Annotated in this window: 51 protein-coding genes, 1 tRNA gene and 1 pseudogene (2 of these 53 only partly in view); 28 read left to right on the forward strand and 25 right to left on the reverse strand. The window is 53.5% G+C overall.

The features are described from left to right. From FND52_RS11395 to FND52_RS11420, 7 genes and pseudogenes are all read left to right on the forward strand, one after another. Positions 1–86, forward strand: partial view of an STY4528 family pathogenicity island replication protein gene (locus FND52_RS11395; RefSeq protein WP_144130888.1) — the final stretch only. It extends 787 nt beyond the left edge of the window; only the last 86 of its 873 coding nucleotides appear in the window; the start codon falls outside the window, past its left edge; its stop codon occupies positions 84–86. 159 nt (positions 87–245) lie between these two features. Then, on the forward strand, positions 246–857 hold the full coding sequence (locus FND52_RS11400; protein WP_144130890.1) for a PFL_4669 family integrating conjugative element protein: 612 nt from the start codon (positions 246–248) through the stop codon (positions 855–857). Next, positions 847–1,272 (forward strand): DUF3158 family protein, encoded by a 426-nt coding sequence (locus FND52_RS11405; RefSeq protein ID WP_144131010.1) that lies wholly within the window; start codon positions 847–849, stop codon positions 1,270–1,272. The genes FND52_RS11400 and FND52_RS11405 overlap by 11 nt, the downstream gene beginning before the upstream one ends. A 191-nt stretch (positions 1,273–1,463) precedes the next feature. Then, positions 1,464–1,805 (forward strand): annotated as a pseudogene (locus tag FND52_RS22030) (toprim domain-containing protein); the annotation flags it as partial. A 111-nt stretch (positions 1,806–1,916) separates the two neighbouring features. Next, the gene (locus tag FND52_RS22035) at positions 1,917–3,035 is read left to right on the forward strand and encodes a TIGR03756 family integrating conjugative element protein (RefSeq protein WP_280114070.1); all 1,119 of its coding nucleotides are present in this window, start codon (positions 1,917–1,919) and stop codon (positions 3,033–3,035) included. Between the two features lie 11 nt (positions 3,036–3,046). Next, positions 3,047–4,408: an integrating conjugative element protein gene (locus FND52_RS11415; protein WP_144130894.1), complete on the forward strand. Its 1,362-nt coding sequence runs from the start codon at positions 3,047–3,049 to the stop codon at positions 4,406–4,408. Beyond that, positions 4,405–5,907 carry a conjugal transfer protein TraG N-terminal domain-containing protein gene (locus FND52_RS11420; protein ID WP_144130897.1) on the forward strand — a complete coding sequence of 501 codons (1,503 nt, stop codon included), beginning with the start codon at positions 4,405–4,407 and terminating at the stop codon, positions 5,905–5,907. The genes FND52_RS11415 and FND52_RS11420 overlap by 4 nt, the downstream gene beginning before the upstream one ends. A gap of 397 nt (positions 5,908–6,304) precedes the next feature. Here FND52_RS11420 and FND52_RS11425 read toward each other — a convergent pair whose 3' ends face one another. Genes FND52_RS11425 through FND52_RS11435 form a run of 3 tightly spaced genes read right to left on the reverse strand, consistent with a single transcriptional unit; the run spans position 6,305 to position 10,106 of the window. After that, positions 6,305–8,269, reverse strand: coding sequence for a patatin-like phospholipase family protein (locus FND52_RS11425; RefSeq protein ID WP_144130899.1), 1,965 nt, complete (start codon positions 8,267–8,269; stop codon positions 6,305–6,307). A 14-nt stretch (positions 8,270–8,283) separates the two neighbouring features. Next, positions 8,284–9,078, reverse strand: a complete 795-nt coding sequence (locus FND52_RS11430; RefSeq protein ID WP_144130901.1) for a nucleotidyltransferase family protein — start codon at positions 9,076–9,078, stop codon at positions 8,284–8,286. A gap of 38 nt (positions 9,079–9,116) precedes the next feature. After that, positions 9,117–10,106, reverse strand: coding sequence for a restriction endonuclease (locus FND52_RS11435; protein ID WP_144131012.1), 990 nt, complete (start codon positions 10,104–10,106; stop codon positions 9,117–9,119). A gap of 172 nt (positions 10,107–10,278) precedes the next feature. On the opposite strand from FND52_RS11435, the gene FND52_RS11440 reads away from it, so the two are divergent. Beyond that, positions 10,279–11,151 carry a phosphorothioated DNA-binding restriction endonuclease gene (locus tag FND52_RS11440; protein ID WP_144130903.1) on the forward strand — a complete coding sequence of 291 codons (873 nt, stop codon included), beginning with the start codon at positions 10,279–10,281 and terminating at the stop codon, positions 11,149–11,151. Positions 11,152–11,189: 38 nt separating this feature from the next. On the opposite strand, the gene glgS is transcribed toward FND52_RS11440, so the two are convergent. After that, a complete protein-coding gene (gene glgS / locus FND52_RS11445; protein WP_001561269.1) occupies positions 11,190–11,390 on the reverse strand; it encodes a cell surface composition regulator GlgS in 201 nt (66 codons plus the stop codon). A gap of 333 nt (positions 11,391–11,723) precedes the next feature. Between glgS and FND52_RS11450 the strand changes: the two genes are divergently transcribed. The 4 genes from FND52_RS11450 (at position 11,724) to mobH (ending at position 15,179) form a co-directional block, all read left to right on the forward strand. Beyond that, entirely contained in the window at positions 11,724–12,014 is a 291-nt protein-coding gene (locus tag FND52_RS11450; RefSeq protein ID WP_144130905.1) for a hypothetical protein, read from the forward strand. A 64-nt stretch (positions 12,015–12,078) separates the two neighbouring features. Next, on the forward strand, positions 12,079–12,984 hold the full coding sequence (locus tag FND52_RS11455; protein ID WP_144130907.1) for an ArdC family protein: 906 nt from the start codon (positions 12,079–12,081) through the stop codon (positions 12,982–12,984). Positions 12,985–13,047: 63 nt separating this feature from the next. Continuing rightward, positions 13,048–13,419, forward strand: a complete 372-nt coding sequence (locus FND52_RS11460; protein ID WP_144130909.1) for a hypothetical protein — start codon at positions 13,048–13,050, stop codon at positions 13,417–13,419. A 173-nt stretch (positions 13,420–13,592) separates the two neighbouring features. Then, positions 13,593–15,179 carry a MobH family relaxase gene (gene mobH / locus FND52_RS11465; RefSeq protein WP_144130911.1) on the forward strand — a complete coding sequence of 529 codons (1,587 nt, stop codon included), beginning with the start codon at positions 13,593–13,595 and terminating at the stop codon, positions 15,177–15,179. A 55-nt stretch (positions 15,180–15,234) separates the two neighbouring features. Here mobH and FND52_RS11470 read toward each other — a convergent pair whose 3' ends face one another. Both FND52_RS11470 and FND52_RS11475 read right to left on the reverse strand, forming a co-directional pair. Next, complete coding sequence (locus tag FND52_RS11470; RefSeq protein ID WP_144130913.1) at positions 15,235–15,888, reverse strand: HNH endonuclease; 654 nt, start codon at positions 15,886–15,888, stop codon at positions 15,235–15,237. 111 nt (positions 15,889–15,999) lie between these two features. Then, entirely contained in the window at positions 16,000–16,266 is a 267-nt protein-coding gene (locus tag FND52_RS11475) for a hypothetical protein (RefSeq protein ID WP_144130915.1), read from the reverse strand. A gap of 390 nt (positions 16,267–16,656) precedes the next feature. On the opposite strand from FND52_RS11475, the gene FND52_RS11480 reads away from it, so the two are divergent. Beyond that, positions 16,657–17,286: a hypothetical protein gene (locus FND52_RS11480; RefSeq protein ID WP_208737505.1), complete on the forward strand. Its 630-nt coding sequence runs from the start codon at positions 16,657–16,659 to the stop codon at positions 17,284–17,286. 305 nt (positions 17,287–17,591) lie between these two features. Here the strand turns inward: FND52_RS11480 and FND52_RS11485 are convergent, their stop codons facing one another. The 6 genes from FND52_RS11485 to FND52_RS11510 form a co-directional block, all read right to left on the reverse strand. Beyond that, complete coding sequence (locus FND52_RS11485) at positions 17,592–18,113, reverse strand: hypothetical protein (protein ID WP_144130917.1); 522 nt, start codon at positions 18,111–18,113, stop codon at positions 17,592–17,594. A gap of 794 nt (positions 18,114–18,907) precedes the next feature. Then, positions 18,908–20,176: a type II toxin-antitoxin system HipA family toxin gene (locus FND52_RS11490; protein WP_144130919.1), complete on the reverse strand. Its 1,269-nt coding sequence runs from the start codon at positions 20,174–20,176 to the stop codon at positions 18,908–18,910. Positions 20,177–20,182: 6 nt separating this feature from the next. Beyond that, positions 20,183–20,665, reverse strand: a complete 483-nt coding sequence (locus tag FND52_RS11495) for a helix-turn-helix domain-containing protein (RefSeq protein WP_144130921.1) — start codon at positions 20,663–20,665, stop codon at positions 20,183–20,185. A gap of 277 nt (positions 20,666–20,942) precedes the next feature. Continuing rightward, positions 20,943–22,619: a tyrosine-type recombinase/integrase gene (locus tag FND52_RS11500; protein WP_144130924.1), complete on the reverse strand. Its 1,677-nt coding sequence runs from the start codon at positions 22,617–22,619 to the stop codon at positions 20,943–20,945. Positions 22,620–22,841: 222 nt separating this feature from the next. Beyond that, positions 22,842–22,926: transfer RNA gene (locus FND52_RS11505), tRNA-Leu, on the reverse strand. Between the two features lie 115 nt (positions 22,927–23,041). Beyond that, complete coding sequence (locus tag FND52_RS11510) at positions 23,042–24,682, reverse strand: dihydroxyacetone kinase subunit DhaK (protein ID WP_144130926.1); 1,641 nt, start codon at positions 24,680–24,682, stop codon at positions 23,042–23,044. A gap of 137 nt (positions 24,683–24,819) precedes the next feature. Here FND52_RS11510 and FND52_RS11515 point away from each other — a divergent pair, with 137 nt between their 5' ends. Continuing rightward, positions 24,820–26,322 carry a helicase HerA-like C-terminal domain-containing protein gene (locus FND52_RS11515; protein ID WP_144130928.1) on the forward strand — a complete coding sequence of 501 codons (1,503 nt, stop codon included), beginning with the start codon at positions 24,820–24,822 and terminating at the stop codon, positions 26,320–26,322. A gap of 53 nt (positions 26,323–26,375) precedes the next feature. Here the strand turns inward: FND52_RS11515 and lptG are convergent, their stop codons facing one another. Continuing rightward, positions 26,376–27,458, reverse strand: coding sequence for an LPS export ABC transporter permease LptG (gene lptG, locus FND52_RS11520; protein WP_125293046.1), 1,083 nt, complete (start codon positions 27,456–27,458; stop codon positions 26,376–26,378). Next, positions 27,445–28,557 (reverse strand): LPS export ABC transporter permease LptF, encoded by a 1,113-nt coding sequence (gene lptF / locus FND52_RS11525; protein WP_125293045.1) that lies wholly within the window; start codon positions 28,555–28,557, stop codon positions 27,445–27,447. Before lptF ends, lptG begins: the two co-directional genes overlap by 14 nt. Before the next feature lie 268 nt (positions 28,558–28,825). On the opposite strand from lptF, the gene pepA reads away from it, so the two are divergent. From pepA to FND52_RS11540, 3 genes are all read left to right on the forward strand, one after another. Then, complete coding sequence (pepA, locus tag FND52_RS11530; protein WP_125293044.1) at positions 28,826–30,337, forward strand: leucyl aminopeptidase; 1,512 nt, start codon at positions 28,826–28,828, stop codon at positions 30,335–30,337. A 79-nt stretch (positions 30,338–30,416) separates the two neighbouring features. Next, on the forward strand, positions 30,417–30,872 hold the full coding sequence (holC, locus tag FND52_RS11535; RefSeq protein WP_125293043.1) for a DNA polymerase III subunit chi: 456 nt from the start codon (positions 30,417–30,419) through the stop codon (positions 30,870–30,872). A 5-nt stretch (positions 30,873–30,877) separates the two neighbouring features. Continuing rightward, positions 30,878–33,733 carry a valine--tRNA ligase gene (locus FND52_RS11540; protein WP_144130930.1) on the forward strand — a complete coding sequence of 952 codons (2,856 nt, stop codon included), beginning with the start codon at positions 30,878–30,880 and terminating at the stop codon, positions 33,731–33,733. Between the two features lie 80 nt (positions 33,734–33,813). Here FND52_RS11540 and FND52_RS11545 read toward each other — a convergent pair whose 3' ends face one another. Continuing rightward, positions 33,814–35,001 carry a YjgN family protein gene (locus FND52_RS11545; protein WP_144130932.1) on the reverse strand — a complete coding sequence of 396 codons (1,188 nt, stop codon included), beginning with the start codon at positions 34,999–35,001 and terminating at the stop codon, positions 33,814–33,816. Between the two features lie 180 nt (positions 35,002–35,181). On the opposite strand from FND52_RS11545, the gene FND52_RS11550 reads away from it, so the two are divergent. Beyond that, entirely contained in the window at positions 35,182–35,685 is a 504-nt protein-coding gene (locus FND52_RS11550) for a GNAT family N-acetyltransferase (RefSeq protein WP_125293040.1), read from the forward strand. A 96-nt stretch (positions 35,686–35,781) separates the two neighbouring features. Here the strand turns inward: FND52_RS11550 and FND52_RS11555 are convergent, their stop codons facing one another. From FND52_RS11555 to rraB, 3 genes are all read right to left on the reverse strand, one after another. After that, on the reverse strand, positions 35,782–36,606 hold the full coding sequence (locus tag FND52_RS11555; RefSeq protein WP_144130934.1) for a topoisomerase II: 825 nt from the start codon (positions 36,604–36,606) through the stop codon (positions 35,782–35,784). 90 nt (positions 36,607–36,696) lie between these two features. Further along, positions 36,697–37,455 (reverse strand): tRNA isopentenyl-2-thiomethyl-A-37 hydroxylase MiaE, encoded by a 759-nt coding sequence (miaE, locus tag FND52_RS11560; RefSeq protein WP_125293038.1) that lies wholly within the window; start codon positions 37,453–37,455, stop codon positions 36,697–36,699. Between the two features lie 45 nt (positions 37,456–37,500). Continuing rightward, entirely contained in the window at positions 37,501–37,926 is a 426-nt protein-coding gene (gene rraB, locus FND52_RS11565; RefSeq protein ID WP_125293037.1) for a ribonuclease E inhibitor RraB, read from the reverse strand. A 99-nt stretch (positions 37,927–38,025) separates the two neighbouring features. Between rraB and argL the strand changes: the two genes are divergently transcribed. Both argL and argF read left to right on the forward strand, forming a co-directional pair. Further along, on the forward strand, positions 38,026–38,121 hold the full coding sequence (gene argL / locus FND52_RS22110; protein ID WP_244290567.1) for a putative translational regulatory protein ArgL: 96 nt from the start codon (positions 38,026–38,028) through the stop codon (positions 38,119–38,121). Beyond that, a complete protein-coding gene (argF, locus tag FND52_RS11570; RefSeq protein WP_144130936.1) occupies positions 38,091–39,095 on the forward strand; it encodes an ornithine carbamoyltransferase in 1,005 nt (334 codons plus the stop codon). The genes argL and argF overlap by 31 nt, the downstream gene beginning before the upstream one ends. Positions 39,096–39,137: 42 nt before the next feature. Here the strand turns inward: argF and FND52_RS11575 are convergent, their stop codons facing one another. Further along, a complete protein-coding gene (locus tag FND52_RS11575; RefSeq protein WP_144130938.1) occupies positions 39,138–39,590 on the reverse strand; it encodes a NanQ anomerase/TabA/YiaL family protein in 453 nt (150 codons plus the stop codon). 579 nt (positions 39,591–40,169) lie between these two features. On the opposite strand from FND52_RS11575, the gene pyrB reads away from it, so the two are divergent. From pyrB to ridA, 3 genes are all read left to right on the forward strand, one after another. After that, positions 40,170–41,105: an aspartate carbamoyltransferase gene (gene pyrB, locus FND52_RS11585; protein WP_125293034.1), complete on the forward strand. Its 936-nt coding sequence runs from the start codon at positions 40,170–40,172 to the stop codon at positions 41,103–41,105. Positions 41,106–41,118: 13 nt separating this feature from the next. Further along, positions 41,119–41,583 (forward strand): aspartate carbamoyltransferase regulatory subunit, encoded by a 465-nt coding sequence (gene pyrI, locus FND52_RS11590; protein WP_125293033.1) that lies wholly within the window; start codon positions 41,119–41,121, stop codon positions 41,581–41,583. Between the two features lie 87 nt (positions 41,584–41,670). After that, positions 41,671–42,057, forward strand: coding sequence for a 2-iminobutanoate/2-iminopropanoate deaminase (ridA, locus tag FND52_RS11595; RefSeq protein ID WP_144130940.1), 387 nt, complete (start codon positions 41,671–41,673; stop codon positions 42,055–42,057). Positions 42,058–42,152: 95 nt separating this feature from the next. Here ridA and FND52_RS11600 read toward each other — a convergent pair whose 3' ends face one another. Genes FND52_RS11600 through FND52_RS11620 form a run of 5 tightly spaced genes read right to left on the reverse strand, consistent with a single transcriptional unit; the run spans position 42,153 to position 47,238 of the window. Then, positions 42,153–43,277, reverse strand: coding sequence for an anaerobic sulfatase maturase (locus tag FND52_RS11600; protein WP_167509350.1), 1,125 nt, complete (start codon positions 43,275–43,277; stop codon positions 42,153–42,155). Next, entirely contained in the window at positions 43,274–43,636 is a 363-nt protein-coding gene (locus tag FND52_RS11605) for a DUF202 domain-containing protein (protein ID WP_144130944.1), read from the reverse strand. The genes FND52_RS11600 and FND52_RS11605 overlap by 4 nt, the downstream gene beginning before the upstream one ends. After that, a complete protein-coding gene (locus FND52_RS11610; RefSeq protein WP_144130946.1) occupies positions 43,626–43,973 on the reverse strand; it encodes a YidH family protein in 348 nt (115 codons plus the stop codon). Before FND52_RS11610 ends, FND52_RS11605 begins: the two co-directional genes overlap by 11 nt. Before the next feature lie 59 nt (positions 43,974–44,032). After that, complete coding sequence (locus FND52_RS11615; RefSeq protein ID WP_144130948.1) at positions 44,033–45,526, reverse strand: sulfatase-like hydrolase/transferase; 1,494 nt, start codon at positions 45,524–45,526, stop codon at positions 44,033–44,035. Beyond that, positions 45,523–47,238 carry a solute:sodium symporter family transporter gene (locus FND52_RS11620; protein WP_144130950.1) on the reverse strand — a complete coding sequence of 572 codons (1,716 nt, stop codon included), beginning with the start codon at positions 47,236–47,238 and terminating at the stop codon, positions 45,523–45,525. The genes FND52_RS11615 and FND52_RS11620 overlap by 4 nt, the downstream gene beginning before the upstream one ends. Positions 47,239–47,321: 83 nt before the next feature. Here FND52_RS11620 and FND52_RS11625 point away from each other — a divergent pair, with 83 nt between their 5' ends. Beyond that, on the forward strand, positions 47,322–48,176 hold the full coding sequence (locus FND52_RS11625) for a helix-turn-helix transcriptional regulator (RefSeq protein WP_125293026.1): 855 nt from the start codon (positions 47,322–47,324) through the stop codon (positions 48,174–48,176). A 19-nt stretch (positions 48,177–48,195) separates the two neighbouring features. Here FND52_RS11625 and mgtA read toward each other — a convergent pair whose 3' ends face one another. After that, complete coding sequence (mgtA, locus tag FND52_RS11630; RefSeq protein WP_425277906.1) at positions 48,196–50,907, reverse strand: magnesium-translocating P-type ATPase; 2,712 nt, start codon at positions 50,905–50,907, stop codon at positions 48,196–48,198. A 376-nt stretch (positions 50,908–51,283) separates the two neighbouring features. Here mgtA and treR point away from each other — a divergent pair, with 376 nt between their 5' ends. The 4 genes from treR to nrdD all read left to right on the forward strand — a co-directional run. After that, positions 51,284–52,231, forward strand: coding sequence for a trehalose operon repressor TreR (gene treR, locus FND52_RS11635; protein ID WP_125293024.1), 948 nt, complete (start codon positions 51,284–51,286; stop codon positions 52,229–52,231). Positions 52,232–52,363: 132 nt separating this feature from the next. After that, the gene (treB, locus tag FND52_RS11640; protein ID WP_167509352.1) at positions 52,364–53,782 is read left to right on the forward strand and encodes a PTS trehalose transporter subunit IIBC; all 1,419 of its coding nucleotides are present in this window, start codon (positions 52,364–52,366) and stop codon (positions 53,780–53,782) included. Positions 53,783–53,821: 39 nt separating this feature from the next. Further along, positions 53,822–55,480, forward strand: coding sequence for an alpha,alpha-phosphotrehalase (gene treC, locus FND52_RS11645; RefSeq protein WP_144130956.1), 1,659 nt, complete (start codon positions 53,822–53,824; stop codon positions 55,478–55,480). Between the two features lie 378 nt (positions 55,481–55,858). After that, positions 55,859–57,671, forward strand: the 5' portion of a protein-coding gene (nrdD, locus tag FND52_RS11650) for an anaerobic ribonucleoside-triphosphate reductase (RefSeq protein ID WP_125293022.1). 326 nt of this gene lie beyond the right edge of the window; only the first 1,813 of its 2,139 coding nucleotides appear in the window; the start codon lies at positions 55,859–55,861; its stop codon lies beyond the right edge, outside the window.

Genomic DNA, 57,671 nt, shown 5'->3' on the forward strand with positions numbered 1-57,671 from the left:
TCCACCGCCCCCTCGCCTATCTGCTGGCAACGCTGGAGAAAGCCAGACGGGGCGAGTTCAATCAGCTTCGGCGCAGGCGCAGATAGCCCCGATTTTATGCGCACCGCATAAAGCCGGTATACCAGCTATCAATCAAACCTCATTCATCGGCGAAATTAACTTTTTGCGGACCAGATGGGTTTCCCGTCGCCTGACTCATTGCGCGGACCGACACTGCGGGCATCTGAATCCATGGAGAATTTCCTATGCCTGGCACAACCCTGTTCAGCGATATCCGCATCACCCTGCACACCCGCGTCGCCGCCCGGCTTTGGCAGGCGCATCCCACCGGCATGCTGCTCTGTCTGGCGTTACTCAGGCGTCTGCTGCGCGCCGAAGAGGCCGACGATCCGTGGGCCGCCCACTGGCTGAAGCAACTGCGCATCCGCCTGAACCTGATCGCGCACCTGCTGAAGCAAAAAAACCGTCGGCTGGACCAAGCCTTCGCCAGCCTGCCAGGCGCTATCCACACAACACAAGTCAGTAACCCGTCCCCGACCGAATTCACCCTGCCGCTGGCGCTGTTCTCACCGCCCGGTTCGCGCCTGCTGCAACAGTTGATTGATTACGATCTGCTGGTCCGCCGCACCCTGCTTGCCTGGCATCTCGGCCTTATCACCCAGGCGGAGAAACGCGATTTCATTGCCACCATCCCACGGCTGATGCTCCAGGTGTTCAGCTTCGTGAACCGCTTTCGCACCACCGGTGTGACCCGCGCCGACGTGCGGGCGAACAGTCCGCTGGCGCAGACGATGGCGCATAAGCTCGGGAATTTGCCCAAAAAGATGCTTGCGGAGATCCTGCGTGATGATCGGTGAAGACGACAATGAAAGCGCCGCCCGCAAAAGCTCGCTAAAGGGCCTTTTAAAGGCCTTTAAGGGTAAGGGAGAGCTGCGAGCGCTGGTGCTGGAATTACAGGCGCTGCGTGTGCAACTGCAACAACATCAGTCAATGCTGAAACAGGCGGTGTATGAACTGCCGGGGCGTAACGTACCGCTGATCTTGTGCAGCAACCCGGCGCGCTCCGGCGTCAGCTATCTGCGCTGGCGTAATCTGGACAACAACCGTTCGGGAGGCGTGGCGTTGCAGGAAGCCATTCAACAGCCTGACGTAAGCGATGAACTGCGCGACGCGCTGATGGCGCTCGAATGGCACCGGCAGGTGCTGAATACGCAGCTTTCAGTGGTGATGTTTATGCTGCGGCGGATACAGCCGTTAACCACGCTGGTTTAAAATTTTGCGCGAAGTTAAACCCTGAGTGTCACTTTAGCGAAAATTTTAAACTCACCTTATGCACCTTAAAACAGGCACTATCCGCTTAAGGCACGTTTTAAGGTGCAATTTTTACCTTCACCCTCCAGTTTCCCCTGTCGTCTTATCCCTCCGGCACACCATGCTGAACTCCCTTTCACCGGAGACAGCCCATGCAACTTTACCTGTGTGAAAAACCCTCTCAGGCGCGCGATATCGCCCGCGTGCTTGACGCCCGTAACCGCAGCGACGGCTACCTGCATAACGCCACCGTGACTATCACCTGGTGCTTCGGCCATCTGCTGAGCATGGCCGCGCCGGAGGATTACGATCCGGCGCTGAAACACTGGCGGGCAGAGCATCTGCCGTTTATTCCCCCGGCATGGCGGCTGGTGATCCGCCCGGAGGTACGCAAGCAGTTTCGCATCATCGAGAAGCTGCTGAAACAGGCAGATGCAGTGGTGATTGCCACCGACGCCGATCGCGAAGGCGAAACCATTGCCCGCGAAATTCTGGAACAATGCCGCTGGCGCGGTCCGGTCCAGCGGCTATGGCTGTCGGCACTGGATGAGGCCAGTATCCACAAGGCGCTCGCTGCGCTGCGACCCGGCGACAGCACGTTTCCGCTGTACCAGGCCGGACTGGCGCGCGCCCGCGCCGACTGGCTGGTCGGCATCAACATGACCCGCGCCTGCACGCTAATGAACCGGCGTCACAAAGGCGTGCTCTCCGTGGGCCGGGTGCAGACGCCGACCCTGCGTCTGGTGGTGGAACGTGACCGGGAGATCGCCCGCTTCACGCCCCGCCCCTGGTGGCGGGTAGATGCCCGATTGCATACAGGCGACAATTCCTTTCTGGCGCAGTGGCAACCGGATAGTGCGTACTGTGACGACGAAGGCCGCTGTATCCGAGAATCCGCCGCCCGCGAGGCCACTGCGCGCCTGCAACAGGCCGGAACCGCGCTGGTACTGGATGTGACCACCCGGCGGGAGAAAACGCCGCCACCGCAAGCCTTCACCCTCAGCGCCCTGCAGCAGACTTGCTCAAAACAGTGGGGCATGGGCGCGCAGGAGGTACTGGATATCGCCCAGCGCCTGTATGAAACCCATAAAGCCACCACCTATCCCCGCACCGCAAACCAGCACAGCAAGATCCGCTTCAAGAATGCCGATGCCATCGGCTTCCCGGCAGGGGATGAACTGGCGAAGTTTTTCACCCGGTTTGGCTATATCTGCTCGCCTTCATCGCAGCCTTTTGAGCCTTACTTCCTGAGCCAAATGGATACACTGGCCTGGCGCAGTGGCGTACCGGAAATGACATACCCGCAAGCGCTGACGCCGGGCCTGCGAGAAGTGGGCAAGAGCGGTGATATGTGGGGCAATATCTACCCACGCGCCGGTGCCATCAGCCAGACGCACGACTATAAAGCCGCCGCCGTTATCGCCCAGCGCGTGGCCGATCTGGTGACCCGTACCGGGCAACCGCATATCTACACGCCGCTGACCGCCTCATCGCGCGCCGGGTACTGGCCGCCCTCCCCGGTTATCGAAGGTGACAGCGTTAACCATCGCTGGCAGATGCTCACGCCGAAAAAAACCGCCTCCTGTTCGGTGTTCCCGGATGGCAGCGCCACCGACACCTACGCCGACAAGCTGGCGGAGGATGGCGCGTACGCCTGGACGCTGTGGCGGCCTTACAAATGCTGTCCGCGCCGGGGGCAGACCTTCCTCGGCAGTACGGGTTAACGGAGGCGGTGATGAGAGTCCTTTGCCTGACCTTACTGTTTTTCGCCTGGGTTTGCGTGGCGGCAGACGACTACAGCTTCCGCACGCGAGGCGCGGTTGACGACCTGCTTTACTACCAGATTGGCGGCGGTGAGGCTGTCATGCCGCCTCCCGTACGCCGCAGCCCCTCGCCGCTTAGCGTAGGCATTGGCTGGAACGCCGATATGATGTGCGGCAATTTCGATATCGACACCACGGTACGGAACCAGCTAAACGGCATCACCGATGGCTTCCAGCAACTGATGGGCAACGTTATCCAGAGCGCTACCGGGGCGGTCGCCAGCCTGCCCGCGATGGTTATCCAGCGCGCCAATCCACAGCTTTATGATCTGCTGACCAACGGCGTGCTGCAGGGACGGCTGGATTTTGATAAATCGCTGCTGAATTGCCAGAAAATGGCGGAGAAGATGACCGATTTAGCGACCGATTCCGCCTGGTTTTCAGGAGCCAAAGCAGAGAATTACCAGTCCCTCGCCGCCAGCGACAGCGATGCCATCCGCACCGACCAGAAAGCGGCAAAAGAGGCCGCCGAAAAGGGTAAACGCTGGGTCGGCGGCGAAAAGCGCGGCGGCAAAGGCCAGCCGCCGATTAAGGTAGTCCATGACGCCACCGCCGCAGGCTGGAATATCCTCAACCAGCAGCCTGCCACCAGCACCACGTCTCTTACCTCCTCCGAATGCGACGGGGAACTTTGTAGCACCTGGACATCCCCTGAAGAGGCCGCCGGATGGATGACCCGCGTGGTCGGCGAGCAGACCATCAGCGTGGCGCAGGCCACCGACGATCCGGATGCTCGCTCCGGCGCACAGGCGGGGATCGGCCTGCATCCGCTGATCGACGAAGAAAAGGCGAAGATCCTGCCCCTCCTGACAGATCTGGTTAACGGCAGCCAGAAACCTGGCTTCGACAATCTGGCGAAAGCCTCCGGCGGATCCATGCAACTGACCCGAGGAGTGGTCGAGGCGTTGCGCGACGATCCGGATGTTGCCGTCCTCACCGAACGGCTGGCGGGAGAACTGGCGCTGGCCCGCGTCACTGAGCAGGCGCTGCTGGCCCGGCGCACGCTGCTCGCGGGTATGCGCGAGCCGAATATCGCCAACGTCAAAGAAGCGCAGGAAAGCCTGGGCAAAACCACCGCCCAACTGGATGAAGAACTCAACCAGCTTAAGCTGGAACTCGATTTCCGCCAGGCACTAACGCGCAATACCGCCAGCCAGATCCTGCAACGCAAACAGCAGCGCGACCAGCTTCAGGGACAGGCGGTGGAAGTACCGGACGACAGCGATCGCCGCCTGCATCAGTTGAATAACCCGCAGCCGGACAGCCCGCGATGACCGCCAACAGCTATTTCGAGTACGTGCTCACCCTGCTCGGCTGGCTGGTGAACAACGGCGTGTGGCAGACGCTGACCGCCACCGGGCTGTTCGCCCTGCCCCTGCTGGCGAAGCTGGTTGCCCTGTGGCTGAAGGCACGCAGCCAGGGAGCGGATGAAGGCAACGTCGCCCGCTTGCTGGTCGTCTGGGTGGAGCACTCGCTCTACAGCGCCCTGCTGGTAATCCTCTTTGCGGGCATGCCGTTCCTCAATGTCGATATCAATACCCTCACCTACGATAGCCAGCGCACAAAGCAGTGCGGCTGGTCGGTGGTGCAGCCCGGTGATTCCGGCTATGCGCCATTGATTAACGAACTTAGCGGCCAGAGCGCCTCGGTGCCAGTGTGGTGGTACTTCACCCATGCGCTGGGCAAAGGCATCACCAGCGCCGCCGTCGCCGTATTGCCCTGTAAGCCAGACCTGCGCCAGCTGCGCTTTGAGGTGCAGCACACCCGGATCGCTGATCCAGCGCTGGCACAGGAATTACAGGATTTCGTTAACGACTGCTATGGGCCATCGCGTACGCGCCTGAAACGGCTGGGTAGCGATATCAGTGAGGAGCAAAGCCGGGAAGTGGACTGGGTGGGATCGTCTTTTTACCTCTCCACGCCGGGCTATTACGACCATGATCATTCCCGCTCACCCCGTGCCGCTTGGCCTTATGACGCCAGCCGCGATGATGGCCTGAGCGATACGGGTGGCGGAGGCTATCCAGCGTGTAAGGAGTGGTGGTCCGATGGCGATGCGGGGTTGAAAAATCGGCTGCTGAAACAGGTGGATGCCACACTCTGGCAGCAACTGCAGAGGCTGGGACAGTCGAAAGACGAGTATGAAGAGGCGGTGCTGCGCTCGTTGGTGAGCCCGCGCAATATGCAGGTATCGCAGGGCGGGCTGGTGTACAACGGGTTTGGCGGGAGTGCGGGGGATAATCTCAGCCAGACGCAGTTGCTCAGCCGCGTCGGCGGGATCATCGGCGCGGGGCTTTCGAGCTACGCTCTTTTTCCTGCATTTGATAACGTCCGTCAGGCGCTGCCGATGGTACAGGCCTTCCTCGAAATGGCGCTGGTAATTTGCATCCCGGTGATCCTGCTGTTCTCGGCATGGGATCTCAAGACCGTAATCACGCTGAGTTTTGTGCAGTTCGCCCTGTTTTTTCTCACCTTCTGGTGGGAACTGGCCCGCTGGCTGGATAACTGGCTGATGCAGATGATGTACGACAGCGACACTCACTCGTACTTCAACCTCTGGGGCCTGCAAAACACCTCCGACGATCTGATTGTGAATATCATTATGGGCGTGATGTTCCTGGTGTTACCCGCATTCTGGCTGGCGGCGCTGACTTGGGCGGGCGTCAGGATCGGCGCGGCCATCGCTGGGGTGATGGGCAGCGCGGTCGGCGATATCCGCAGCGCTGGCGAACAGGTCGGGAAGATGATCGTCAGTAAAACACGCATTCCCTGAGTCTCATTATAGTATTGTAGACATATAAAAAAGCCCCCTACGCTATGTAATAATTAATATATCACTCTGAACTAATCCAATTTTTATTAGCGGCCGTACTTTTCCTCAAACACCTCACTTCCTTTTACAAGTAATTTATTTAAAAACTATGAAGAATACTCAAACGTCTTGGTGAAATAAATCACACCTGTATAAGTTGTCACACCGTAATAAACAATGAATATGATAATAAAAATCAGCATAACACTAATGGTATATATAAATAAGAAAATTCAATTCATTGCAATAATTAATTCATAGAAATTAGCATGTGAATAAAAAAATCAACACACAATAAAAAAACAATGTATTACTACAACCACATGCTAGTAATACATTATTGCAGTGTATAATCTCACTAGTATTTAAAATCACTATGTGGATGCATATTTTTCTCAATTAACCTAAAGTTAGACTTATCAAAATCACCATAGTTTTGCTTAAATGTCTTAGTTAACAAGGTCAATCTAAGAGTACTCAAAGGCTTAGGATCTAGATATGGGAGAGGATCTAAAACATTATCAACCACAATTGATTTTATCTGAGAAATTCCCTTTGTCATGCAATAAAAAAATCGTGCGCTTCCATCTATTATAATATACTTGTCATTTATTTTCTCTAACACAGGTGGAGTTACAATAGATTTAACATTATCTTTCAACTCGACCTCTAATAGATCCATCACACTCTTTCCAGCACATTTTAAATCGTCAAAAAAATAACGTAACTGGAGAACCTTATACTCTTTGACAGAACTTGAAAGAACTAAAACATTGTCATCAACATTCACATCGATGACAGAAAAACTTGCATTTTTATATTGCCTAACATTCCTAAGCCTATCAATTATTTTTTCTTCCGCACAATTTTGATAAGAAAAAACAAAATCATCATGTTCTTTAGAAATCATACAATTATCAATTTTATCGATTAATAATTGGATGATTGGAGCGTCTGCATAGCTATTATATAATTTTACTTTTTCTTCTACATATTGTGCATCACTATATATCTGTCCTTGTGACGTTGTGAGCACTGCTGAGCAATATTCGCTTTTAGGCGAGAACAAAAAACCTTGAAATGGAATTTTTTCTACGAATAAGATATTTATACCTAATCGCCTTAAAATATCTCGTCTTCTGATTTCATCTATATCATTAGTTTCATTCTGAGAAAAGAAGCAAGTTATAATTACATTTCGTTTTTTCAATGAATAAACGGAAGGAAAAAGAAAATCCAACCAATAGCTGGAGTCACCTGAAATATAAAACTCATCATGACAATTCCTCATTTCTTGAACTAATAATAAAAATTTTTCATCAATCCCATTTGAAACAATATTAACCATTCCTTTTTTTATTACAGCCCTTTCATTTTTTATAAAATCCGCAACAGCCCTCACACCTGAGTCGAACAAATAATTTTTATCTTCTATCTTAACGCCTTTGAAATCAGTAGAACTAATGGAACCTGTATTTATACTGATATTATAAACTGAGTTTTGTAATATTTTTTGTATTTCAGTTGCACCGGAAACCACAGCATTTGACAACTGTCCCATATAATCAAGTATATTTTCCGGTCTCTTTTTTTCAGAAGCATCTTGCACTAAAGTGAATGAGATTATATTAGGTTTTTTTGTATACAGTCCATATTCATTAGCCAACTTCGAAAAAACAAAAGATGGTAAATTGCTAACAACACCACCATCAACCAAGATAGAATTGTTATTTGAAATAGCTTGAAAAAATATAGGAATCGTGCATGAGCAACGGACTGCAAATGAGACACTTTCATCTGGCGTGTCTTCACAAGACCATATTTTAGGGATCCCAGTTGATATATCAGTAGCAACAATATGTAGCGGAATTTTAAGTTCTCGAAATGTTACAGGTCTTGTATTCTTTTCCTTTTGACCAGTTCTCAGTAAACTGACAATTTTCTTCTCCATCCATTCTTCAATCATTGAAGATGAATGAACACCAGAATTAAAAATGACACTACTGAGCATTTTTATTTTTTTATGTGGTATAATCTTTAATAGATTAGACCAATTATTCTTCTTAGTGAAAATACTATCAAAGTTATTTGCCGGAGCGAGAAAACTCTCGAAGTCAGTTTCAATTAATAGATTTTTTATAAAATCTGGACTTCCACCAGCCGCGATTAAAGCTGCAACAATAGACCCAGCAGAAGTTCCTGCCACTCTTTCGAAACTTATACCTGCATTTCTTGCAGCGTAGTATGCGCCGGCATGAGCAGCCCCCCGAACTCCGCCACCATCAAAAACGCCCCAGCAATAAGAAAAGTAGATTGTTTCCATTTTAAGTCGCGTCCTCACCAGCCCACTTGAACATTATTAATCACATTTAACAAAATATTTATTGCTTTTTTTTCATACTTTTTAGGGCAATATTCAATAATTCCTTTCCTAACTAATTTATATCTATTTTCATTGGAGCAAACCTCTCTAATAAATAGCCTTACCGTTTCTGATAATTTAAAATCCATTTTAGCACTAAATATTACTGCTCTTGCTGCTTGTATGTTAGGGAATGCCACTTCATTTGCCAGAAATTCGATTTCTTTATTCAAAACTGAAGAGATACAACCATAGTCATAAAGAATAGATTTACTATTAATAGTTCCAGGCTGAAAGGCTATTGCGTTCATTGTATAATCAGTAGTCTTCAATAATGAAATATAATCCCTATCGAGATTATATTTTTGTATTAAATATGTTTTCTCCAGTTCCCATATATCCACATGTTGTGAATCTAATTCTAACCCAAATCCCCCAAAAGAATTTTCAGTAAATTTGAAGTTTTTCTTATGGAAAAAATCAATTAACATAGGTGTTCCATGACATACTAAATCGACATCCTTCGATTTTATTCTCTTTTTGCTGAAATATTCTAATATTCGATCTCGAACCCATCCACCAAACAGTACAAACTCAAATTCATACAAATTCAGCTCATACATTAAAAGATCTAAAGAACTATTTTTAAATAACATAGCATTGAAACTTTCATTCACATATTCCGTAATTTCATGCATAGTTTGTGGTTCAATAGATGAACTTTCAATATTCATTCGGTCCCTAGAAAGAATAACACTTTCAACAACCATTATTTTACTCTCCATTATTAAAAAGTAATTATTTTTTTCTAGGCAGGTAAATAGGTTCTTTTTAGGGGTACCAGTAATTTCGTTTTAATATCAACCTGCTCGTAGTTTTCAACCAACGCACGCACCAGATCGTCGAGTGTCCACAACGTCAGCGGGATCGTTGAACGATCGGCTTCATAGCGAGCCTCCTTGCTGAATCCTCCGGTGCTGACGTACAACCCGCGATCGTCTTTATGGCGGCCACCGATAAAGCTGCGGATCTGCTGGCTCCCCATCTGTTCACGGCGATGCTTCACTTCAACAATAATACGTGGGTTTTCAAAACCGAAACCATCCGGAGAAGCAATAATATCTTTGCCCCTATCTGCGCCAGCAGGTGATACCTGAGTTTTATATCCCATGCTACGTAAAACACCTGCCACCAGATTTTGCATCTCGTCCCAATCAAGTCGATTGATACGATCTTTGATGCCTTCAAAGGCGATCATTTCCATATCGCGTAAGGGGTTAGATACGGCGTCTTCCTCGTTAACTGAACCAAGAACTTCTGGCGTAACGTCAGGTGCAGGTTTTTTCCCCTGCAATAATTCATTCACAGCGAAATCCGGCACACGGAAAACCGTCAGTGTTGAACCCAATGTATTTCTGGTGGCATCACTCAAGTTATCACGATCAATTTCTTCCGTATTCCATTTCACCTGGCGAGCAATGCCCATACCATCTTCAAGCCACTCTGCATGATATTCAAAATCTGAAACGATCTTCCCTAACAGGTAGGTTCGATTAGAGGGGGAATACGTAATGGCCCAGTCACCTTTCTGCATTTCGTTCACAAATCGCCAAATCTGAGAAGTACCAGAACGTGCAGTTCCCGGTTTAATTTGAGGTTCAAGCTCTTGGTATAAATCGAACAACTGTTCTCTGGATAATCCCGGTTTTACATGTGGAGCAAAAGGTGACCACCCTATCGCCGCGACTTGTTTATCACGAAAATCATCATATAGTTTTCCACCATCTCCACGAATCATCCACATCTTGCCAGCCATGATTTTCCCTTCTGAATGAACTTTTTAATCGGCACTTTAGCACAACACAATTAGCTTTACCGGAAGCAAATCAACGTTATGTTATTCGTCTTGAATCAATCAAGCTTTGCGAGCATGATCGCAATAACATCAGCCTGTTACCCGGTTCATTCTTATGATTTCTCCAGAAACGCTGCAATCCGCCATCTCTAACGTCTCTGTCTGGCGTCAGGGTGACGTATGCGCGCCGCATAAACCGCTACTGCTGTTGTATGTACTGTCGCAGTACAAAGCAGGCCATCCACGCCTGTTTAACTACGGCCTGGAGATCCACGAGCCGCTCACCCGCCTGCTAAAAGAATTTGGTCCCAAGCGACGCACCGATTATCCCAATATGCCGTTCTGGCGACTGCGAACTGACGGCTTCTGGGAGATCGCTCACGCAGAAGGCTGCAAACCGCGTAAGGGCAATACTCAGCCGACAAAGAAAGAACTGATTGATAACCAGGTGGCGGGCGGCTTCGATGAAGCGGCTTATCAACAATTGCTGGCACACCCTGAGATGATCGACCAACTGGCTCAGAAGATCCTCACCGATCGTTTCCCGGAAAGTATTCAGCGGATCCTTGCCAACCAACTGGGATTCGATTTTATCGATCGCTCCAGGAACCGCGATCCGCGTTTCAGGGATATCGTTCTTCGCGCTTACCACTCACGGTGCGCGTTCTGTGGTTACGATCTCAGACTTGATGGTGCGCTGGTTGGTATTGAAGCGGCGCATATTCACTGGAAAGCATATGGTGGTCCGTGCGTGGTTAATAATGGCCTGGCGCTCTGTACATTACACCATGACGCATTTGATATGGGGGCATTCGGGCTGGATGAGAATATGACCATCCGCATCTCCGGCGGCGTCAGTCGTAGTCCGGTGGTAGACCATCTGTTCTGGCACCGGGACGGCCAGCAGTTATTCCTCCCTTATGACAAAACGCAGTGGCCTGCTGAACAGTATGTTGGCTGGCACCGTAAACAGATTTTCAAAGCCTGAAAATACGCAACGGGCCGTTAAGCCCGTTGTTCGTTATATCACCGCAGTTCTATCACTCTCGCCCGCTCAGCCTGCTTTCGGTAGTGGTCGTATCGCTCCCGGAACCATGCTTGCTGTTCATCACTCATATTGCCGGTCACGGCATCGATATCCACTGGCTGGCCCAGGGCGTGCATACGGGCAAAACTGCGTGCCAGAAAATCAAAATTCTTTAATGCGTTTATATCTTGTCGGTTCATTAGCATATCCCTCCAGTCATTGTGTTTACTGTTCAAGGTCATATGCTTTTCTGATTTCAGTATCCGCCTGAAAAAGATCATTTTTTGAGCGATGCGTGCGCATCAATATGCCTGCGTTCACATTTCAGGAACGACAAAACTCTTCAGTCCCGGTAATGATTTTCCCCTCCCTTTTATCACCCGCGCAGAAAACACTACCGCCAGCCATGCAGTAAGTTCGCCATGTATCCGGAAGGCGCGAACGGCGCAGATGCGCAGGATACCCGTACCATTCCATCCCGCAGGGAAACGCCCTGCGAAGGGTGTCCCCTGCTCACTTACAGGAGAAACACCATGTCGCTTTTCGATAAAAAACCGTCGTTAATGCCGGTGGTTATCGCCCCTGATGTCTGGCAATCCGCTGTGGAATTTCCCGCCGACCCGCAGCAGGTGGAAGAACGGCTGGGCAATCTGTTGCTCGCCGTACTGCTGACCCTGCGCACCGCCGGGACGTCCCGCAAGAAAGTCAACTTTACGATCTACTGCCAGCCGCCGCAGGGCGATATGAAAGTCCCTGTCGCATTACCGCTGTCACTCAACTATCACGGCCACTATGTGCAGGTCTCGATGGCTGAACAGGCATAACCTCTCCCCGCCGGAGTCGCTTCCGGACGGAGGTGGTTCCGGCTTCTTCCATGAGGATCACACAATGGACAGAAGCAACGATATCTACCAGAAAGTCACCGACCAGATTATTGCTGAGCTGGAAAACGGCAATGTGCCGTGGATCCGCCCGTGGCGCGATGGCGAGCCGCCGTTCCCGATCAATGCGTTATCCGGTCGACCGTATCACGGCATCAACGTACCGCTGCTGTGGAACAGCGCCGACAAGCAGAGCTTCGCCAGCGACCGCTGGCTGACGTTCCATCAGGTCAGCGCGCTCGGCGGGCAGGTGCGCCGGGGGGAGAAATCCTCTCTGGCGGTGTTGTATCTGCCGCGCACACAGGAAGAGACCGATGCACTCGGCCAGCCGTTGCTGGATAAAGACGGCGAGCCGAAGGTGTGGCATTTCGGGATCGTCCGCGAGTTCCGGCTGTTTAATCTGTCGCAGTGCGACGGCCTGCCGCAGACACTGTCTGAGCCGTTCACCCGGCCTGCAGAGCCTGTGGAGATGGCCGAAGCCGTTGTGCGAAATAGTGGCATCACGCTGCGTCATCGCCGCCAGTCGAAAGCGTATTACAAACCCGCGACCGACCTGGTGATGATGCCGCACCCGCAGCAGTTTGAAAGCAGCGAGGCGTACTATGCCACGCTACTGCATGAACTGACGCACGCCACCGGTCACGCTTCACGCCTGAACCGCCCGGGTATTGCCGGAGCGGAACGCACCGAAGCGCTCTACGCCGCTGAAGAATTAGTGGCGGAGATGGGGAGCGCCTTCCTGTGCGCCCATTGCGGCATTCAGGGCAGGCTCCAACACGCCAGCTATATCGGCTACTGGCTGGATATTCTGCGCCAGGACAAGCGGGCAGTGATCCGCGCCAGCGGTATGGCGCGCCACGCCAGTGAATGGCTACTCAACGCGGTACCACAACCCTGTCAGCTTAGCGCCTGACAGCCCACCCGAACGGGAGTCTTCCCCGCCGGGGAATTGCTCCCCTTTTTTCTGGAGTGATATATGGGACTCGATCTCTTCTTTTTCGAACGGGCAAAAAACGCGCCCGATGAAAGCCAGTACGCCAGAGTGGGTTATTTCCGCAAGGTGAACCCGTTACTTAAATGGGTGGATAAACACGTCGGGCTGGTACGAAACCAGGTGCTGTTAGAAGTCACCAAAGCACATTTGCAGACACTTCTGAGTGACCTGCAGAGCCTGACGCCGGATAACTGCGGCGCGGTTTATCCCACGATTGACGGCTTTTTCTATGGATATACCGATTATGGAGAACACTACTGGAAAGATGTCCGCGCCGTCACCCATTGGGTGAAAGAGACGCTGGAGATGTTTGATTTTGAACGAGACAGGCTGATGTTTTATGCCTGGTGGTAGTTTTAAAGTGGCCGACAATACGTCGGTCACTTTTCACACGTCAACCAGAAATACACCGCAAAATATGCACATGAGAGTATAAATTTTTACTAATAAAAATGTAAAAGGCCCAAAGGGAGACACTTCAAAGGAAGGGCGACAAGGGCAAAGGGGCCTGCCCGGAAAGGGGAAATATGCTGAAGTGGCTACAAAGACCATCCCAGAGCCAGCCACCTGCGCCAGACGCTGCGCTGCCGGAGGGCTGGTTTGCGCCACTATCCTCAGAACAATTGCTGGCGACGCCGTTACGCCAGTCCTGTCTGCACCAGTTACGGCAACTGACCCCGCTGCCGGATACCCTGTTCGATAGCTGGATCCTCACTGCGATTCACCGCTTCGCCGTACTGGTGCAGCTGCTACCTGCCTCCCAAAGTCATCACCATTCCACTCCCGGCGGGTTGCTGGATCATTCGCTGGAAGTTGCCTGCAACGCCATCCGGTTGCGCCAGGGTTATCTGCTGCCACCGGAAGCGGGTGCAGAAGAACAAGCCCGACAGGCCAGCGCATGGACGGTCACGGTAGTCTGCGCAGCATTGCTGCACGATACGGGAAAAATCGCCGTGGATATGGAGATTCATCAACGTGATGGCACCCGCTGGCATCCGTGGCAGGGTAATCTGGCACAGCCTTATCGCTGGCAGTACCAGAGCCACGGTCGCGACTATCATCTGCATCCGGCGGCTACCGCAATGCTGATTAATCAGTTGATACCCTCGCCATTACTGGACTGGCTGGCCGGATACCCGGCGGTTTTTGCGTCCCTGATTTATCAGCTCACAGGACACTACGAACGGGCTGGCGCACTGGCTGAACTGGTGCAGCAGGCCGATAAAGCCTCTGTCGCCCGATACCTCGGCGGCGATATCAAAACCGCGCTGGCGCAAAAGCCCTCTTCCTTCCCCCAGCAACTTCTTACAGCCTTGCGGTCGCTGGTACAGAACGAGTACCGGCTCAATAATCCCGAATGCGGATCCGATGGCTGGCTAACGGAGAATGCGTTGTGGCTTATCAGCAAAACCACCGCCGACCGGGTTCGCGCCTGGCTGCTCCAGCATGGCGTAGCCAGCGTACCGGAAAATAATAACCGCCTGTTTGACGAACTGCTGGCACATCAGCTTATCGTTGCCAATGAGGATAAAGCGATCTGGCGCTGCATTATCCGATCGGATAAAGGCTGGTCGCCCGTTGAACCGCTGACGCTGCTGCGCCTGACACCATCTGCAATCTGGGAGCCAGGCGAACAACGGCCCGCCTGTTTTGCCGGTGATGTGACGCCGGTAAGCGAAGCTGAACCCGTCCCTGAACTTAGCACACCGACTCAACCGCTGCCGGAGATAGCAGACGACCCGAGGCTTGGTGACAATAATAATTTCCTGCAGTGGCTGAAGAACCACACCAGCCCTTCAGGCACGGTGAATACCCGGAACGGCAAGGTACATGTGGTGGAGAACCATCTTTTCTTGATTTCGCCGGGGATCTTTAAGATATACGCCTCAGAAACCACTGGAGACACCGGCGACGGCTGGAAACTGGCACAGCGAATGTTTCAGGAGTCAGGGCTTGCCCTGCGCTGTAATGATGACAGTTTTATCTGGACCTGCGAGGTTCGCGCTCCACAAAAAACGGGGCAGTTGAAAGGATTTCTGATGGAGGATCCTAGGCTGGTGCTTGGAGAGAAAATGCCGGTGAATAACCTGTGGCTGAAATTGCTGCGTGTATAGCAAGTTATATCAAAATACTCTCTTCCACCGAGCTACAGCGAATGGGCTTTAATACCTAAAGAGCCGTATGATATTCAATAATTGATTTCAATTCCTCAGGCGAAAAAGGCGGATTACGTCGATGTAACATGGCATGGCAATTAGGGCAGACGGGAATAAGATCTTTTTTGGGATCCAGAGAGTAATTCTCTTTGATGTCTGATAGCGGAATCAGGTGATGTATATGGATAAAATCTTTTGCTATCTCACCATACACCTTCATCATATCAATACCACATACTCTGCACAGACAACCATGCCAGGCTAATGCGGCCTGTCGGGCCTTACGGTCGCGTTCATAGCGGTTAACCGTTACCTGCGTAGCTGCACCTTCATTAAATACGCTCTGCGGCGGCAGTTCATCAGGAAAAATACTGATGGCAGGCTGCTCGTTACCTAAATTTTTCTCAACGATCTGGAACCCTTGATCGGTAAGCAACTTGACGCATTTCGACTTGATACCACCGCTAAAATCTTCAGGGGAAAACTCAACGCCGGTCATATTTGAAGCAGCAATACCGACTATAGCTTTCGGTGGATAACTGCGCCCTTCAAAGACCACATCATACAGCCGGGACTCGCTGAACTGGTGGCGTACACCTTCATCATAGGCGCGCATAGCCGCAATAATGCATTCCCTGGTAAGCTGGTCTGGCAGTTTCTTCTTCATTTACAACTCATCATCCCTGAAACGACATATGCTAACTCTTTATTTTATAGCATATTAATTTATCCGGTGATAAACAGCACTCTTCAATTTCGCGTTACCGGGATACGGACATCAGTGCAGCGGCAGCGTAACGTAGCGGCAGAGAAACCGCGCTTCATGCTGATTGTCCAGCCGCACCTGAAAGACATCGTGTGTATCCTGCTCGAATGCGTATTCGCGCCACTCCAGCAGCCCCTGTTGGTTCATGCGGATAATAATCTGATCGGGCGTTTCGCCCTGATTCAATGCTTCGACTACCTGTTGCAGGGGAAGCGGTAGCGTCTGAGCAGGCCACATCACTTCAACGCTCACGAGCTGGCGGTGTGTCCGGGGTGACATCGGTAGTTTCCTCCATGGCTAGAATTTAGCGGTTAATTAGCCATGAAATAGGGGCATTTTTCACGTTTGCAAGTTTTACCAGGAGACCTCACTTAAAGGTCGATACATCTCAGGTAGTTTATGGATAAGGAGATGAAGTCCCTTCACAGACAAATCCACAAAGCCTGCACCAAGCTTCTGAGGATATGTCGATGAAAACCATTTTTTAAATATATGATCTGTAATCCAGAAACACCTTACAGCGAATTGCCAAAACTGCTGCCTGCTATGGATGCAAAGTGCTTAAAGCGTACATGAGTGATTGCATAGCAACTGCAGAGCTGATAGCTGCGGATTAGCGAATCCCAGAACAGGGATTCTAAGTTACTCCATAAAACATAATAATTGTAATTGAAATTTGTAGCCAAAAATGGACAAATAGCTATAATCCAAGCAATTACTTATTTAATTTTTTTTGATTCTTGCTATGTTCTAAGGAAAATATTCTTAAGAGGATTTGAAATAGTGGCTAGCTTAAATGTATTTCTGAGTGTTGGAAGTGTAGCAAATAGTGAACAAGAAGCTTTTGTTCAGGCTGTAGAGGAGCGGCTCAGAAGTGAAGGTTTAACACCTCTGACACTTGGACGTAGCTATTTTAGTTCTGAAGCTCCCTTGAAAGCCATAACAGAACTAATGGATACTTGTGAGGGAACAGTTGTAATTGCCCTCGAACGGTTGTATTTTCCTTCAGGGACTGAACACAGAGGAGGTGAGAATGAACTCTTTCTGTCGCATACAAGTATCGCTACTCCCTGGAATCAAATTGAAGCCGCACTTTCTTACAGTCGTGAACTGCCTTTACTTGTTATTGTTGCGAAAGAGGTTAGAACTGAAGGTTTGCTTGAACCTGGTTATGATTGGTATGTACAGCGAGTTGAACCGAAATCTACCGCACTACATTCTAATGAGTTCAATGGCATTCTTGCATCTTGCAAGTTGGAAAACCAAATTAGGCGAGCAAAAAATAAAAAACAAGCCTAAAATTGAATTTGAAAAGATGACAATTGGAGAAATTCTTTCTCATTTAAAACCAGTGCATGTTTGGGGTATTGGTTGTATTTTTACCTCAATAACCTTAGGCGCTTTTGCATTAGGTTCAAAACTATTCGGCTGGCTTTCATAAAAATATGCTTAGTATGGGTTTAGTATATTTCAGTGATGAATTTTTCTCCATTATAACAATCTATTATAAATAGGGAATATTCAAACGCCAGCACTAGTAATCTATAATTACAGGCTTGTAACTACTTTCAGATTAGTAAACTCAATCAAAACACTCAAGATTCTCACCCTTTTAATTTCAACTCACGCTTTGCTTCAATTAAAATAGACTCAAGCAATGTATTAATTAATATTTGACTTCTTTCTGATGCTTCAAAACTATCAATCTCATCCTGCCACCAAGAAGGATATATTTTATCATGCTCAACAATGTATTCCCCCAATAATTGAGAAGCTTTTTTTGACAAGGTAAATGAAGATAAATGAGATATTCTTGTTAACTCCTTCATCCCTTTCACGTATTCTGAACGAAGATCTTCTTCCTCCTCTTTAGATAAGGCCTGAAATGTTTCATCTTGATACTGCGTACTCTCTGTCTGAGCGAACCAATAATCTTCAGCTCTCTTGATTTTGTATATATACTCAGTAACTTCAAGAAAAGCTGTTAGTTTCTTTTCCCACCACTTTTCCTTATAGAATCTCGTCAGAGCATATCTTGCCGTAAAAAAAGCAACGATCAATCCTGTTATAGCACCAGAAAGTAATATTAATCCAGGTTTAATTACGAACTCGGTCCAGTTCATCATATCTCTCAGTTCTAGTTATAAAAATTTAACGCTAATTACGTCATAAAAATCAAGTTATTCTACATAATAGCTTTTTTTCAAGAATAAACAATGAGTGAAATAGATCCGCTGTAACATCAATGTTCATCCAATATCTGCATCATCCATAATCCCCAGTCCTGGCTTTGAAATCAGCAGATCTTTGGGCTTCCCGCCGCATAAACTGCAGTTTGCCAAACCTAATAGCCAACCTCCCGCCCATTTTACGTTCCTTAAACAGCGAGAATATCTTCCCGACCGCTTTCCAACCTTTCGGCCCAGCGTCAAGAGTGGCAGAACGAAAAACCACGTTTACCGACAATTCAAACGCTGTCAGTCACACAGAATCAGCCACTATTCTAAATTTAAATTCTTCTAGTTGTCGGTTACTACGTTTATGGAAGCTCATATGGTCAATAGCACCTCCCTGCAACTTTTTGAATCCATACGGCAACATATGCCTGAAGAGCAGTTAACATCCCGATAATCTACCTACCACTGCATCATCTTCATGTGCTCTTCCATGTGTATAAGCCACCGAGGACATGTCGATAAAAAGCATTTTTTTAAACATATAGTCAAAACATGTTTATGGTATCGACACGTTGCGGTGATATGTCGATAAAAAACGTTTTTTTAAACATATGGATTTACAGTAGGATTTATCGCCAGTCAAAATGACCTTTCTTCATAGCACTTCAACGGACCGCCCTCTGAAGTGCTATCCCGGTTTGCGATAAAAGAAAATGCTCCGGATACGATTTGTAACTTACTACTCACATTGCGCGTCTGAACGCCTCCGCCATTTGTTCCTGCTCCCGGTAAGGAAGAGTAAGGCGGTCCGCAATAGTTCTCCACTGGCAGACTATCCCACGGAAGCTGGCAATAATCTCATCAGCGTCGGTCAATTTCAGGCGAAAGTATTCAGCAACTTCCCTGGCTAATTCCATATCCAGCGCGTTATCTGCCTCAGTAATATTGAGCTTCAGGCCATCAGATCTGGGAACCGGATTTATATCGTAGGCTTCAGAAAGTCGCCATCCTTTATCGGGTACCAGAATAAACCCGTGGTTTCGCAAATGATCATCAGAGTTAGAGACCAGAATATTAAAAACAATGCGTGACCAGAGCTCCTGAAGGTCTGCATTCGTCTGTGCGCCATTTCTGATGAGAACTTCAGCAAGTTCCAGATAGCTGACTCCTGTTGAGTAATCGTCCCCATCCTGGTGTCGGGTCAACGTCATGGCAGATGCAAAATGAAGACGCTGACCAGCATCGGTACGGTCAAAACGACGCACCATAAAACAATGATGATCGCTGGCGAATTTTCGCGCTTGTGCAGAAGCCACATTAAGGCCACAACCGACAGCCAGAGCGTTAACAACCATCTCCCAACCACCGACATCGTATTCATCTCTTGTACTCGGAAATTTGGCGATATAGAGATGTCCGTTGTCATCCGCAACACTTGCTTTTGGTCGTGCGCCCCCGAGAGAACCGCCTGGTGCTATTAGCATTCTTAGCCATTCATGGCCCATCAATGCTCTGTTATCCGGATCATCCTCAAGTGACCGACTGGCTCTTTCTAATGCGGCAATTTCGGTAAATGGAGGGGCCGCAACATCCATTCGATTATCAAGAAATTCGCCTTCATCTTCTAACTTGTAACGCAGAGCACCAACCCGATAAAGATCATGTACACCCAGCAGATAGTCGGATTCGTGCAATTGTGTCCCTTCAGGCAGAAGCCCTTCTCGAATATCCCGTCCCAGACGTCTTTTCATCAGCATTCGCCCCCAGCGGTCAGGACTGGAGTCACCAAAAACACCAAATTTATCGCGCGGTGGTGTTGGATACTGCGCTCCTCCAAACAAGACTATTTCAGGGTCAAGCTGCAGGAAGTTAAGCTCGGGATCGGCTAAAGCATCCGGATCGTACTCAAATTCAAATAATTCCCGCGCACGGGTCCGGCGACTATGCAAAAAGCCGATTCGTCTGGGGCCATGCAGGCCATCCCAGTCCGCATACACGCCAATCATTGCCATAGTCAGTTACCTTTTAGGATTTTTTATTGGTTTTAACAGTGCAGCCAAGGATGCCGATGTCGCGGCAGGTGTTTTTAGTTCGGCATTTGCTGATTTTTTTGATGGGGTCATGGATTGCTTACCGGACGCGTCACGTTTTACCACATTCCCGGTATGCCTGTTTGTGCGAGAAACTGCAGAAGGACGAGAAGAATACGTTTTGTTTATTAACCTGGAATCCTGGAGCAGGCGTCCTTGCTCATCCTCGGCGGCAAGTTTGTTTAGATCCCTTTCAAGCCCTAAGATCTGCATAACAGACAAGTAAGCGCCGATTGTCACACCAGCCCCTCCCGATTCAAGAGAACGCAGTGTCATTGGTGACATTCCAGCCCGTTCAGCAACCTGCTTTGCTGTAAGTTTGCGTCTCAGACGCGCCAGCTTAAGGCGCTCACCAAACTCAACAAGCAACTGATTAGTCTCTGGAAGCAAAGGCGCTGTTTTTTTAGCCATTGTGATAATATTTTATCTTTTTTATATGGATGATGCCATTATATTAGCACATTAACAGTTAACCTGTACGAGCTGTAGGTTGTAAGTACGGGAAGAAGAAATAATGCTAATATTACTTCAAGAAATCATAAAAAACGCCAGAATATTTACACTTTATTGTAATCACATAGTAAAGTTGTTAGCGACGAGAAGACGCCATGGAGGAGGTTTGTAATAGAGGTTAGAAATGTCTGCCCCTACATAAGCAACTCAGCATTAAAAATAAATCAATATCTCCCTACTCCCCCGACTCAACCTCATCCTGCGCCGCCAGCAGAACCAACTCTGACTTTGATACCAACAAATCTTTCGGCTTGGCACCACGCAGCCTGCGGTTTGCCGAGCCGAACCAGATAGCCAACCCCCACGGGGTCTTACGTTCTTTGAACAGCGAGAGAATAAGCCTGACAACCTTGAGAGGCCGCATTTTCTCATCCAAAACATAATCCGGGTACAAATCCTCCCCGTCGACCTTCAGCGAGAAAATCTTCCCAGCGGCTTTCCAGCCTTTCGGGCCAGCATCAGGATCGGCGGAACGAAAACCCGCTTTTGCCGATAGCTCAGATGCCGTCAGCCATTCCGAGTCGGCCAGTATCCGGGCTTTCAGCTCCTCTAGCTGCCGGTCATTGCGCTCCTGGAAACTCATATGGTCGAGTGCGCCTCCCGGCGACTTTTTGAAGCCATAAGGCACAACATGCCTGAACCGGTTTGCATCCAGATAATCCGCCCACCACTGCATCATTTCCCGGCGCTCTTCCAGGTGCTGCGCCTTATGGATATACGCCGCCCGCACGCGCTTACGCTCCTGATGGCTCATCTGGCGCTCTACCGCGTCGCTTGACCACAGGCCCGACTCCACCAGCGCGCTGCAGGCCATAGTGCGAAAACCGTGGCCGCAGACGTCTTTCTGGGTGTCGTAGCCCATCACCCGCAGCGCTTTGTTGATGGTGTTTTCGCTCATCGGTTTGCGGTAGTTATGATCGCCGGGGAATACCAGTTCAGTTCCCGGCCGGCAATGCTGCCGCACCTCGTGCAGCAGTTCGATGGCCTGACGGGACAATGGGACCAGGTGTGGGGAGTGCATCTTCGCCCCACGCGCTGAATATTTAACGCCGGGGATCGGCTCACGCTCAGCGGGGATTGTCCACATGGCGTTACGCAGGTCAATTTCATCCCAGCGGGCAAAGCGCAGTTCGCTGGAGCGGATAAACAGCAGCAGCGCCAGCTTTACCGCCAGTTGAGTCAGTTGACGGCCTTTGTAATCGTCGATTCTTTCCAGGAAATCAGGGATAAGATTCAGATCCAGTGCAGGGTGGTGACGCACTTTGGGCGTGGAAACCGCGCCGGTTAAATCTGATGCAGGGTTTGTATCGATAATGCCGTTCTGGACGGCGTAGCGCATCACGCAGGCAGTGCGCTGCTGAAGCCGGGAAGCAACATCCAGTTTGCCCGCTTTCTCCACCTCCTTGATGGGCACCAGCAGATCTTTGACCTTCATTTTGGTGATGTCACAGCTGCCGTTCGTGGGAAAGACGTAAAGCTCGAAGTAACGCAGCACCCGCTTCTTATGTTCCGCCGACCAGTTAACGTTACTGGTGACCCATTCGCGTGCCACAGACTCAAACGTATGTTCCGGCGTTATAGCAAGGCGTTCAGCCTTTCGGTGTGCGCTCGGATCGATGCCGGAAATCAGCAGTAATTGGGCCTCTTCACGCATGCGTCTTGCCTGTGCAAGCGTCAAAAGCGGATAAGGTCCTAAAGCGAGCTTTTTCTCTTTGTTTACAAAGCGGTACTTGATGTACCAGCGTTTTGAACCGTTAGGGTTAACCAGCAGGTAAAGTCCATGCGAGTCACTGAGCTTATACGGCTTGCCACAAGGCTTGGCGTGGACTATAGCGCGATCTGTTAGTGCCATTTTGGGGCCTCACTATTATCGAACTACGTCTAAGCCCCCAATTTGGCCCCCAAATCGCGTGGATGTCAATGGATGAAAAATGACCAACACGGAAAGACCACAAAATAAAAATTGTTATTACCGAAAAATAAATTATCTTTTAATTACAGACGGATATGGACGAATTTGGACGAAAATGGACACAAAAAAAGCCACCCTTAGGTAGCTAATTATTGCATCACTTGGTGCCGAAGGCCGGACTCGAACCGGCACGTATTTCTACGGTTGATTTTGAATCAACTGCGTCTACCGATTTCGCCACTTCGGCACTGAAGAGGTATGCGGAAAACGTTGTGGATTATACCTGCAACTCCCTCACGCGCAACAGTTATCCCTTGCCCCATAACTCGGATGCTGAAAAAACCAGCATCCGATTCTGCACATCACCGCTTAACCAGTGCCCCAAACACCTCAGCCACCGCAACGGCTCCCGGGTCCGGCACGCCGTTCAGGTTCTCGCTGTTCACGTATGACGAGCGACCGGCATTGGCCTTCTGAATCTGTGCCGTCGCCTCCGCACCCTGCTTCGCCGCTTTAACCGCAGCCTCCAGCCCCTCACCCGCCAGCGCCTCCAGCGCGGGTTGCAAGGCGTCGATTAACGTTCTGTCACCCAGGCCCGCGCCGCCGTAGCGTTTCATTTGCTGCAAACCAACTTGCAATGCCTGAGCCAGTTGTTCCCCTTCCGCCACTTTCTGCCCGGCAGCGGTAAAGAAGATCGACATCAGCACCCCACTCGAACCGCCCATCACGGTAGCCAGCCGCTCGCCGATAAGCAGTAATAGCGCACCGGTATCGTTAAGCGGCAGTTGCCCGGCATCGAGCTGGTGTTTGATGTCGCGCGCGCCTTCAGCAAACGTCGAGCCGGTGTCGCCATCGCCCACTTTGGCATCCAGCGCGTTTAGCCGGTTCTCCAGGCCGATTAACGTGTCGGTCGCCGTGGCGACAATCTGCTTCGTGGCGGCGTTCTCGCTGGGCGTAACGTCCATGCGATTGTAAATCGGGTTATGCGGCTGGGCTTTCACCGTGCGGAACGGCACGGGCGGCTGCCAGCCCGCCGTCTCAACGCTGGCCTTTAACGCCTTTTCAAATGTCTCATCCAGCGTGATGGCTGAAAGCGAGAAGCCTTTCATATCCAGCGCGCTCACCAGCGCCGCCGGGCCAATCAGGTAATCAATCTGCTCGCTCAGGCGCGAGTGCGCCAGCTCTTTAGTCAGCAGCGCCATCTCAAGTGCGGAAACCCCACCCAGGTTATTGATCATTACCGCCAGCCGGGCATCCGGCCCGGTTTTTTGCTGCAGCGCATCCACCAGTTGCGTCACAATCTCTTTGCTATTATGCGTCTCGACGATGCTGGCACCCGGCTCGCCGTGAATCCCCAGCCCCAGCTCAATTTTACCCGGCTGGATGCGGTTCTCTTCTTCGCTGCCCGGCAGGTTGCAGGTCTGCATCGCCACGCCCAGGCTCCAGACGCGCTGGCTGGCGGCATGGGCCAGGTCGCGTACTTCGCTCAGGGATCTCCCCTGCTCCGCCGCGAATCCGGCGATTTTATGCACCAGCGCCGTACCCGCAATACCGCGCGGCTGTTTGTTATCCGGCAGGGCGATGTCGTCCGCCACAATCACCATCTCAACCTTCAGACCGTGGCGTTTGGCTTTCTCCGCCGCCAGGCCGAAGTTGAGCCGGTCGCCAGTGTAGTTTTTGACGATTAACAGGCAGCCGCGATCGCCGGTTACGGCGACAATCGCGTTCAGTACCGCATCCACGCTCGGCGAGGCGAACAGGTCGCCGCACACCGCTGCGGTTAACATCCCTTTACCGACGAACCCGACGTGTGCCGGTTCATGGCCCGCGCCGCCGCCGGAAATCACCGCCACTTTGCTTTTATCCCAGTCGCTGCGCACCACGACGCGTATCGCCGGGTCGATATCCAGCCGCGTCAGGTTACGATGCTGTGCGGCGAGAATAACACCTTCAATTGCATCGTTGACCAGCTGTTTGCGTTCGTTAAAAAAGAATCTGGACATGTTTTCCAAAAAATAAGTAAACCGTATGCAAAGCATAGTCGGTGATGCGGGATATGCCGCAAAGTCAGCATTTTACCGATGTTCTTTCGTGGTGAATTGCCTATGATTTAAGCGAAACCACCACAAGGAAATTCACCATGACCGCACCGCTGCTTATCGCCCGAACGCCGGACGTGACGTTAAACCTGCTGCCGCAAATGGCCAACCGCCACGGGCTGATCACCGGGGCGACAGGGACCGGTAAAACCGTCACGCTGCAAAAGCTGGCGGAATCGTTATCCGATATCGGCGTGCCGGTATTTATGGCGGATGTGAAAGGTGATTTAACCGGTATCGCGCAGGAAGGCGCGGCATCGGAAAAACTGCTGGCCCGGCTGAACGGTATCGGCATCACCGACTGGCAGCCACACGGCAACCCGGTCATGCTGTGGGATATCTTCGGCGAAAAAGGCCATCCGGTGCGGGCCACGGTCTCGGATCTCGGGCCGCTGCTGCTTGCCCGGCTGCTGAACCTGAACGAGGTGCAGTCAGGGGTGCTGAATATCATTTTCCGCATCGCGGATGAGCAAGGGCTGCTGCTGCTCGATTTTAAAGATCTGCGTGCCATTACCCAGTACGTCGGCGATAACGCCAAATCATTCCAGAACCAGTACGGCAATATCAGCAGCGCGTCGGTAGGCGCTATCCAGCGCGGGCTACTGACTCTTGAGCAGCAGGGAGCCAATGCGTTCTTCGGCGAGCCGATGCTGGATATCAAAGACTGGATGCGCACCGATGCTAGCGGCAAAGGCATCGTGAATATCCTGTCGGCGGAAAAGCTGTATCAAATGCCGAAACTTTACGCTGCCAGCCTGCTGTGGATGCTCTCCGAACTGTATGAGCAACTGCCGGAAGCGGGCGATCTCGACAAACCTAAACTGGTGTTTTTCTTCGACGAGGCGCATTTGCTGTTTAACGATGCCCCACAGGTATTGGTGGATAAAATCGAACAGGTGATCCGCCTTATCCGCTCGAAGGGCGTTGGCGTGTGGTTTGTATCCCAGAATCCGTCGGATGTCCCCGATATGGTGTTAGGCCAGTTGGGCAACCGGGTGCAGCACGCGCTACGCGCCTTTACGCCAAAAGACCAAAAGGCGGTGAAAGCGGCGGCGCAAACCATGCGCGCTAACCCGGCCTTTGATACCGAAGAGGCCATTCAGGCGCTGGGCACCGGCGAGGCGCTAATCTCGTTTCTGGATGCCAAAGGCAGCCCCACCATGGTTGAGCGTGCCATGGTGATTGCTCCCTGCTCGCGGATGGGGCCGGTGAATGAGGATGAGCGCAACGGGTTGCTTAATCACTCTTCGCTGTATGGCAAATATGAGGACGCGGTCGACCGCGAGTCCGCGTATGAAATGCTGCAAAAACGCGTGGCGGATGCACCGGAGCAAAGCAACGCGCCAGCGGCTAAAGGCGCTCAGGCGACAGAGGACGACGGCCTTATCGGCGGGTTAAAAGATATTTTGTTCGGCAGCACCGGGCCGCGAGGCGGCAAGCGTGACGGCGTGGTGCAGACCATGGCAAAAAGCGCAGTACGCCAGGTGACCAACCAAATCGTGCGCGGGATGCTGGGGAGTATTCTGGGCGGCAGGCGGCGTTAGCGGTTGGCTGGCGCAGGCAATAAAACAAAGGGTGCAATCTGCACCCCTTGTCTTTACGACTTACGGATGAGTAGCCAGAGGCTGATCAGGAAGAAGCTGGCGCTTGGCAACAGCGCGCCCATTATCGGCGGGATGTTGTACACCAGGCTCAGCGGGCCAAATATCTGGTCGAGCACGTAGAACAGGAAGCCGAAGCTAATCCCCGTTACCACCCGCACGCCCATCGGTACGCTACGCAGCGGGCCAAAGATAAACGACAGCGCCATCAGCATCATCACCGCCACGGAAAGCGGCTGGAAGATTTTGCTCCACATGTTGAGCTGATAACGGCTGGCATCCTGGCCGCTGGACTTCAGATAACGTACATACTCGCGCAGCCCGCTAATAGATAGCGCATCCGGGTCCAACGCCACCACGCCCAGTTTGTCCGGCGTAAGTTTGGTCTTCCAGGTTCCGGTCACCGTCTGGGTGCCGGTGATCTGCTTATCATTGGTCAGATTAGATTCATCCACCTGTGACAGCTGCCAGACGCGCGTTTCCGGGTTAAATGTCGCGGTAGCGGCGTAGCGAACCGTCTGTAGACGACGCTGATCGTTAAACGAATAGATACTGATGCCGCCCAGCTCGTTATCGCCTTTTACGCGTTCGATGTAGACAAAATTATTGCCGTCTTTCGCCCACAGGCCTTGCTGGGTGGAGAGCAGCGAACCGCCATACATCATCTGCGCACGGTAGTTACGCGCCATCTGTTCGCCCTGCGGCGCAACCCATTCACCAATCGCCATGGTCAGCAATACCAGCGGGATCGCGGTTTTCATTACTGACAGCGCTACCTGCATACGGGTAAAGCCGGATGCCTGCATCACCACCAGCTCGCTACGCTGAGCCAGCATGCCAAGCCCCAGCAATGCGCCGAGCAGCGCCGCCATCGGGAAGAAAATCTGCACGTCTTTCGGCATGCTAAGCAGGGTATACATCCCTGCACCAGTGGCGGAATAGCTCCCTTCACCGGTTCTTTTCAGCTGATCGACAAACTTGATCACGCCAGAAAGCGATACCAGCATGAACAGCGTCATCATGATGGTGTTAAAAATCGTTTTGCCGATATATCGGTCAAGTACGCTAAATCCCGGCATTCACCACTCCTCGATGCGAAAAACGGCTGCGCAATTTACGCATCGGCACCGTATCCCACAAGTTCAGGCCGATCGCTAACGCCAGATACGCCAGGTTCACCGCCCACATCCAGATCAGCGGGTCGAGCTTGCCTTTAGCGCCATTGGAGCGTAGTGATGTTTGCAGCAAGAAGAAGATTAAATACAGCAGCATCGCGGGCAGCATAGAAAGTACGCGGCCCTGGCGCGGGTTCACCACGCTCAACGGCACCACCATCAGCGCCATGACGATAACGGCGAATACCAGCGTCAAACGCCAGTGAAATTCCGCGCGCGCCTGGCGTTTATCCGATTCCCACAGCGCTTTCATGCTCATCTGTTCAGAATCTTCAGGATCGAGCGCAACCGCCTGGTGGCCAATCACCGCTTTGTAATCTTTAAAGTCTGTGATGCGGAAATCACGCAGCATCGCGGTGCCTTCAAAGCGGGTTCCCTGATTCAGGGTCACCACCTGAGTGCCGTCTTTGCGCTGTGACAGCTCGCCGGAATCCGCCACCACGACGGAAGGCCGCGCATTCCCACGTGGCCGCAGTTGCGCCAGGAACACCTCATTAAATTTGCTGCCGTCAACGCTTTCAATAAACAGCACGGCGTTGCCGTCGGTGGCCTGCTGGAACTGCCCCTGCGCCAGCGCCGCCATGCCAGGGTTAGCTTTAGCTTCGGCCAGCACTTCATCCTGATGACGGGACGACCAGGGGCTGGCCCACATCACGTTGACCGTCGCCACAATGCCGGTAAACAGCGCGAGGATCATCGCCGCTTTGACCAGCACCGCTTTACTCAGGCCGCAGGCATGCATCACCGTGATTTCACTCTCGGTATACAGTTTGCCCAGCGTCATCAGTAGCGCGAGAAACAGGCTTAAAGGAAGGATCAGTTGCGCCATAGCAGGCACGCCTAAACCCAATAAGGAAAGCACCAAATTTGTCGGGATCTCGCCGTCGACTGCCGCACCCAAAATCCTGACGAGCTTCTGGCAAAAGAAGATCAGCAGCAGGATGAACAGTATCGCCAGTTGGCTTTTGAGCGTCTCCCGGACCAGATATCTTATGATTATCACATTAAATACGCCTGTGAATACGAGTCTTTTTGCAGGAAAATCGCTTGTTTCATGGCTTAAACGTCATTTATTCTCTTGAGTCGTCGAAAAGATCGCTAAGATATGTAAACTCAGCGGTAAGTACTTAAGATGTTGACGCGCCTAAACCGTAACAACATTCGTTAAGATTAACACGAAAGTCATCGCAACAGCGGAGCAAAGCGTTACGAAAGCGTTCAATTCTATCCGTAGCCGCCGTTGTTGTCTTTAAGATTCAGGAGCGTAGTGCATGGAGTTCAGTGTAAAAAGCGGTAGCCCCGAAAAGCAGCGGAGTGCCTGCATTGTTGTCGGTGTTTTTGAGCCGCGCCGCCTCTCCCCGATAGCCGAGCAGCTGGATAAAATCAGCGACGGCTATATCAGCGCACTGCTGCGTCGCGGTGAACTGGAAGGCAAGCCAGGCCAAACCCTTCTGCTTCACCACGTTCCGAACGTGCTCTCTGAACGTATCTTGCTGATTGGCTGCGGTAAAGAGCGTGAACTGGATGAGCGCCAGTACAAGCAGGTGATCCAGAAAACCATTAACACCCTTAACGATACCGGTTCGATGGAAGCGGTGTGTTTCCTCACCGAACTGCACGTTAAAGGCCGCAATACTTACTGGAAAGTGCGCCAGGCGGTGGAAACCGCGAAAGAGTCGCTTTACTGCTTCGATCAACTCAAAACCAACAAAAGCGAACCGCGCCGTCCGCTGCGTAAGATGGTGTTCAACGTGCCGACGCGCCGTGAGCTGACCAGCGGCGAACGCGCTATCCAGCACGGCCTGGCGATTGCCTCCGGCATCAAGGCCGCGAAAGATTTAGGCAATATGCCGCCGAACATCTGCAACGCCGCGTACCTCGCCTCCCAGGCGCGCCAGCTGGCTGACTCGTTCAGCAAAAACGTGGTAACCCGCGTGATTGGCGAACAGCAGATGAAAGATCTCGGCATGCACTCCTACCTGGCAGTGGGCGCTGGCTCGCAGAACGAATCCCTGATGTCGGTGATGGAATATAAAGGCAGCAGTGCGCCGGACGCCCGTCCGATCGTGCTGGTGGGCAAAGGCCTGACGTTTGACTCCGGCGGTATTTCCATCAAGCCATCCGAAGGCATGGACGAGATGAAATATGACATGTGCGGCGCGGCGGCGGTTTATGGCGTGATGCGCATGGTAGCGGAACTGCAACTGCCGCTGAACGTGATTGGCGTGCTGGCGGGCTGTGAAAACATGCCAGGCGGGCGGGCCTATCGTCCGGGCGATGTGCTGACCACCATGTCCGGGCAAACCGTAGAAGTGCTGAATACCGACGCCGAAGGCCGTCTGGTGCTGTGCGACGTGCTGACCTACGTCGAGCGCTTCGAGCCGGAAGTGGTGATTGATGTGGCGACGCTGACCGGTGCCTGCGTGATTGCCCTGGGCCATCACATTACCGGGTTGATGTCGAACCACAATCCGCTGGCCCACGAGCTGATCGGCGCTTCCGAACAGGCTGGCGACCGCGCATGGCGTTTACCGCTCAGCGATGAGTATTACGAACAGCTCGACTCTAACTTTGCGGATATGGCTAACATCGGCGGCCGTCCTGGCGGCGCGATCACTGCCGGCTGCTTCCTGTCGCGTTTTACCCGCAAATACAACTGGGCGCACCTGGATATCGCCGGTACCGCCTGGCGCTCCGGTAAAGCCAAAGGCGCAACCGGGCGTCCGGTCGCGATGCTGGCGCAGTTCCTGTTGAACCGCGCCGGATTTAACGGCGAAGAATAACAGCGTACAGTAAGCATCCTGTCACAGCCCGGTTCTCGCCGGGCTGTGCGTTTAAAGTCATCACAAGAAGCCCCATATTATGAAGAGTGCAACCTTCTATCTGCTGGACAACGATACCCATCAGAACGGCCTGAGCGCCGTTGAACAACTGGTGTGTGAGATCGCCGCAGAACGCTGGCGGGCGGGTAAACGTCTTCTGATTGCCTGTGAAAACGAAGCCCAGGCGATTCGCCTTGATGAAGCGCTGTGGGCGCGCGATCCGGACAGTTTTGTGCCACATAACCTGGCGGGTGAAGGGCCGCGCGCCGGGGCGCCAGTCGAGTTAGCCTGGCCGCAAAAACGCGGCAGCAGCGCGCGCGATGTGCTGATCAGCCTGCTGCCGGGGTTTGCAGATTTTGCCACCGCTTTCCCGGAAGTGATAGACTTCGTCCCTTACGAAGAAACCCAGAAACAACTGGCTCGCGAACGCTATAAAGCCTATCGCGTGGCTGGTTTCCACTTGACCACGGCCACCTACGGCGCCGCAAAGACATAGCAGAAATGGAAAAGACATATAACCCACAAGATATCGAACAGCCGCTATACGAGCACTGGGAACAGCAGGGCTACTTTAAACCCAATGGCGACGAAAGCCAGGAAAGCTTCTGCATCATGATCCCGCCGCCGAACGTCACCGGCAGTTTGCATATGGGTCACGCCTTCCAGCAAACCATCATGGACACCATGATCCGCTATCAGCGCATGCAGGGCAAAAACACCCTGTGGCAGGCGGGCACCGACCACGCCGGTATCGCCACCCAGATGGTGGTTGAGCGCAAAATTGCCGCCGAAGAGGGCAAAACCCGTCACGACTATGGCCGCGATGCGTTCATCGACAAAATCTGGCAGTGGAAAGCAGAATCCGGCGGCACCATTACCCGCCAGATGCGCCGTCTGGGCAACTCCGTGGACTGGGAGCGCGAGCGCTTCACCATGGATGAAGGCCTGTCCAACGCGGTGAAAGAAGTGTTCGTGCGCCTGTATCAGGAAGACCTGATTTACCGCGGCAAGCGCCTGGTAAACTGGGACCCGAAACTGCGCACCGCGATCTCCGATCTGGAAGTGGAAAACCGCGAGTCTAAAGGCTCGATGTGGCACATCCGCTATCCGCTGGCCGACGGCGCGAAAACCGCTGACGGCAAAGATTATCTGGTTGTTGCCACCACCCGTCCGGAAACCCTGCTGGGCGATACCGGCGTAGCCGTTAACCCGGAAGATCCGCGCTACAAAGATCTGATCGGCAAATTCGTGGTGCTGCCGTTGGTTAACCGCCGCATTCCGGTTGTTGGCGACGAGCACGCCGATATGGAGAAAGGCACCGGCTGCGTGAAAATCACCCCGGCGCACGACTTCAACGACTACGAAGTGGGCCGTCGTCACGCCCTACCGATGATCAACATTCTGACCTTTGACGGCGATATCCGTGAAAGCGCAGAAGTGTACGACACCAAAGGCAACGAATCCGACGTTTACTCCAGTGAGATCCCGGCGCAGTTCCAGAAGATGGAACGCTTTGCCGCGCGTAAAGCCGTTGTGGCGGCCATTGATGAACTCGGCCTGCTGGAAGAGATCAAACCGCACGACCTGACGGTTCCTTATGGCGATCGCGGCGGCGTGGTTATCGAACCGATGCTGACCGACCAGTGGTACGTGCGCGCCGACGTGCTGGCGAAACCGGCCGTGGAAGCGGTGGAAAACGGCGATATCCAGTTCGTGCCTAAGCAGTATGAAAACATGTACTTCTCCTGGATGCGTGACATTCAGGACTGGTGTATCTCCCGCCAGCTGTGGTGGGGCCACCGTATTCCGGCGTGGTATGACGACCAGGGCAACGTGTACGTGGGCCGTAGCGAAGACGAAGTGCGCCAGCAAAACAACTTGGGCGCGGACGTTGCGCTGCGTCAGGACGAAGACGTGCTGGACACCTGGTTCTCCTCCGCGCTGTGGACGTTCTCTACCCTCGGCTGGCCGGAAAACACCGACGCGCTGCGTCAGTTCCACCCGACCAGCGTGATGGTGTCCGGCTTCGACATCATCTTCTTCTGGATTGCCCGCATGATCATGATGACCATGCACTTCATCAAAGATGAAAACGGCAAGCCGCAAGTGCCGTTCCACACGGTATACATGACCGGCCTGATCCGCGATGACGAAGGCCAGAAGATGTCCAAATCCAAGGGTAACGTGATTGACCCGCTGGACATGGTGGACGGTATCTCCCTGGAAGAGCTGCTGGAAAAACGCACCGGCAACATGATGCAGCCGCAGCTGGCCGAGAAAATCCGCAAGCGCACCGAGAAGCAGTTCCCGAACGGCATTGAGCCGCACGGCACCGATGCCCTGCGCTTCACCCTGGCGGCGCTGGCCTCTACCGGCCGCGATATTAACTGGGATATGAAGCGTCTTGAAGGCTATCGCAACTTCTGTAACAAGCTGTGGAACGCCAGCCGCTTTGTGCTGATGAATACCGAAGATCAGGATTGCGGCTTCAACGGCGGCGAGAAAGTGCTGTCTCTGGCAGATCGCTGGATCCTGGCGGAATTCAACCGCACCGTGAAAGCCTACCGTGAAGCGCTGGATAGCTACCGTTTCGATATCGCAGCGGGCATCCTGTATGAGTTCACCTGGAACCAGTTCTGCGACTGGTATCTGGAACTCACCAAGCCGGTAATGAACGGCGGTTCTGAAGCGGAACTGCGCGGCACCCGCAATACGCTGGTCAACGTGCTGGAAGGTCTGCTGCGCCTGGCGCACCCGATTATTCCGTTTATCACCGAGACCATCTGGCAGCGCGTGAAAGTGCTGAAAGGCATCGATGCCGATACCATCATGCTGCAACCGTTCCCGGCTTACGACGTGGCGCTGGATGACGAAGCGGCGCGTACCGATACCGAATGGCTGAAGCAGGCGATTGTGGCAGTGCGTAATATCCGCGCGGAAATGAACATCGCGCCGAGCAAACCGCTGGACGTGCTGCTGCGCGGTGCCAGCGCCGATGCTCAGCGCCGCGTGAACGATAACCGCAGCTTCCTGCTGAACCTGGCGCGTCTGCAAAGTATCACTCTGCTGGACGACGGCGACAAAGGCCCGGTGTCGGTGACCAAAATCATCGACGGCGCGGAATTGCTGATCCCGATGGCAGGTCTTATCGATAAATCCGCTGAGCTGGCGCGTCTGGCCAAAGAAGTGGAAAAAGTTGAGATCGAAATCGGCAAGATCGAAAGCAAGCTGGGCAACGAAGGCTTTGTAGCCCGCGCGCCGGAAGCGGTGGTGGCGAAAGAGCGCGAGCGTCTGCAGGCGTTCCATGATGCCAAAGCGACGCTGATTGAGCAGCAGGGCGTGATTGCCGCGCTGTAAGCGTTTAGGTTGAACGAAAAAGCCGGGTTTGTTAACCCGGCTTTTTTATTGATATCGACTCAGTAACTTCATTCTAAAGATTAAGTAAAAGGAATAGTGACTATCAGCCCGCGTGACAGCACCGTCATGAACCCTAACTTCATTACCTCGTCTGAATCCTGAATGTCCTCAAGAGATCCAATAACTTCACTATGGGAAGCCATATACCGTAGTAAACGTATTTTAGCCCAGGGATAAGCCAGGCCACATGTCACTGCAACCAACGCAAAGTTGCTTAACAGTAGCCATACCATGTGAGAGAAATTTAACGTTGATGAGAAGCGAATGTTATTGCCTAACGTTAATGCTGACCAAAAATAATTGCGGCAGGCAGTCAATAAATACCCAACGCACACCAGAATGGCCAGAAAATAAATTAAATAGCTTGTGACGATAACGTCAATATGGTTTGCAAAAATGTTCGCTTCGATTTCCGACTGGCTTAACCCAGACATGATTGAAAGTGAAACCTCTGAAAATAGGGGTGCATTAATCTTTATTAATACCCCAATAAACGGTAATAGCATCAAATAACTTAACATGCTTATCTTTATGCACTGTTTAGTGTTAATGAATGCAGAAAACCGTAAGTTACCGAATGAGGATGAGCCAGCGAACATTCTCATCCACATCGCCATAGATATTCCATTGATAATGCCAAGTAAAATAAACGCCATCAGCACCAGTATTATAGTATTTACGATCAATCCGTTGAGACTATCGGGTGAAGGCATTGCTTTCATAAATCCAAATAAAATCAAAGCGCAAGCAATCATCAGTAACAGCGGGCAACCCATCATTACCCACCATGCTCGTAGCAGAGAGCAATGAAAAGAAAAGCGGATACCATTTAACCTGGTCATTAACGCCTGATAGCGCAAACTCAGCACAATACCCCATGGAATAAACAGCACAAAAAGAAGCAACATGATACTGGCGGCAACGGCTTTTTGATTTACCAACACCACAACAAATATAACGTATAAGATAAAAAACAGTAGCCAACTAACAAAAATCGCGCTGCCCTTTGCATGATAGCTAAAAAAGGCACCTGACAACTCTGTTTTCGAACAAATATATTTCCTGGTTTTCACCACCGCCCAGGGAAGATAAATCCCAAGCGTAATTATCGTCAAGAAAGCATTAACTAACCAGATACCAAAATACTCAATCCCTTTGCCATGAAAAACAAAGGTGTGTCGCCTGTCGGCATTTTTTTCCAGATCCATTTCGCTACAGTCCCTTAGCCATAAAATAATTTACTCGTGTTCGCATTTACTATTGCAACACAGCCATTAAGTAAGTTAAATGCATAACCGGCTCAGAAGCATTTTTTTCAGAATCTTGCGAATAGAAATTAACAGTGGTATTAAAGGCGATACATTTTGTTAATTTTTCTGAGCGCTGTCATGACCATAGCTACCCGGGTTGACCTCTCGTTGCGCCCGATCGCCCCTCACGATAATGCCGCCATTGCGAGCGTCATCCGTACTGTTTCCGCTGAGTACGGCTTAACTGCCGACAAAGGCTACACCGTGGCCGATCCCACCCTGGATACTCTGTACGAACTTTATAGCCAGCCGGGGCACGCCTACTGGGTGGTCGTACGAGACGGAAAAGTGGTCGGCGGCGGCGGCGTTGCGCCGCTGTCATGCAGCGAGCCGGATATCTGCGAGCTGCAAAAGATGTATTTTTTGCCGGAAGCGCGCGGTCAGGGCCAGGCCAAGAAACTGGCGCTGATGGCGATGGATTTCGCTAAACAGCAGGGCTTTACCCGCTGCTATCTGGAAACCACCGCTTTCCTGAAAGAAGCCATCGCGCTGTATGAGCACCTGGGGTTTTCCCGTATCAGCGAACCGCTCGGCTGTACCGGTCATGTGGATTGCGAAGTGCGGATGCTGAAAAGCCTCTGATCTCTCTTCTCTGAGCGTGTTCCCGCGTATAAAAAACCTCGCCTCTGTTCATCAGGAGGCGAGGTTTTTTTGCTCAAGGCATCATGTTGAGGTGCTTTACTCAGCGCTGACCGAATAACGAATAATCCCCGCCGCTTTATTCACCGGCAGTTGCAGCACGTTGCGCCACAGATCCTGAGTGATGTTGCACACCACGCCCTCTTTCCCCGCCGCTTTCTGCGGTTCGTTCATTAACGTGATATCCTGGCCATACTGTTGCACCAGCTTCTGAACGATGGGCTGGACTTCCTGCATCGCCTGCTGGCGCTCCTGCGGGGTGACCTGATGCTTATTCGGGCCATACGCGGCGCGCATCATTTCGGCATCCACATCCAGACGGTGTTGGGTAACGTCAGCCGGCAGCATTCTGGCGGCGTTAATGCCCCCTTTCACCGCCGGGAACAGGAAGCGGAAACAGGCGTCGTCGCTCTGCTTTTGGATCAGGGCGGTCTGCTGCATGTTGGCCTGCATAAACGCGACGACGTTGGCATCCGGCGCGGTTTGCAGACGCGCCATCTGGATAGCGAGGATTTGCGGCTGGATCGCGTCGATGACATTCTGCTCTGACTCACCCGCTTTCTGCATCGCCAGCGCCTGCTCGCGAATGCGGCTCCAGGCTTCCGGCTCCTGCTCGCGAATGATTTGGTACAGCGGCAACCGCTCCATCGCGGCGTCAAACTTCTCACTTTCCGTCATCTGCTGCGTAACGCTATCGCGCGGGATCAGGTACTTCACGTCGATGATGTTCCACACCACGATAGCAAGCAGCGCGATAATCACGGCGCTGGTTTTGCCGATCCAGCCCTTTTTACGAAATACGCCGACCACGATGGCAATAACCGCGCCGATATAGCCTGCAAGAATAACGTGTGTCCAGTTCATAATTTTCCCTGAGATATGCAAAGGCTTCTTTTTACCAGGCTGAGCGGATTTGTCACCCTCTCAGGCGAATACCTGCCAATTTTAGGAGAGTTAAACCGGAACGCCGCTATGGAAACGAAACTCCGCGTCGGGCGACTGGATCAGCCCGGCTTCCACTTCGCCTAAATAACGCACGCGGGGCGCGATATCGTCTGGCGAGATTTGCTGCGCCAGAGCCAGATAATCCTGGTAATGGCGCGCTTCAGAGCGCAGCAGGGAGAGATAGAACTTTTGTAACTCATCGTCGAGATACGGGGCCAGCGCGGCAAAACGTTCGCAGGAACGCGCCTCGATGTAGGCTCCGCAGATCAGCTTGTCGATCAGCATTGCAGGTTCATGGGTGCGAATAGCGCGCAACAGCCCCTTGGCATAGCGGCTGGCGGTGATTTTCACATACGGGATGTCACGCGCGGTCATCACCTCCCGCACCTGCCAGAAATGGTGCAGCTCCTCTTTGATCAACAGCACCATGCTGTCGATCAGCGCCTGGCCCCAGGGATCGTCGGTTTTCGGCATCTCGCTTTTGCTGACGCGCTTTTGCAGCGCCACGAAATCCACCTCCGGGCCGTTATAAAACGCGAAGGTTTCATAGGGCCTGAGCCACTCGAGCAGCATGTCTGAGCCGGATTTGTCCGCCACGTATTTACGGATCAGCAGCATCGCGGTCTGCGCGGCTTTGAGTTCGCAAATCATATGGTCGGTTAGTAACAGCGGTAGATTTTCTGGCCGTCTGGCTTTTTGCAGCCAGGCATCCGGGGTGGTGCAGTGGAGGAATTGATGGACCGGTTCGAGTAGTGCAGAGGTGTTCATTCGCTATCCTTCAGGGCGGCAGCCAGAGGCCGCCGCCGCGCGATATTAGTGACGGACGCCGTCGTCGTCATCATCCATGTATTCGTCATCGTCGCCGTCTTCACCCTCTTCACCGTTCGGATCTTCGAAGTAGGTGCCCCAACCGTCATATTCGACATCGAATTTTTCAGCCAGGTCCAGCAGCTGCGCTACCTGCGCGTCAATCAGCTCGGCGTTGAGCGCGCATTCGCTCAGCACATCGCAGCAGATCACGGTTTCGCCTTCGTCCAGTTCCAGCTCTTCCGGGTCGGTGACTTCATAACCCATTTTGAAGGCTTCAACCGCGGCTTTTTCGAGCGTTTCAAAATCATCTGCCGAGAGGTGATGTTCGATGGTGTACAGCGCATCCGGATCGCTGCCGTCCTCAAGCAACTCTTCAATGATAAGACGCGTTTCTTCGCGTTGTTCTTCCAGTAGTTCCGGGTTTGCCATGGCTCGTTCCTCAATGTGTTGGCAGATAGTTACTATTTTCACATACCCCAGTGATTGCCTCCACCTTTCCGGCAAAAGTTTTATTTTTCGGGGTTGCAAATGCATATTCATACATATAAATTGAATTTTAATTCAATAAGTGGCATCAGCCAGGTGAGGGAACTATGTCGGCTTTATATCAAAAACACTTTCTGAAATTATTAGATTTTACCCCTGCACAGATAAACGCATTGCTCGATCTTGCCGCAACGCTAAAAAGCGATAAAAAGAATGGCAAAGAAGTTCAAAAGCTTACTGGTAAAAACATCGCGCTCATCTTCGAAAAAGACTCAACCCGTACACGATGCTCTTTCGAAGTTGCCGCTTACGACCAGGGCGCTCGCGTCACTTATCTCGGCCCGAGCGGCAGTCAGATTGGGCATAAAGAATCAATTAAAGATACCGCCCGGGTGCTGGGCCGGATGTATGACGGCATCCAGTATCGCGGCCACGGTCAGGAAGTTGTGGAAACCCTGGCGCAGTACGCTGGCGTCCCGGTGTGGAACGGCCTGACCAACGAATTCCATCCGACCCAGCTGCTGGCGGATTTACTGACCATGCGCGAGCATCTGCCAGGTAAATCTTTTAGCGAGATGACGCTGGTTTATACGGGAGACGCGCGCAACAACATGGGCAACTCCATGCTGGAAGCCGCCGCGCTCACCGGGCTGGATCTGCGCCTGGTGGCTCCAAAAGCCTGCTGGCCGGACGCGGCGCTGGTGGAAGAGTGCAAAGCCATGGCGGCGCAAACCGGCGGCAAAATCACCCTCACCGAAGACATTGCGGCAGGCGTGAAGGGCGCAGACTTTATCTACACCGACGTGTGGGTGTCCATGGGCGAAGCCAAAGAGAAATGGGCCGAGCGCATCGCGCTGCTGCGTGATTACCAGGTGAATAGCCAGATGATGGCGCTGACCGGCAATCCGCAGGTCAAATTCCTGCACTGTTTACCGGCGTTTCACGATGAAGAAACTACCGTTGGCAAGCAGATGGCGGAGCAGTACGGGATGCACGGCGGCATCGAGGTCACTAACGAGGTGTTTGAATCGCCGAGCAGCATTGTGTTCGACCAGGCGGAAAATCGCATGCACACCATCAAAGCGGTGATGGTGGCGACTTTAGCCCAATAAAAAAGCGGCCCGGTTCAGGGCCGCTATTCTTTGCAGGGCGGATTAGGCAACCAGCATTTTCACCACGACTTTACGCACTTTGGCATTCTCGCCCACGGCGCACAGCGGTTTGTGAACTTCGCCCGGATAGAACACCACAAAATCCCCTTCCTGCATCACCACGGTTTTCTCCTGGCCGCCTTCCGGCAGGAAGGCGATATCTTTATCTGCCAGCCAGTCGGTATCCGGCTCGCCCGCAGGCAGGCAGCTGAAGGTCATCCCTTCTACGCCGCGCATAACAATCTGGATATCCAGATAGCGGGCGTGATATTCCGCGCGGCGCTCGGCCAGCGGCTGAGTTTCATCTTCAGAAACCAGGAAGAACAGGTTGTTGCCGTCGATGTCGTGCTTGCCCAGCGTCGTTTCCGGGGTAACGTGCTGTTTGATATGTTCAATCGCCTGACGCAGTTCAGCAGGCAGCCAGGATTGCAGATGGTGGATGTTGCCAATAATCACGGGAAGCTCCTTATATTTACCCTAAATAATTCGAGTTGCAGGAAGGCGGCGACGCAGCGAATCCCCGGGAGCTTACATAAGTAAGTGACCGGGGTGAGCGAGGAAAGCCAACGCACCTGCAACTTGAAGTATGACGGGTATAAAACAATGTTTCATTTTTACGAGTTATACGAGGAAATGCCCTGTGCTACCACCGCTTTGTGGCAAAAATCTGCTTTAGCGCATATTTATTGGCGCATAAGCTTGCAGGTTTTCACGATCTCTTTATGGCAACAGGCCCTTTTTGATTAAATCAGCCTCTTCTTTTTATTCACTATTACTGATTAGCTATGCAGCGCAACCGCTTCCTAATGTAAATATGTGCATTCTCCGCTTGCTATGCGATCGCGGCTGAGTATAATCCGGGACAATTTGCCGGGAGGAAGCATGGTTCTGCGAGTTCGACAAGATGTCCTGACACAACGCCTTAACGCTGGCGTCGCAGTCCCGTTTTTCTTTCCGTTATCCAATGAAAAAACCCCTCAATGAGGGGTTTTTTTTTGCCCGGCGTTTGCCCGCCGTTCGAAAAAGGAGAGAGACATGGCTAATCCGCTCTATCAAAAACATATTATTTCCATCAACGATCTGGACCGTGAAGAGCTGGAGTTGGTGCTGGCGACCGCTGCGCGCCTGAAGGCGAATCCACAGCCGGAGCTGTTGAAGCATAAAGTGGTCGCCAGCTGCTTTTTTGAAGCCTCAACCCGCACCCGTCTCTCGTTTGAAACGTCGATTCACCGCCTGGGCGCGTCGGTGGTTGGCTTCTCGGATAGCAGCAACACCTCGCTGGGCAAAAAAGGCGAAACCCTGGCAGACACCATTTCGGTGATCAGCACCTACGTGGATGCGATTGTGATGCGCCATCCGCAGGAAGGCGCGGCGCGCCTCGCCACCGAATTTTCCGGCGGCATCCCGGTATTGAACGCTGGTGACGGTGCTAACCAGCATCCAACCCAGACGCTGCTCGATCTGTTCACCATCCAGGAAACCCAGGGGCGGCTGGAGAACTTAAACATCGCCATGGTGGGCGATCTGAAATATGGCCGCACGGTGCACTCGCTGGCCCAGGCGCTGGCGAAGTTCAACGGCAACCACTTTTACTTTATCGCCCCGGAAGCGCTGGCCATGCCGCAGTACATCCTCGATATGCTGGATGAGAAAGGTATTGCCTGGAGCCTGCATGACGCTATCGACGACGTGGTGCGCGACGTGGACATCCTGTATATGACCCGCGTGCAGAAAGAGCGTCTCGACCCGTCGGAATACGCCAACGTGAAAGCGCAGTTTATCCTGCGCGCCGCCGACCTCAACGGCGCGCGCAGCAATATGAAAGTTCTGCACCCGCTGCCGCGTATTGATGAGATCACCACCGACGTGGATAAAACCCCGCACGCCTGGTACTTCCAGCAGGCCGGAAACGGCATTTTTGCTCGCCAGGCCCTGCTGGCGCTGGTTCTCAATCGCGATTTCGCGCTGTAAGAAGGAGATGAACATGACTCACGATAATAAACTCCAGGTAGAAGCCATCAGCCGTGGCACCGTCATCGACCATATCCCGGCGCAGGTGGGCTTTAAGCTTCTTACGCTGTTCAAGCTGACCGAGACCGATCAGCGCATCACTATCGGCCTGAACCTGCCGTCCGGCGAAATGGGCCGCAAAGACCTGATTAAAATTGAAAATACCTTCCTGACCGACGAGCAGGTTAACCAGCTGGCGCTGTACGCGCCTGAGGCTACCGTTAACCGTATCGATAATTATGAAGTGGTGGGCAAGAGCCGCCCGAGCCTGCCGGAGCGCATTGAGAAAGTGCTGGTCTGCCCGAACAGTAACTGTATCAGCCGTGCCGAGCCGGTGGCGTCCAGCTTTAGCGTCAAAAAACGCGCTGAGGATATCGCGCTGAAGTGCAAATACTGCGAGAAAGAGTTTTCGCATCACGTGGTGCTGGCAGACGGCTAACGCGCCGATCGACAATAACAGCCCTGTACCTTCAGGGTTGCCGGGGTATACTGTGCCCTCTTACCGCTGACAATTTCAGGAGAAACTATGTCCCGCACTATCGCGACGGAAAATGCACCCGCAGCTATCGGCCCTTATGTTCAGGGCGTAGACCTTGGCAGTATGATCATCACATCCGGGCAGATCCCGGTGGACCCGAAAACCGGCGCGGTTTCCGATGATGTCTCTGCGCAAGCGCGTCAGTCTCTGGAAAACGTGAAAGCCATTGTTGAAGCCGCTGGCCTTAAAGTAGGCGACATCGTGAAAACTACCGTTTTCGTGAAAGATCTCAACGATTTCGCCACCGTTAATGCGACTTATGAAGCGTTCTTCACCGAGCATAACGCTATCTTCCCGGCACGTTCCTGTGTGGAAGTCGCCCGTCTGCCGAAAGACGTGAAGATCGAGATTGAAGCGATTGCGGTTCGTCGCTGATTTTTCAGCAGGTTGAGCCATGCCGTTCAGGTAACCGTATAGCGGTTTTCTGACAACTTACCTGCCCTCGGCCTTAATGGCCGGGGGCGTTTTGTTTATGAACGCTGGTGTGCCAGCATTGTCATCAGCTCCATCGGCGAGCGATGCTGGGCAATCAGATCGCGCATGACGCGCATGTGAGGAGCGCTATGGGTGAAGAAATCCCGATAACCATCGCATAGCGCGCTTTTGCCGCTACCGTCCCGGTGCTTCGGGCAGTCGCCGTGGCACAATCGCAAGACCGGGCAACGTTTGCACGTCTCCACCAACGACTGCATTTTATACTGGCCGAAGCTAAAGGCTGCGCTGCTGGTATTCATCTCGCCGAGGGTCGTGGTGTGAATGTTGCCCAGACGAAACGCCGGGTAGACGTAGTGATCGCACTGGTAGAGATCGCCGTTGGCCTCAAGCGCGAAGGCGTGCCCACAGGTTTCGCTCAGTGAGCACATCTGCGACGCAAAACCACTCCAGACGCCGAGAGTGGAGTCAAAAAGCTGAATAAACACCCGCCCGATGTCCTCCCGCACCCAGATATCAAACACACTGCACAGAAAGTTGCCCCATGCCTTCGGGTCCACGGAGTGTTCATCGGGATGCTGATGCTCATCCAGCTCCATCAGAGGAATAAACTGTAAATGCGCGGTGCCGAGGGCGCGCAGATAGCGGTACATGCGCTTTGGGTACTGGCTATTATGGCTGTTTACCACCACCAGCAAATTAAATTCCACCTCGCAGGCCCGCAGCATACCGATGGCGCGCAGAACTTTATGATGAGTGGGATTGCCGGTGCGGCTGATGCGCAAAGAGTCATGCAGATCCGCCGGCCCGTCCAGCGATATGCCCACCAGCCAACCGTTATCATGAAAAAACTGGCACCACTCTTCGTTGAGCAGAATACCGTTGGTCTGAAAGGCGTTGCGGATGTGCTTTCCATTGGCGTAGCGGTGCTGCAAAGCCGCCACCCGGCGAAAAAAATCGAGCCCACACAGCGTTGGCTCCCCGCCCTGCCAGGCGAACTGTACCTCGTGGCCCGGCTGGGCGTCGATGTGCTGCACGATGAATCGCTCAAGGGTCGCGTCATCCATGGTAGGCTGCTGGGTTTTGTCGAGATAAAAGCAGTAACGACAGCGCAGGTTACAGCGCGAACTGGCCGGTTTGGCCATGACGTGACATCCTGTCATAAGGCTCCTTGCAAAAACAAAAAGAGTTGTCTCAGGTGGTTTACAGCAAACGACAACGCGAGCAACAGCACTGCGAGGGCGATCAAAAATTTGTCACGTAATGCGCCTGGCGCGTCAAAATCCCCTTTCGAGACGTCCATCAGATTGCGTTGCAGCGTATAACGCCACAGGATAAATGCCACCATCATTAGCACCACCAGCGACAGCCAGAAGGGCTCGCCCGCAAGAAATTCGTTGTGCCTGATGGCCAGCGCCAGCAGCGCCCCGTAGCCCAACAGAGTGCGAAACCAGGCGAGCGACGTGCGCTCAGGTTGTAGCCCCGGGTCGCTTTCCCGCCGCGCGCGACGGCTATCCGGCATAGCGCACCATCGCCATCACCACGGCGGCCACTCCCATCAGAATGCTGCTGATAAGAAGCAATCCACGCGTGTAGGGCAGATCCTGCTTCAGCCGCATCGCCTTTTCGTTATTGAGCCAGCGTAGATAGCCGTAAACCGCCAGCCCGCCGGCGAACAGGCACAGCAGCAATGCCAGTACTTCGCGAACAACCGGGGTAGCGAAGCCCGGGGCCAGCTGATCGAGGCCAACGCCCGCCGCCAGAAAACCCAGCGCAGTGCGGATCCATGCCAGGAACGTGCGTTCGTTGGCCAGCGAAAAGCGGTAGTCCGGTGCTTCCCCAAGGCGTGATAGCTTCATGGTGACTCCTTATGATGCATAGCCCCTCGCCCGCACGTGGGTCCGGCGAGGGGGCTTTATCAGAACTTCTGCTTTTTCTCTTCGACTTTTACACCCTGCGTCGGCAGGCCGGTATCGTAATCGCGCACCACCGGGGAATAACCATCCTCCGGACGCGGGCGGAACGCCCCCATCCAACGCGGCTTCGCCTCTTTGCGCCATGGGCGCAGGCTCCACTGGTAAGTGCGGAACGGATCGCGAATTTTATCCATGTAATCGAGCAAATCGTCGTGCATCTGGTTGCGAATCGCTTCATGCGCCGGGCTGTCGATCAGGTTATGCAACTCATCGGGATCGTCGTGCCGGTCGTACAGTTCATCGCTGGTAAAAAGGTTGAGAACCAGCTTCCAGCGATCCGTCACCAGGCAACGCACCGGAATGAAACCGCCAAAGCTGTCATGCTCAATTTCATAGCGGTTAAACTCCACCATCACGCCCCGCGCCGGATCCGCCTCAAGGATATTTTCGCCCGGCAAAATATCCGGTTGATGAATGCCCGCCAGCGCCATCATGGTGGGCAGCAGATCGATATGGCTTACCGGGGTGTCGACCTGCGCAGGCTCGCCGTGGGGCGGGCGCAGAATCAGCGGGATGCGGGTGATATCGTCATACATCGCCGCGCCTTTGCTGATCAGCCGGTGAGCGCCCATCATCTCGCCATGATCGGAGGTATAGATGACCCAGGTGTTCTCCCGCTGCGCCGGCGTCAGGGCGTCAACCACCCGGCCAATTTGATCGTCAACGAAGTCGTTACAGGCGAAGTACATCGGATGGTGGTAGCGGTTGTCGTCGCCCACCGGCGACGGCATCGCCTGCGCCCACAGGCGGTGGTGCTCCGGTTTGCCCGCCAGCGTGTCGCGGCCTTTTTCGCCAAGGTCGTAATAAAAATCTTCGTACTTCTCCAGATACTCCACCGGACAGGTGAAAGGATGATGCGGCTCATCATAGGAGACCACCATCAGAAACGGTTCGTCGTCGCGCTGCGGCTGGGCGAGGAAATCGATCGCCCGGTTGCTGATGCGGTGCGCCCAGGTAAAGGTTTCGTCAATCTGGTGCGCCTGAAGATCCTCCACGCTATTGAGCCCGTTGCGCCAGAGGCCTATCTGCTCATCCGTCAGCTCGGCAAGGTAGTTCGCGCCGTCAAACCAGTAGTCGGCATCCCACTCCGGCGGACAGATGCCGGTACCGAAATAGTCGTGGCCGTCCAGGTGCCATTTACCGATATAACAGGTGTGGTAGCCCGCATCCTGAAAATAGCGGCCCATGGTGGAGATGTTTTTTCCCGGCGCGACGTTGTTGGTCCACGGCCCGGACTGATTCGCATAGATACCGGTAAACAGCCCCGCGCGGGCTGGCGTACAGACCGGTGAGCAGGTATAGGCCGCGTTGAAGCGGATGCCCTCCTCCGCCAGCCGGTCAATGTTTTGGGTATTTAACGGTTTACCGCTGTAACAGCCCACCATATTGGTGGCCTGGGTGTCGGTCATGATGAACAGAAAGTTTGGACGCGTCATGATTTTTCCTTCAGATCGGTGGCCAGAACGGCGGGTGCGGAGCGACGGTGCCGCCAGCTGCTGTAAACCAGGTAGACCAGAACGGCGGCAACGATGAGATAGCTCAAAATAGTCAGCCAGTGGGTGTTGTAGCCGCCAAAGTGGGCGAGTCCGGAGTAAACGCCTATCATCGCAAACAGGATCCCCACCGACGCGACGCGGGCATTCCGCCAGGGGGTCATGTCTACTGCAAACGCGTCGTGGAAGGTGAACGGCGTAGCGCGCGGCTTGATGAAACCTATCACCAGCATGACCACCACGTTGATGCAGAAGGTACAGGCGAGCACGTAGAGGAAGTGAATATCAAACTTCACCAGATAATTGATGGTGATGTAGCTGCATATGCCAAGGAACATCGCCACCTTGGCCGCCAGCGCCGGAATGCGCGGGAAGAAAAAGCCCATGATGATGATCGTCACCAGCGGCACGTTGTAAATACCGTTGAGCTGCTTCATCCAGCTATAGAGGCCCTGCGGCGCATTGGCAATCCACGGCGCGACAAGAATAGAGATCAGCGCAATAAACAATCCGAACCGGCGTCCAACGCACACCAGCCGCTCCGGCTCGGCGTTTTCGTTAAGAATGCGGCGATAGATACCCATGCTGAATAGCGTGATGGCACTGTTGAGAAAACCGTTGAACGTGCTTATCACCGCGCCGAACAGCACTGCGCCGAAGAAGCCGACCAGCGGCAGAGGCATCACCTTATTAACCAACGCCGGATACGCCATGTCTGCGCTCGGGAGATCCTGGAAGAGGTGAAAGGCGATAAGCCCCGGCAGCACCAGAATGAGCGGATCGAGCATTTTCAGCACCGCTGTCAGAAGCGCCCCCTTCTGCCCTTCCGCCAGGCTGCGTGAGGCCAGAGTGCGCTGCACAATACCCTGATTGGTGCACCAGTAGAAGGTATTCACCAGGATAAGACCGGTGAAAGCCGCGCCAATCGGCAGTGGATCGCTGCTACTGCCGATGGAGTTGAGCTTCTCGGCATGCACAGTGGTCAGACGCTCCAGCCCCTGCAAAAAGCTGCCGCCGCCCATCATGATCAGCCCAAATACCGGCACCATCAGGCCACCAATCACCAGGCCGATGCCGTTAATCGAGTCGGCGATAGCCAATGCCCGCATTCCGCCTACCACGGCGTAAAGAATGCCGGAAAATCCCAGCAGAATAACCAGCAGCCAGATGGCGGCTCCCTGCGAAAGGCCAAGGGCGTCGCCAATATGGAACAAGCTGTTGAGTGCCAGCGCGCCGGAGTAAAGCACGATCGGCAGAAAGCAGATGCCGGTGGCGATGAGAAAGCAGAAGTCGATGATAATACGGGTGGTTTTGTCGTAGCGTTCCTCGAGAAAATCCGGGATGGTGGCGATACCACGCTGAAGGTAGCGGGGGAGAAAAATCAGCGCCAGGAAGATAAGCGTTACCGCCGAAGTGACTTCCCAGCCCATCACCGACATGCCGCTGCGGTACGCCTGTCCGGACAGCCCCACCAGTTGCTCGGTGGAGAGGTTGGTGAGCATCAGCGACGCCGCGATAACCGGCGCTTTCAGCGAACGCCCGGCCAGAAAATAGCCCTGCTGGGAAGCCGTATCCTGCTTACGGACTTTCCACCAGGTAATGACAGCAACCAGTAGGGTAAATGCTATAAAGCTCACAATCTGTTGAATGTTCATCTTGCAGCCCTTAACGATTTATTATGCCAGGGTTATGATCCCCATTATCTTGCGGGCTGATAATTGATTGCGGGTGAAATAAAATGAATGGAAAAAGTGATGTTTCGAATGTAAAAAACGAAACCACCTACAATATTCCGCTGGTTATTGAAGAAAATGTGATCTCCAGCGGAATTTCATTAATATCGCTGTGGCACACCCTGGCCGATGAAAGTTATCAGGTGATCTGGCCAAGAGATAAGAAAAAGCCGTTAATTCCCAACTCCTGGGTGGCAATCTACACCCTGCAAGGCTGCGGCAAACTGTTGCTAAAGAATGGGCAGGAAATAACGCTGAACGGCAACTGCATCATTTTTCTTAAGCCAATGGATATTCAGTCTTATTATTGTGCCGGTCTGCTGTGGGAACAATACTGGATGGAGTTTATTCCCACCAGCGTCATGGAAATTCCGATATTGCAGACCGGAATAATTTATAACGGAGAAATATTTAATCAGGAACTTTCCGAAGTTGCCTTAATGATTACCGAGCGAGAGCCATTAAAAAACAATCTGGCGGTCGCCTTCTTAACCAAAATGATATACCAGTGGATATGCCTTATTTCCGAGAATGGCAAAAAAGACGCGTTACTGATTCAGATTGAAAAATTACTGTCGGTATTACACAGCGACTTACAGAAAAACTGGAGTGTGGCTGAGATGGCGCTGAAAATGCAGTGCAGCGAACAGTATCTGCGGCGTCTTTTTCTGCGCTACACCGGCAAAACGCCGAAAGAGTACTATCTCGACGCCCGGCTCGATCTTGCCCACTCGCTGCTGAAGCAGGAGGGGCAGACCGTTGGGAAAGTCGCGGATATGCTGAATTTTTTTGATGCCTTTCACTTCAGTAAGGCATTTAAACGCCGGTTCAACGTGTCGCCATCCGCCATCATGAAGTGAACGGCGTTAATTTTTGTTATTACTGCCACCCATACCGGCGGACATAAAACCCTTTCACCAGCTGCGTCAGCGTCATATATCCCAACAAAATCCCCGCCAGCCACGGGAAGTAGCTCAACGGTAGCGCCTGAAGTTGCAGATACGGTGCCAGCGGCGAGAACGGCAACGCGATACCCACCACCATGATAATCAGCGTCATCACCAGTAGCGGCCAGGCGGCGCGGCTCTGGATAAACGGCACCCGACGGGTACGGATCATATGCACGATTAAGGTCTGGGACAGCAGGCCCACCACAAACCAGCCGGACTGGAACAGGGTTTGCGCTTCCGGCACGTTGGCCTGGAACACCCACCACATTACGCAGAACGTCAGGATATCGAAGATAGAGCTGATCGGCCCGAAGAAGATCATAAAGCGACCAAGATCTGCCGGATTCCAGCGCTGCGGTTTCTCGATCTGATCGTCATCGACATTATCAAACGGGATCGCCACCTGAGACACATCGTACAGCAGGTTCTGGATCAGTAAGTGGATCGGCAGCATCGGCAGGAACGGCAGGAAGGCGCTCGCGACCAGCACGCTGAATACGTTACCGAAGTTAGAGCTGGCGGTCATTTTGATGTACTTGAGCATGTTGGCGAAGGTGCGACGCCCTTCGATCACGCCCTCTTCCAGCACCATCAGGCTCTTTTCCAGCAGGATGATATCCGCCGCTTCGCGCGCAATATCCACCGCGCCGTCCACCGAGATGCCGATGTCCGCCGCCCGCAGCGCGGGCGCGTCGTTAATGCCGTCACCCATAAAGCCCACCACGTGTCCTTCCGCGCGCAGTAGCCGCACGATGCGCTCTTTATGCAGCGGCGTCAGGCGGGCAAACAGCGTGGTGCGTAACGCCAGCTGCGCCAGCTCGGCATCGTTTAACGCTTCGATTTCGCTGCCGACCACCGGTCGGCCCGGATTTAGCCCCACTTCATGACACACTTTGGCGGCCACCAGCTCGCTGTCGCCGGTCAGGATCTTCACGGTGATCCCGCTCTCTTTCAGCGCTTTTAGCGCCGGTGCGGTGGTTTCCTTCGGCGGATCGAGGAACGCAATGTAGCCTTCGAGGATCAGATCCGATTCATCCACCCGGCCATAGTCCTCGCTTCTGGCAGGCAGCGCTTTACTGGCGACGGCCACTACGCGCAGCCCCTGGCGGTTCAGGTTATCGGTGACTTTGCGGATGCGTTGCAGCATGGTGTCGCACAGCGGCACGATCTCCTCGCCGTGGCGCACCAGCGTGCAGACGTCGAGGATCTCCTGTAGCGCGCCTTTGCAGATCACAAGATGGGCGTCGTCGTTTTCCGCTACCACCACCGACATACGGCGGCGATCGAAATCAAACGGGATTTCATCCACTTTGCGCCAGCGCGCCGACAGCTCCAGCGCTTCCGGTGCATCCACGCCTTCCAGCACCGCGGTATCCAGCAGGTTTTTCAGCCCGGTTTGATAATGGCTGTTGAGCCACGCGCTGCGCAGCACCCGCTGGCTGACGCGGCCAAACACGTCGGTATGGTTCTCCAGGGCGATTTTGTCCTGGGTAAGCGTCCCGGTTTTATCGGTGCACAGGATATCCATGGCACCGAAGTTCTGAATCGCGTCCAGATGCTTAACGATCACCTTTTGTTTTGACAGCTTCACCGCGCCGCGCGCCAGGGTAGAGGTGACAATCATCGGCAGCATTTCCGGGGTTAAGCCCACCGCCACCGACAGCGCGAACAGCGCCGCTTCCCACCAGTCGCCTTTGGTGAAGCCGTTAATCATCAGCACTATCGGCACCATCACCAGCATAAAGCGGATCAGCAACATACTGACGCGGCTGATGCCCTGCTGGAAGGCGTTCGGCTCGCTCTCCTGCTGGTTCACGCGCCCGGCCAGTTGCCCGAACCAGGTGTTGCCGCCGGTGGCGATTACCATCGCCTGGGCGGTGCCGCTAACCACGGTGGTACCCATAAAGCACAGGTTGTCGCACTCAAGCGGGTTTTTCTGATCGGGATCGCGGGTCTGAGCCTGTTTTTCCACCGGCAGGGATTCGCCGGTCAATGACGCCTGGGCGATAAACAGATCCCGCGCTTTGATGATCCGCAGATCGGCGGGGATCATATCGCCCGCAGCCAGCTTGACGATATCTCCCGGCACCAGCTGGTCGATGGGCAATTCCACCCACTGGCATTCGCCCTTGTCATTCACTACCCGAAGCACGGTGGCGGTGTTGCTGACCATGGCTTTCAGCGCGTCCGCCGCTTTGGTGGAGCGCGCTTCCTGAATGAAGTTCAGCAGCGTCGAGATGCCCACCATCAGCGCGATAATCCCCGCGCCGAACAGGTCGTCTTCGGTGGCGTAGGACAGAATGCCCAGCGCCGTCAGCAACAGGTTGAACGGGTTGCGATAGCAGTTCCACAGATGTAAATACCAGGGCGCAGGGCGCTGCGCCGGGATCTGGTTCGGCCCAAATTGCTCGCGTGCATCCTCCACCTCCCGGGAGTTTAACCCTTCCGGATGGCTGGAATAAACGCGCCACAGCTCGGTTTCGCTCATGCGCGACACTGCCAGGCACTGCTCGGTTAAGGTCGCGGGCGGGGTTTCCTGACGCCATACGTTGCCTTCCGGCAGCGGGTCGCGCTGCACCAGACGGCGCGGAAGATGACGGTTCAGCTGCGCGAGCAGCTGCCGGGTGAAGTTTTTAAACAGCATAAAAAAGTCCCTCTACGCCTCAGTCCTGAGGCGCTGCTGGGCTGCCGGCACGGCAAAGCCGCCTGGCAGGCACAAATTTTTGCAGGGACGACGTTGCGCCACTGCCTTACGCATCCGGTAAAGCAGCAGCTAAAAAGCGAGCTTTACCGGAACAGAGTTCCCGTTAAGGGAAGCGGGGTGGGATCGGGATCCATGGAGCCTCCGGTAAAATCAAAAGATACGTGCGTGTTTAATCCACACGGTGAATGTTGAGCGCCGTCACTATAGCGCCTGTGACATAAACCAAACGTAAACCAGATTTTGCTCATTGTGCCGCGGTTGGTTAGCATTAAGGTCATTTGTCTACTTTCTCTAACCATAACAGGCAACAGGGATGCAAAACCGGCTGACCATTAAAGACATTGCGCGCTTAAGCGGCGTGGGCAAATCCACCGTATCGCGCGTGCTGAATAATGAGAGCGGCGTCAGCGAGCGCACCCGCGAGCGCGTCGAGGCGGTGATGCGCCAGCAGGGGTTTTCCCCTTCCCGCTCCGCGCGCGCCATGCGCGGCCAGAGCGATAAAGTGGTGGCGATCATCGTCACCCGTCTGGATTCCCTGTCTGAAAACCTCGCCGTCCAGACCATGCTCCCCTGCCTGTATGAGCAGGGCTACGACCCGATCATGATGGAAAGCCAGTTCTCACCGGCGCGGGTGGAAGAGCATCTGCGCATTCTGCGCCAGCGCAATATCGACGGGGTGATCCTGTTTGGATTTACCGGCATTGATGAAGCGCTGCTTGCGCCGTGGCGTTCAATGCTGGTGCTGATGGCGCGGGACGCGGCGGGGTTCACCTCGGTGTGTTACGACGATGAAGGCGCGATCCAGATATTGATGCAGCGTTTATATCAGCAGGGCCACCGCCATATCAGCTATCTCGGCGTACCGCACAGCGATGTCACCACCGGGATGCGCCGCCATCACGCCTATCTGGCTTTTTGCGACGCCCATCATCTCACGCCCCACGCCGTGTTGCCGGGCCTGGCGATGAAACAGGGCTACGAACGCGTGGCCGACGTGCTGCATGACGACACTACCGCGCTGGTGTGCGCCACGGATACCCTGGCTATCGGCGCAAGCAAGTTTTTACAGCAGCATCACGCGAAGCCCATCCAGCTTGCCAGCGTCGGCAACACGCCGCTGCTGAAGTTCCTGCACCCGGAGATCATCACCGTCGATCCCGGTTATGCCGAAGCCGGACGTCAGGCCGCATTACAGCTGATCGCCCAGATCAACCAGAGCAGCGATCCCCAGCAGATCGTCATCCCCTCTTCGCTGATCTAAACCGCCAGATCGTCGATTTTGTGTGATCGCGGCTTCGTTTCGGGAACGTTCCCATTTTCCCGAAACTCAACAATGTTTACCCTTGCCATCAGTTCTTACCGTTTCCGTTTCCCTGCACCATGAGGCTCCATGATGAGCAAAGTTAAACAACAGGAAATCGATCGTCTGATCGAATTAGTGGGTGGCCGCGACAATATCGCCACGGTGACTCACTGCATTACCCGCCTGCGCTTTGTGCTGAACAATCCGGCAAAAGCCGATCCCAAAACCATTGAAACCCTGCCGATGGTAAAAGGCTGTTTCACCAACGCCGGGCAGTTCCAGGTGGTGATCGGCACCAACGTCGGGGATTACTACCAGGCGCTGATCGCCACCAGCGGTCACAGTTCGGCGAATAAAGAGCAGGCCAAACAGGCGGCGCGCGCCAATATGAAATGGCACGAACAGTTGATCTCGCATTTTGCGGAGATCTTCTTCCCGCTGCTGCCCGCGCTGATCAGCGGCGGTTTGATCCTCGGCTTTCGTAATGTGATTGGCGATGTGCCGATGAGCAATGGCCAGACCCTGGCGCAAATGCATCCGTCGCTGCAAGCCATCTATGACTTCCTGTGGCTGATCGGCGAAGCGATCTTCTTCTATCTGCCGGTGGGGATTTGCTGGTCGGCGGTGCGCAAAATGGGCGGTACGCCGATCCTCGGGATTGTGCTCGGCGTGACCCTGGTCTCTCCGCAATTGATGAACGCCTATCTGTTGGGTACCCAGGTGCCGGAAGTGTGGAACTTCGGGCTGTTTACCATCGCCAAAGTTGGCTATCAGGCCCAGGTGATCCCGGCTCTGCTGGCGGGCCTGGCGCTCGGGTTTATCGAAACCCGCCTGAAACGCATCGTACCCGATTATCTATACTTGGTTGTCGTGCCGGTGTGTTCGCTGATTCTGGCGGTGTTCCTGGCCCACGCATTCATCGGCCCGTTTGGCCGCATGATTGGCGACGGTGTCGCCTGGGCGGTGCGTCACCTGATGACCGGCAGTTTCGCCCCGATTGGCGCGGCGCTGTTTGGCTTCCTGTATGCGCCGCTGGTGATCACCGGGGTCCACCAGACTACGCTGGCTATTGATATGCAGATGATCCAGAGCCTCGGCGGTACGCCGGTCTGGCCGCTGATTGCGCTGTCCAACATCGCCCAGGCGTCTGCGGTGGTGGGCATTATTATCGTCAGCCGGAAACACAATGAGCGGGAGATTTCGGTCCCGGCGGCGATTTCAGCCTTTCTCGGCGTGACGGAACCCGCCATGTACGGGATCAACCTGAAATACCGCTTCCCGATGCTGTGCGCCATGATCGGCTCCGGCCTGGCCGGGCTACTGTGCGGGTTAAGCGGCGTAATGGCCAACGGTATCGGCGTCGGCGGCCTGCCGGGCATCCTGTCGATTCAGCCGCGCTACTGGGAAGTGTTTAGCCTGGCGATGCTGATCGCCATCGTCATCCCCATTGTTCTGACCACGGTGCTTTACCGTCGCAAATTTCGTCAGGGCACATTGTTAGTCGTGTAATTCAGGTTCCGGGTTCTTTCAACTTAAGCAGGTAAGGTTATGACAGCGACGCCTCCCTGGTGGCAACACGGGGTTATTTATCAAATTTATCCAAAGAGCTTTCAGGACACCACTGGCAGCGGCACCGGCGATTTAGCCGGTGTCACCCGGCGGCTCGACTATCTGAAAACCCTCGGCGTGGACGCCATCTGGCTGACGCCGTTCTATATCTCGCCCCAGGTGGACAACGGGTATGACGTGGCGAACTACACCGCCATCGATCCGACCTACGGCACCCTGGATGATTTTGACCGGCTGGTGGCCGAAGCCCACGATCGGGGCATTCGCATTATTCTCGATATGGTGTTTAACCATACATCGACCCAGCATGACTGGTTTCACCAGGCGGTTAAGCCGCAAAGCCCGTATCGCCAGTTTTATATCTGGCGCGACGGCACGCCGGATGTGTGCCCCACCAACTGGCGCTCGAAGTTTGGCGGCAGCGCCTGGCGCTGGCATGCGGAAAGCGGCCAGTACTATCTGCATCTGTTCGCGCCGGAGCAGGCGGATCTCAACTGGGAAAACCCGCAGGTGCGCGCCGAGTTAAAAAAAGTGTGCGAGTTCTGGGCCGATCGCGGCGTGGATGGTTTGCGGCTCGATGTGATAAACCTGGTCTCCAAATCTCAGGATTTCACCGACGATGTGGACGGCGGCGACGGACGCTGCTTTTATACCGACGGCCCGCGCATCCACGAATTCTTGCAGGAGTTCAGCCGGGATGTGTTTATCCCGCGCGGCCTGATGACCGTGGGCGAGATGTCCTCTACCACCCTGGCGCACTGCCAGCAATACGCCGCGCTGGATGGCGGCGAGCTGTCGATGACCTTTAACTTTCATCACCTGAAAGTGGACTACCCCGGCGGGCTAAAATGGACGCTGGCGGCCCCGGACTATGTGGCGCTAAAGGCCATTTTCCGCCACTGGCAGCAGGGGATGCACAACATCGCCTGGAACGCGCTGTTCTGGTGCAACCACGATCAGCCGCGCATCGTGTCGCGCTTCGGCGATGAAGGCGAACTGCGCGTCCCGGCGGCGAAAATGCTGGCGATGGTGCTGCACGGGATGCAGGGTACGCCCTATATCTACCAGGGCGAAGAACTGGGGATGACCAACCCGCATTTTGCGCGCATCACCGATTATCGCGATGTGGAAAGCCACAATATGTTCGCCGAGCTGCGCGCTCAGGGGCGCAAACCCGAAGAGCTGCTGGCAATCCTCGCGGCAAAATCGCGCGATAACAGCCGCACGCCGATGCAGTGGGACTCCAGCGAAAATGCGGGCTTTACCCACGGCAAACCGTGGATTGGCCTGTGCGATAACTTCGATACCATCAACGCCGAACGCGCGCAGGCGGACCCGGATTCGGTATTCCATGCCTATCGCGAGTTGATTCGCCTGCGGAAAGCATGGCCGATATTCACCTGGGGCAACTATCACGATTTACTGCCGGATCACCCTTATTTATGGTGCTACCGCCGTGAATGGCAGGGCCAGCAGTTGATAGTGGTGGCGAACCTGAGCCGGGAAAATCAATGGTGGATGCCGGAAAAAGCCGACGGTAACTGGGAAGTGCTGATGAGCAACTATCCGGACGCCAGCCTCACGCCCACGGAAACCACCCTGCGCCCGTTTGAAGCCGTATACTGGATTCAGAAATAGTCTCAGCGACCGGAACTCTCCCGTTCCGGTCATTTTTTATGCGTTTCCTTGTTGATTCTGATAAAAAAATCTTAAATCAAATCCCTCGCTTTTGGTTCATTGCCCATCATTGCTGCTACGAGAAATTTACCTTGTCCTACATCAAAGAAAACTCAAACATCTTTGATGCAAATCACTACATATAGTATTTAAAATGCGCCCTGCCGCTATATATTGTATTAATCGACTATTATTACGGCGTATCCAGGTAGCGAGTTCAGCGGTACGCTGTGGATAAAAACGGCCAGATTCAGGGATGTCTATGAACGCAATAATGAAAATGCGCCCTATCTGTCTCTGTGCCTCTGTGGATAACCTGTTCTTTAATATGGAGTGATCATGACACCGCATGTGATGAAACGCGATGGGTGCAAAGTACCTTTCAAGTCAGAGCGCATCAGAGAAGCGATTCTTCGTGCCGCTAAAGCTGCGGGAGTCGATGACGCAGATTACTGCGCCACCGTCGCAGAAATTGTCAGTGCCCAGATGGAGGGTCGCAGCCAGGTGGATATCGGCGAAATTCAAACCGCCGTGGAAAACCAGCTGATGGCCGGCAACTACAAGCAGCTGGCGCGCGCCTACATTGAATACCGCCACGATCGCGATATTTCTCGCGAAAAGCGTGGCCGCCTGAACCAGGAAATTCGCGGCCTGGTGGAACAAACCAACTCGGCTTTGCTTAACGAAAACGCCAACAAAGACAGCAAAGTCATTCCGACCCAACGCGATCTGCTGGCCGGGATTGTCGCCAAACACTATGCCCGCCAGCACCTGCTGCCGCGCGATGTGGTGCAGGCGCACGAGCGTGGGGATATCCACTATCACGATCTGGACTACTCGCCGTTTTTCCCAATGTTCAACTGCATGCTGATCGACCTGAAAGGCATGCTGACCCAGGGCTTTAAGATGGGCAACGCGGAAATCGAGCCGCCGAAATCCATCTCCACCGCCACCGCCGTGACCGCGCAGATTATCGCCCAGGTCGCCAGCCATATTTACGGCGGCACCACTATTAACCGTATCGACGAAGTGCTGGCCCCGTTTGTTACCGCCAGCCTGGAAAAACACCGTAAGGTGGCTGAAGAGTGGCAGATCCCGGATGCCGACGGCTACGCCCGTTCCCGCACCGAAAAAGAGTGCTACGACGCGTTCCAGTCGCTGGAATACGAAGTCAACACGCTGCATACCGCCAACGGCCAGACGCCGTTCGTGACCTTTGGTTTTGGCCTCGGCACCAGCTGGGAATCACGTCTCATCCAGACTTCAATCCTGCGTAACCGTATCGCCGGGCTGGGCAAAAACCGCAAAACCGCCGTGTTCCCGAAACTGGTGTTCGCTATTCGCGACGGGCTGAACCATAAATTTGGCGACGCCAACTATGACATCAAGCAGCTGGCCCTTGAATGCGCCAGCAAGCGCATGTACCCGGACATTCTTAACTACGACCAGGTGGTGAAAGTCACCGGCTCGTTCAAAACCCCGATGGGCTGCCGCAGCTTCCTGGGCGTGTATGAAAACGAAAACGGCGAGCAGATCCACGACGGACGCAACAACCTCGGCGTGATCAGCCTGAACCTGCCGCGTATCGCACTGGAAGCCAAAGGCGATGAAGCCGCGTTCTGGGCCCTGCTGGATGAGCGGCTGGTACTGGCGCGTAAAGCGCTGATGACCCGTATCGCCCGTCTGGAAGGCGTCAAAGCCCGCGTCGCGCCAATCCTGTATATGGAAGGCGCCTGCGGCGTGCGTCTGAAAGCAGATGATGACGTGTCGGAAATCTTTAAAAATGGTCGCGCGTCGATTTCGCTGGGCTATATCGGCATCCACGAAACCATCAACGCGCTGTTTGGCAACGAGCACGTGTACGACAGCGCCGCGCTGCGCGCGAAAGCGGTGGAAATCATTCAGCACCTGCGCAGCGCGGTAGACCGCTGGAAAGAGGAGACCGGCTACGGTTTCAGCCTCTACAGCACCCCGAGCGAAAACCTGTGCGACCGCTTCTGCCGTCTTGATACCGCCGATTTCGGCGTGGTGCCAGGCGTGACCGATAAAGGCTACTACACCAACAGCTTCCACCTCGACGTGGAGAAGAAGGTTAACCCGTACGACAAGATCGACTTTGAAGCGCCCTATCCGCCGTTAGCCAGCGGCGGGT

Source organism: Atlantibacter subterraneus, from assembly GCF_007570865.1.
GTDB classification, from domain to species: domain Bacteria; phylum Pseudomonadota; class Gammaproteobacteria; order Enterobacterales; family Enterobacteriaceae; genus Atlantibacter; species Atlantibacter subterraneus.

Excerpts from the sequence above, each read along its gene's own strand:
- FND52_RS11475 (WP_144130915.1), bottom strand. The coding sequence starts at position 16,266 with ATGTCACCCCGGACACACCGCCAGCTCGTGAGCGTTGAAGTGATGTGG.
- FND52_RS11540 (WP_144130930.1), top strand. The coding sequence starts at position 30,878 with ATGGAAAAGACATATAACCCACAAGATATCGAACAGCCGCTATACGAG.
- argL (WP_244290567.1), top strand. The coding sequence starts at position 38,026 with ATGCATATTCATACATATAAATTGAATTTTAATTCAATAAGTGGCATC.
- FND52_RS11500 (WP_144130924.1), bottom strand. The coding sequence starts at position 22,619 with ATGGCACTAACAGATCGCGCTATAGTCCACGCCAAGCCTTGTGGCAAG.
- pyrI (WP_125293033.1), top strand. The coding sequence starts at position 41,119 with ATGACTCACGATAATAAACTCCAGGTAGAAGCCATCAGCCGTGGCACC.
- ridA (WP_144130940.1), top strand. The coding sequence starts at position 41,671 with ATGTCCCGCACTATCGCGACGGAAAATGCACCCGCAGCTATCGGCCCT.
- FND52_RS11405 (WP_144131010.1), top strand. The coding sequence starts at position 847 with ATGATCGGTGAAGACGACAATGAAAGCGCCGCCCGCAAAAGCTCGCTA.
- FND52_RS11515 (WP_144130928.1), top strand. The coding sequence starts at position 24,820 with ATGACCGCACCGCTGCTTATCGCCCGAACGCCGGACGTGACGTTAAAC.
- mobH (WP_144130911.1), top strand. The coding sequence starts at position 13,593 with ATGCTGAAGTGGCTACAAAGACCATCCCAGAGCCAGCCACCTGCGCCA.
- FND52_RS11435 (WP_144131012.1), bottom strand. The coding sequence starts at position 10,106 with ATGATTCGTGGAGATGGTGGAAAACTATATGATGATTTTCGTGATAAA.
- pyrB (WP_125293034.1), top strand. The coding sequence starts at position 40,170 with ATGGCTAATCCGCTCTATCAAAAACATATTATTTCCATCAACGATCTG.
- FND52_RS11420 (WP_144130897.1), top strand. The coding sequence starts at position 4,405 with ATGACCGCCAACAGCTATTTCGAGTACGTGCTCACCCTGCTCGGCTGG.
- FND52_RS11545 (WP_144130932.1), bottom strand. The coding sequence starts at position 35,001 with ATGGATCTGGAAAAAAATGCCGACAGGCGACACACCTTTGTTTTTCAT.
- holC (WP_125293043.1), top strand. The coding sequence starts at position 30,417 with ATGAAGAGTGCAACCTTCTATCTGCTGGACAACGATACCCATCAGAAC.
- FND52_RS11600 (WP_167509350.1), bottom strand. The coding sequence starts at position 43,277 with ATGACAGGATGTCACGTCATGGCCAAACCGGCCAGTTCGCGCTGTAAC.
- glgS (WP_001561269.1), bottom strand. The coding sequence starts at position 11,390 with ATGAACCGACAAGATATAAACGCATTAAAGAATTTTGATTTTCTGGCA.
- FND52_RS11625 (WP_125293026.1), top strand. The coding sequence starts at position 47,322 with ATGAATGGAAAAAGTGATGTTTCGAATGTAAAAAACGAAACCACCTAC.
- argF (WP_144130936.1), top strand. The coding sequence starts at position 38,091 with ATGTCGGCTTTATATCAAAAACACTTTCTGAAATTATTAGATTTTACC.
- FND52_RS11450 (WP_144130905.1), top strand. The coding sequence starts at position 11,724 with ATGTCGCTTTTCGATAAAAAACCGTCGTTAATGCCGGTGGTTATCGCC.
- FND52_RS11605 (WP_144130944.1), bottom strand. The coding sequence starts at position 43,636 with ATGCCGGATAGCCGTCGCGCGCGGCGGGAAAGCGACCCGGGGCTACAA.
- FND52_RS11460 (WP_144130909.1), top strand. The coding sequence starts at position 13,048 with ATGGGACTCGATCTCTTCTTTTTCGAACGGGCAAAAAACGCGCCCGAT.
- FND52_RS11620 (WP_144130950.1), bottom strand. The coding sequence starts at position 47,238 with ATGAACATTCAACAGATTGTGAGCTTTATAGCATTTACCCTACTGGTT.
- treC (WP_144130956.1), top strand. The coding sequence starts at position 53,822 with ATGACAGCGACGCCTCCCTGGTGGCAACACGGGGTTATTTATCAAATT.
- FND52_RS11490 (WP_144130919.1), bottom strand. The coding sequence starts at position 20,176 with ATGGCAATGATTGGCGTGTATGCGGACTGGGATGGCCTGCATGGCCCC.
- FND52_RS11550 (WP_125293040.1), top strand. The coding sequence starts at position 35,182 with ATGACCATAGCTACCCGGGTTGACCTCTCGTTGCGCCCGATCGCCCCT.
- FND52_RS11495 (WP_144130921.1), bottom strand. The coding sequence starts at position 20,665 with ATGGCTAAAAAAACAGCGCCTTTGCTTCCAGAGACTAATCAGTTGCTT.
- FND52_RS11455 (WP_144130907.1), top strand. The coding sequence starts at position 12,079 with ATGGACAGAAGCAACGATATCTACCAGAAAGTCACCGACCAGATTATT.
- pepA (WP_125293044.1), top strand. The coding sequence starts at position 28,826 with ATGGAGTTCAGTGTAAAAAGCGGTAGCCCCGAAAAGCAGCGGAGTGCC.
- rraB (WP_125293037.1), bottom strand. The coding sequence starts at position 37,926 with ATGGCAAACCCGGAACTACTGGAAGAACAACGCGAAGAAACGCGTCTT.
- FND52_RS11440 (WP_144130903.1), top strand. The coding sequence starts at position 10,279 with ATGATTTCTCCAGAAACGCTGCAATCCGCCATCTCTAACGTCTCTGTC.
- FND52_RS11610 (WP_144130946.1), bottom strand. The coding sequence starts at position 43,973 with ATGAAGCTATCACGCCTTGGGGAAGCACCGGACTACCGCTTTTCGCTG.
- treB (WP_167509352.1), top strand. The coding sequence starts at position 52,364 with ATGAGCAAAGTTAAACAACAGGAAATCGATCGTCTGATCGAATTAGTG.
- lptG (WP_125293046.1), bottom strand. The coding sequence starts at position 27,458 with ATGCCGGGATTTAGCGTACTTGACCGATATATCGGCAAAACGATTTTT.
- FND52_RS11615 (WP_144130948.1), bottom strand. The coding sequence starts at position 45,526 with ATGACGCGTCCAAACTTTCTGTTCATCATGACCGACACCCAGGCCACC.
- FND52_RS11425 (WP_144130899.1), bottom strand. The coding sequence starts at position 8,269 with ATGGAAACAATCTACTTTTCTTATTGCTGGGGCGTTTTTGATGGTGGC.
- FND52_RS11430 (WP_144130901.1), bottom strand. The coding sequence starts at position 9,078 with ATGGTTGTTGAAAGTGTTATTCTTTCTAGGGACCGAATGAATATTGAA.
- miaE (WP_125293038.1), bottom strand. The coding sequence starts at position 37,455 with ATGAACACCTCTGCACTACTCGAACCGGTCCATCAATTCCTCCACTGC.
- FND52_RS11470 (WP_144130913.1), bottom strand. The coding sequence starts at position 15,888 with ATGAAGAAGAAACTGCCAGACCAGCTTACCAGGGAATGCATTATTGCG.
- FND52_RS11555 (WP_144130934.1), bottom strand. The coding sequence starts at position 36,606 with ATGAACTGGACACACGTTATTCTTGCAGGCTATATCGGCGCGGTTATT.
- FND52_RS11510 (WP_144130926.1), bottom strand. The coding sequence starts at position 24,682 with ATGTCCAGATTCTTTTTTAACGAACGCAAACAGCTGGTCAACGATGCA.
- FND52_RS11485 (WP_144130917.1), bottom strand. The coding sequence starts at position 18,113 with ATGATGAACTGGACCGAGTTCGTAATTAAACCTGGATTAATATTACTT.
- treR (WP_125293024.1), top strand. The coding sequence starts at position 51,284 with ATGCAAAACCGGCTGACCATTAAAGACATTGCGCGCTTAAGCGGCGTG.
- FND52_RS11415 (WP_144130894.1), top strand. The coding sequence starts at position 3,047 with ATGAGAGTCCTTTGCCTGACCTTACTGTTTTTCGCCTGGGTTTGCGTG.
- FND52_RS11400 (WP_144130890.1), top strand. The coding sequence starts at position 246 with ATGCCTGGCACAACCCTGTTCAGCGATATCCGCATCACCCTGCACACC.